This window comes from Candidatus Izemoplasma sp., from assembly GCA_036172455.1.
In the GTDB taxonomy this organism is placed as follows: domain Bacteria; phylum Bacillota_I; class Bacilli_A; order Izemoplasmatales; family Izemoplasmataceae; genus JAIPGF01.
The window spans coordinates 288,357-346,027 of sequence record JAXKVY010000001.1; the positions used below are offsets into that span (position 1 = coordinate 288,357).

General features: G+C 35.4%; 51 protein-coding genes, 1 other RNA gene and 2 riboswitches (2 of these 54 cut by a window edge). Of the genes, 4 read left to right on the top strand and 48 right to left on the bottom strand.

The window, feature by feature from the left end:
- A protein-coding gene (pulA, locus tag UMR38_01325) for a type I pullulanase (GenBank protein ID MEC9484500.1) crosses the window boundary here: on the top strand, window positions 1-1,680 show its 3' portion. It extends 1,206 nt beyond the left edge of the window; 1,680 of the gene's 2,886 nt are visible here — the last part of the coding sequence; the start codon falls outside the window, past its left edge; its stop codon occupies window positions 1,678-1,680.
- A gap of 44 nt (window positions 1,681-1,724) precedes the next feature.
- Here the strand turns inward: pulA and UMR38_01330 are convergent, their stop codons facing one another.
- The 12 genes from UMR38_01330 to UMR38_01385 form a co-directional block, all read right to left on the bottom strand.
- Complete coding sequence (locus tag UMR38_01330) at window positions 1,725-3,356, bottom strand: alpha-amylase family glycosyl hydrolase (protein ID MEC9484501.1); 1,632 nt, start codon at window positions 3,354-3,356, stop codon at window positions 1,725-1,727.
- A 62-nt stretch (window positions 3,357-3,418) separates the two neighbouring features.
- On the bottom strand, window positions 3,419-4,816 hold the full coding sequence (locus UMR38_01335; protein MEC9484502.1) for an extracellular solute-binding protein: 1,398 nt from the start codon (window positions 4,814-4,816) through the stop codon (window positions 3,419-3,421).
- Between the two features lie 170 nt (window positions 4,817-4,986).
- Window positions 4,987-5,811, bottom strand: coding sequence for a hypothetical protein (locus UMR38_01340; protein ID MEC9484503.1), 825 nt, complete (start codon window positions 5,809-5,811; stop codon window positions 4,987-4,989).
- A 49-nt stretch (window positions 5,812-5,860) separates the two neighbouring features.
- The gene (locus UMR38_01345) at window positions 5,861-6,757 is read right to left on the bottom strand and encodes an ABC transporter permease subunit (GenBank protein MEC9484504.1); all 897 of its coding nucleotides are present in this window, start codon (window positions 6,755-6,757) and stop codon (window positions 5,861-5,863) included.
- A 1-nt stretch (window position 6,758) separates the two neighbouring features.
- Window positions 6,759-8,471, bottom strand: coding sequence for an ABC transporter permease subunit (locus UMR38_01350; GenBank protein MEC9484505.1), 1,713 nt, complete (start codon window positions 8,469-8,471; stop codon window positions 6,759-6,761).
- Between the two features lie 137 nt (window positions 8,472-8,608).
- Window positions 8,609-9,490 carry a non-homologous end-joining DNA ligase gene (gene ligD, locus UMR38_01355; GenBank protein MEC9484506.1) on the bottom strand — a complete coding sequence of 294 codons (882 nt, stop codon included), beginning with the start codon at window positions 9,488-9,490 and terminating at the stop codon, window positions 8,609-8,611.
- Window positions 9,491-9,493: 3 nt separating this feature from the next.
- On the bottom strand, window positions 9,494-10,504 hold the full coding sequence (ligD, locus tag UMR38_01360) for a non-homologous end-joining DNA ligase (protein MEC9484507.1): 1,011 nt from the start codon (window positions 10,502-10,504) through the stop codon (window positions 9,494-9,496).
- The gene (locus UMR38_01365; GenBank protein ID MEC9484508.1) at window positions 10,497-11,087 is read right to left on the bottom strand and encodes a DNA polymerase ligase N-terminal domain-containing protein; all 591 of its coding nucleotides are present in this window, start codon (window positions 11,085-11,087) and stop codon (window positions 10,497-10,499) included. The genes ligD (UMR38_01360) and UMR38_01365 overlap by 8 nt, the downstream gene beginning before the upstream one ends.
- A gap of 416 nt (window positions 11,088-11,503) precedes the next feature.
- The gene (locus tag UMR38_01370; GenBank protein ID MEC9484509.1) at window positions 11,504-11,851 is read right to left on the bottom strand and encodes a DUF2785 domain-containing protein; all 348 of its coding nucleotides are present in this window, start codon (window positions 11,849-11,851) and stop codon (window positions 11,504-11,506) included.
- A 160-nt stretch (window positions 11,852-12,011) separates the two neighbouring features.
- Window positions 12,012-12,596, bottom strand: a complete 585-nt coding sequence (locus UMR38_01375) for a hypothetical protein (GenBank protein MEC9484510.1) — start codon at window positions 12,594-12,596, stop codon at window positions 12,012-12,014.
- 349 nt (window positions 12,597-12,945) lie between these two features.
- The gene (locus UMR38_01380; GenBank protein MEC9484511.1) at window positions 12,946-13,296 is read right to left on the bottom strand and encodes a DsrE family protein; all 351 of its coding nucleotides are present in this window, start codon (window positions 13,294-13,296) and stop codon (window positions 12,946-12,948) included.
- 32 nt (window positions 13,297-13,328) lie between these two features.
- Entirely contained in the window at window positions 13,329-13,796 is a 468-nt protein-coding gene (locus UMR38_01385) for a DUF2975 domain-containing protein (protein ID MEC9484512.1), read from the bottom strand.
- Between the two features lie 394 nt (window positions 13,797-14,190).
- Between UMR38_01385 and UMR38_01390 the strand changes: the two genes are divergently transcribed.
- Window positions 14,191-14,619 carry a hypothetical protein gene (locus UMR38_01390; protein MEC9484513.1) on the top strand — a complete coding sequence of 143 codons (429 nt, stop codon included), beginning with the start codon at window positions 14,191-14,193 and terminating at the stop codon, window positions 14,617-14,619.
- Window positions 14,619-15,428, top strand: a complete 810-nt coding sequence (locus tag UMR38_01395; protein ID MEC9484514.1) for a hypothetical protein — start codon at window positions 14,619-14,621, stop codon at window positions 15,426-15,428. Before UMR38_01390 ends, UMR38_01395 begins: the two co-directional genes overlap by 1 nt.
- 496 nt (window positions 15,429-15,924) lie before the next feature.
- Here the strand turns inward: UMR38_01395 and UMR38_01400 are convergent, their stop codons facing one another.
- The 12 genes from UMR38_01400 to gpmI all read right to left on the bottom strand — a co-directional run bounded on the left by UMR38_01400 (window position 15,925) and on the right by gpmI (window position 25,867).
- On the bottom strand, window positions 15,925-16,446 hold the full coding sequence (locus tag UMR38_01400) for a hypothetical protein (protein ID MEC9484515.1): 522 nt from the start codon (window positions 16,444-16,446) through the stop codon (window positions 15,925-15,927).
- A gap of 15 nt (window positions 16,447-16,461) precedes the next feature.
- Complete coding sequence (locus UMR38_01405) at window positions 16,462-17,112, bottom strand: matrixin family metalloprotease (GenBank protein ID MEC9484516.1); 651 nt, start codon at window positions 17,110-17,112, stop codon at window positions 16,462-16,464.
- A gap of 682 nt (window positions 17,113-17,794) precedes the next feature.
- Entirely contained in the window at window positions 17,795-18,076 is a 282-nt protein-coding gene (locus UMR38_01410) for a class I SAM-dependent methyltransferase (protein ID MEC9484517.1), read from the bottom strand.
- Window positions 18,077-18,164: 88 nt separating this feature from the next.
- Window positions 18,165-18,485 (bottom strand): HepT-like ribonuclease domain-containing protein, encoded by a 321-nt coding sequence (locus UMR38_01415; protein ID MEC9484518.1) that lies wholly within the window; start codon window positions 18,483-18,485, stop codon window positions 18,165-18,167.
- Complete coding sequence (locus UMR38_01420) at window positions 18,475-18,969, bottom strand: nucleotidyltransferase domain-containing protein (GenBank protein MEC9484519.1); 495 nt, start codon at window positions 18,967-18,969, stop codon at window positions 18,475-18,477. Before UMR38_01420 ends, UMR38_01415 begins: the two co-directional genes overlap by 11 nt.
- Before the next feature lie 155 nt (window positions 18,970-19,124).
- Window positions 19,125-19,475, bottom strand: a transfer-messenger RNA (tmRNA) gene (gene ssrA, locus UMR38_01425).
- 25 nt (window positions 19,476-19,500) lie between these two features.
- Complete coding sequence (gene smpB, locus UMR38_01430) at window positions 19,501-19,944, bottom strand: SsrA-binding protein SmpB (GenBank protein ID MEC9484520.1); 444 nt, start codon at window positions 19,942-19,944, stop codon at window positions 19,501-19,503.
- Window positions 19,945-19,949: 5 nt separating this feature from the next.
- On the bottom strand, window positions 19,950-22,058 hold the full coding sequence (gene rnr, locus UMR38_01435; GenBank protein MEC9484521.1) for a ribonuclease R: 2,109 nt from the start codon (window positions 22,056-22,058) through the stop codon (window positions 19,950-19,952).
- Window positions 22,059-22,108: 50 nt separating this feature from the next.
- Window positions 22,109-22,330: a preprotein translocase subunit SecG gene (secG, locus tag UMR38_01440; GenBank protein ID MEC9484522.1), complete on the bottom strand. Its 222-nt coding sequence runs from the start codon at window positions 22,328-22,330 to the stop codon at window positions 22,109-22,111.
- Between the two features lie 154 nt (window positions 22,331-22,484).
- On the bottom strand, window positions 22,485-23,774 hold the full coding sequence (gene eno, locus UMR38_01445; GenBank protein MEC9484523.1) for a phosphopyruvate hydratase: 1,290 nt from the start codon (window positions 23,772-23,774) through the stop codon (window positions 22,485-22,487).
- A 104-nt stretch (window positions 23,775-23,878) separates the two neighbouring features.
- Window positions 23,879-24,319, bottom strand: a complete 441-nt coding sequence (locus UMR38_01450; protein ID MEC9484524.1) for a hypothetical protein — start codon at window positions 24,317-24,319, stop codon at window positions 23,879-23,881.
- A gap of 30 nt (window positions 24,320-24,349) precedes the next feature.
- Window positions 24,350-25,867 (bottom strand): 2,3-bisphosphoglycerate-independent phosphoglycerate mutase, encoded by a 1,518-nt coding sequence (gene gpmI / locus UMR38_01455; GenBank protein ID MEC9484525.1) that lies wholly within the window; start codon window positions 25,865-25,867, stop codon window positions 24,350-24,352.
- A 142-nt stretch (window positions 25,868-26,009) separates the two neighbouring features.
- Between gpmI and UMR38_01460 the strand changes: the two genes are divergently transcribed.
- Complete coding sequence (locus tag UMR38_01460; protein MEC9484526.1) at window positions 26,010-28,094, top strand: hypothetical protein; 2,085 nt, start codon at window positions 26,010-26,012, stop codon at window positions 28,092-28,094.
- A gap of 41 nt (window positions 28,095-28,135) precedes the next feature.
- Here the strand turns inward: UMR38_01460 and UMR38_01465 are convergent, their stop codons facing one another.
- The 24 genes from UMR38_01465 to raiA all read right to left on the bottom strand — a co-directional run.
- Entirely contained in the window at window positions 28,136-28,660 is a 525-nt protein-coding gene (locus UMR38_01465; protein MEC9484527.1) for a folate family ECF transporter S component, read from the bottom strand.
- Window positions 28,661-28,713: 53 nt separating this feature from the next.
- Window positions 28,714-28,805: riboswitch (THF riboswitch) on the bottom strand.
- Window positions 28,806-28,856: 51 nt separating this feature from the next.
- The gene (locus tag UMR38_01470; protein ID MEC9484528.1) at window positions 28,857-29,519 is read right to left on the bottom strand and encodes a uracil-DNA glycosylase; all 663 of its coding nucleotides are present in this window, start codon (window positions 29,517-29,519) and stop codon (window positions 28,857-28,859) included.
- A gap of 89 nt (window positions 29,520-29,608) precedes the next feature.
- Window positions 29,609-32,224 (bottom strand): pyruvate, phosphate dikinase, encoded by a 2,616-nt coding sequence (gene ppdK / locus UMR38_01475; GenBank protein ID MEC9484529.1) that lies wholly within the window; start codon window positions 32,222-32,224, stop codon window positions 29,609-29,611.
- 127 nt (window positions 32,225-32,351) lie between these two features.
- Window positions 32,352-34,673: a hypothetical protein gene (locus UMR38_01480; protein MEC9484530.1), complete on the bottom strand. Its 2,322-nt coding sequence runs from the start codon at window positions 34,671-34,673 to the stop codon at window positions 32,352-32,354.
- Window positions 34,674-34,745: 72 nt separating this feature from the next.
- Complete coding sequence (locus tag UMR38_01485) at window positions 34,746-35,051, bottom strand: RnfABCDGE type electron transport complex subunit B (GenBank protein ID MEC9484531.1); 306 nt, start codon at window positions 35,049-35,051, stop codon at window positions 34,746-34,748.
- A complete protein-coding gene (locus tag UMR38_01490) occupies window positions 35,051-35,212 on the bottom strand; it encodes a hypothetical protein (GenBank protein MEC9484532.1) in 162 nt (53 codons plus the stop codon). The genes UMR38_01485 and UMR38_01490 overlap by 1 nt, the downstream gene beginning before the upstream one ends.
- Window positions 35,213-35,818: an Rnf-Nqr domain containing protein gene (locus UMR38_01495; protein MEC9484533.1), complete on the bottom strand. Its 606-nt coding sequence runs from the start codon at window positions 35,816-35,818 to the stop codon at window positions 35,213-35,215.
- A complete protein-coding gene (locus UMR38_01500; protein ID MEC9484534.1) occupies window positions 35,815-36,579 on the bottom strand; it encodes an electron transport complex subunit E in 765 nt (254 codons plus the stop codon). Before UMR38_01500 ends, UMR38_01495 begins: the two co-directional genes overlap by 4 nt.
- On the bottom strand, window positions 36,572-37,093 hold the full coding sequence (locus UMR38_01505; GenBank protein ID MEC9484535.1) for an FMN-binding protein: 522 nt from the start codon (window positions 37,091-37,093) through the stop codon (window positions 36,572-36,574). The genes UMR38_01500 and UMR38_01505 overlap by 8 nt, the downstream gene beginning before the upstream one ends.
- Window positions 37,083-38,153 carry an RnfABCDGE type electron transport complex subunit D gene (locus UMR38_01510; protein MEC9484536.1) on the bottom strand — a complete coding sequence of 357 codons (1,071 nt, stop codon included), beginning with the start codon at window positions 38,151-38,153 and terminating at the stop codon, window positions 37,083-37,085. The genes UMR38_01505 and UMR38_01510 overlap by 11 nt, the downstream gene beginning before the upstream one ends.
- Before the next feature lie 5 nt (window positions 38,154-38,158).
- A complete protein-coding gene (locus tag UMR38_01515) occupies window positions 38,159-39,460 on the bottom strand; it encodes an RnfABCDGE type electron transport complex subunit C (GenBank protein MEC9484537.1) in 1,302 nt (433 codons plus the stop codon).
- Between the two features lie 14 nt (window positions 39,461-39,474).
- The gene (locus UMR38_01520; GenBank protein MEC9484538.1) at window positions 39,475-41,163 is read right to left on the bottom strand and encodes a phospho-sugar mutase; all 1,689 of its coding nucleotides are present in this window, start codon (window positions 41,161-41,163) and stop codon (window positions 39,475-39,477) included.
- A 116-nt stretch (window positions 41,164-41,279) separates the two neighbouring features.
- On the bottom strand, window positions 41,280-41,858 hold the full coding sequence (locus UMR38_01525; protein ID MEC9484539.1) for a peroxiredoxin: 579 nt from the start codon (window positions 41,856-41,858) through the stop codon (window positions 41,280-41,282).
- Between the two features lie 199 nt (window positions 41,859-42,057).
- Window positions 42,058-42,663 (bottom strand): ECF transporter S component, encoded by a 606-nt coding sequence (locus UMR38_01530; protein MEC9484540.1) that lies wholly within the window; start codon window positions 42,661-42,663, stop codon window positions 42,058-42,060.
- Between the two features lie 80 nt (window positions 42,664-42,743).
- Window positions 42,744-42,860: riboswitch (FMN riboswitch) on the bottom strand.
- A 68-nt stretch (window positions 42,861-42,928) separates the two neighbouring features.
- Window positions 42,929-45,322: a glycogen/starch/alpha-glucan phosphorylase gene (locus UMR38_01535; GenBank protein MEC9484541.1), complete on the bottom strand. Its 2,394-nt coding sequence runs from the start codon at window positions 45,320-45,322 to the stop codon at window positions 42,929-42,931.
- Between the two features lie 64 nt (window positions 45,323-45,386).
- Window positions 45,387-47,804: a glycogen/starch synthase gene (locus tag UMR38_01540; protein MEC9484542.1), complete on the bottom strand. Its 2,418-nt coding sequence runs from the start codon at window positions 47,802-47,804 to the stop codon at window positions 45,387-45,389.
- Window positions 47,797-48,927: a glucose-1-phosphate adenylyltransferase gene (locus UMR38_01545; protein MEC9484543.1), complete on the bottom strand. Its 1,131-nt coding sequence runs from the start codon at window positions 48,925-48,927 to the stop codon at window positions 47,797-47,799. The genes UMR38_01540 and UMR38_01545 overlap by 8 nt, the downstream gene beginning before the upstream one ends.
- Window positions 48,928-48,938: 11 nt before the next feature.
- Window positions 48,939-50,789, bottom strand: coding sequence for a 1,4-alpha-glucan branching protein GlgB (gene glgB / locus UMR38_01550; GenBank protein ID MEC9484544.1), 1,851 nt, complete (start codon window positions 50,787-50,789; stop codon window positions 48,939-48,941).
- Between the two features lie 9 nt (window positions 50,790-50,798).
- Window positions 50,799-51,557, bottom strand: coding sequence for a RecX family transcriptional regulator (locus tag UMR38_01555; GenBank protein ID MEC9484545.1), 759 nt, complete (start codon window positions 51,555-51,557; stop codon window positions 50,799-50,801).
- Window positions 51,550-53,028 (bottom strand): S41 family peptidase, encoded by a 1,479-nt coding sequence (locus UMR38_01560; GenBank protein MEC9484546.1) that lies wholly within the window; start codon window positions 53,026-53,028, stop codon window positions 51,550-51,552. Before UMR38_01560 ends, UMR38_01555 begins: the two co-directional genes overlap by 8 nt.
- Window positions 53,025-53,912 (bottom strand): YitT family protein, encoded by an 888-nt coding sequence (locus tag UMR38_01565; GenBank protein ID MEC9484547.1) that lies wholly within the window; start codon window positions 53,910-53,912, stop codon window positions 53,025-53,027. Before UMR38_01565 ends, UMR38_01560 begins: the two co-directional genes overlap by 4 nt.
- Window positions 53,905-55,014, bottom strand: coding sequence for a peptide chain release factor 2 (prfB, locus tag UMR38_01570; protein MEC9484548.1), 1,110 nt, complete (start codon window positions 55,012-55,014; stop codon window positions 53,905-53,907). Before prfB ends, UMR38_01565 begins: the two co-directional genes overlap by 8 nt.
- Window positions 55,015-55,064: 50 nt before the next feature.
- Entirely contained in the window at window positions 55,065-57,569 is a 2,505-nt protein-coding gene (gene secA / locus UMR38_01575) for a preprotein translocase subunit SecA (protein ID MEC9484549.1), read from the bottom strand.
- Between the two features lie 93 nt (window positions 57,570-57,662).
- A protein-coding gene (gene raiA, locus UMR38_01580) for a ribosome-associated translation inhibitor RaiA (GenBank protein ID MEC9484550.1) crosses the window boundary here: on the bottom strand, window positions 57,663-57,671 show its end. 531 nt of this gene lie beyond the right edge of the window; only the last 9 of its 540 coding nucleotides appear in the window; the start codon falls outside the window, past its right edge — the gene reads right to left on this strand; it ends in the stop codon at window positions 57,663-57,665.

The following is a 57,671-nucleotide window of genomic DNA, read 5'->3' on the forward strand; positions in this document are numbered from 1 at the left end:
GGGACAACATATCAAAATGTAACAACAGGCTTTGATCATATACGTGATTTAGGTGTTACCCACGTTCAATTATTACCTGTTTTCGATCACGGTATTATTGATGAGACAAGATTAAATGATCCAAGTTATTATGATATTCAAGACGGTATCTTCAATTGGGGATATATGCCTGAAAACTTTAATGCGTTAGAAGGTAGTTACTCAACCGATCCATTTAATGGTGAAGTGCGCGTTGAAGAATATAAAGAAATGATTCAAACTTTCCACGAAAATGATATTCGCGTTATTATGGATGTTGTTTATAACCATACTGGAAAATCAGCTGACTCAAACTTTGATATGATATTACCTGGTTACTACTTTAGAATGAATGATGATGGTACATTTTCTAATGGTAGTGGCACGGGGAATGAAACAGCGAGTGAGCGTTATATGTTTAATAAATATATGGTTGATTCATTAACCTATTGGGTCGAGGAATTTCACATTGATGGATTCCGCTTTGATTTAATGAAACTTCATGATGTCGATACAATGAATGATATCGAAGCTGCCTTACATGCAATTGATCCAACCATTATGATTTATGGTGAACCATGGACTGGCGGTACATCACAGTTACCAGACAGTGAAGCAGCTTATAATGCCAATTTAGGCGAGATGCCTGGTGTCGCTGTATTTAATGATGATACCCGTGATGGGATAAAAGGTAGTGTCTTTGAAGCCGCTGATAAAGGGTTTGTACAAGGAAATAACTATGCCGATGCAAGAGTGTTACTCGGCATTACAGGTGCGACTGAGCAACCTAATTTACCATTAGGTGCTTTACCTAAAGGACCTTGGGCACACAGTCCAAATCAAGCAATAAACTACGTTACTGCACACGATAATAATACCTTACATGATAAATTGTTCTTATCTACGTTTGCCTCACCTGAGACCTTAGTCAGAATGCAAAGGCAAGCAAATGCCTTAATCTTAACATCGCAAGGTGTTCCGTTCTTACATGCTGGGGTTGAAATGATGCGCACTAAACCATGTGTTGTCATAGATGGCGTTGCACAAGGGGAATGTGATAGCCAAAATCGTTTTGATCATAACAGCTATCGTTCGCCAGATGAAACCAACCAAATTAATTGGAACTGGAAAGTGGACTATTATGAAACATATGAATATTATCGTGCACTCATTCATCTACGTAAAACAAAGGATGTCTTCACACTCGAAACAACAGAAGCGATAACCGAGCATTTACAGTTAATCTTAGATGATCAATCAGGTTTTGTCTCGTTCTTACTCCATGACGATGATGACCCATGGAAAACAACTTACTTCCTGTATAATAATGGCTATGAGTCACGTGATGTGACATTATTAGAAGGTACATGGCATGTTGTTGCGACAACAGATGATATTGGAGCCATTGAAGAAAATGGACTCTCTACATTATATGTTCAAGAAGGGGGGCAAACAATTACCCTTGGTGTCAATGATACTCTCATAATGTATTCTGAAGAACGGGTTGAGTATGATGGTGATTTAATCGGAGCCGATACCCCTACAGAAGACAATAGTACAGGGTTTTTCTCATCGACAAACTTTACTGCTCTTGTAATTGTTGGAACCGCTGTAATTGGCGCGTTAGTCTTGTTTATCGTCAGAAAGAAACAGTCATTATAAATAACCAAAAAAAATCATATCAGACAATCTGATATGATTTTTTATTATTCAGTCAATGTCACATCCGTCTCATCAATCTCAATCACCACTGATTCTAAAGGATCGAGTGTTAACATACTATCAGTGAGATTGATTGTGTCACTGCCATAAAGTACAGTGTGTGTACTCAGTGTATGTGATACAGATTGTTCTAATTGACTCATGTTATGGATGATCAATAGGGTTTGATTGTCTGCGACCATAAGATATGCCAACAACCGACTATGATCATTATTCACCATCATGAAATCACCATGTGCCAATGCTTGATTGGTTTGTTTTAAAGTGATCAAGGTTTGGTAATGGTTAAGCATTGAAGAGGTGTTCGCTAATTGCTTAATGACTCCGTCTAATGCGGCATTATAAGGATTCCAATCTGCAATACCACCACTCTGTCCTTGGACATTACGGGGATCATCTTCTCCCCAAATAAATGGTTGACGGATACTTTCATCTGGTTTAACACCTGTCATGCCTAATTCTTCACCATAATACACCCAAGATATACCCGGTAAGGTGAAGTTAATAGCTGCGGCAAGTTGTGCTTTTTCAAGATTACCATTGAGTTGATCAATAATACGGTTTTGATCATGGTTTGTTAGAAAGATTGAGTCAATATAAGTTTCACGGGTTTCGCTGTATTCGGCATCTAAATCCACCATCACATCTGTAATCGGGGTAGCGGTCCCTGTGAGTAATCCATCAATAATTGCCTCACTCAATGGAAAGTTAAAAGTGGAGTCCATACCCTCATAAAAATTTCCAATGTAACTTGATGATTCACTCCAAATCTCGCCAACAATAAAACTATCTGGATTGATTGATTTGATATGAGCATTGAGTTCTTTAAAGAAACCTGTATTTTCCTCTAATAAATTGGTTCCTCGGGGATATTCATTTAAATCATATAAATGTTTGGCCGCATCAATACGAAATCCATCCACACCTTTATCTAACCAAAATGTAGCGATAGATTTCAGTTCTTCACGAACCTCTGGATTATCTAAATTGAGTTCTGGCATTTGATCCCAAAAACTGGCATAATAGTATTCTCCATTATCAAAATACCACCCATCTTGTGAAGGATACGCTGCTTTATCACTTAAGTCATTCCAGATGTACCAATCTCTATAATCACTTTCTTTCGAACTTCGTGAATTAATAAACCATGGATGGTCATCTGCGGTATGATTAACAACAAAGTCCATTAAGACTTTAATCCCTCTTGTTTCTGCTTCTTCAAGTAATGTTTCATAATCGTCTAATGTTCCTAAGCGATCATCTATGGCATAATAATCTATGACATCATATTTATGGTAAGTATTCGATGGATGAATTGGGTTTAACCATAAACAATCAACGTTCAACGTTTCGCTTAAATAATCTAGATTGTTTGTGATGCCTTGTAGGTCACCATAGCCATCATTATTGCTATCGGCATAAGATATTGGGAAAATTTGGTAGCACACATCAACATTTTCTTCAAAATGAGGTGATGTGTCAACCATATCATACTCTTTTTTCCAAGACATATCATCATCATTATTATCGTTATCCTTTGGATCTGTGGTCTGTTGACATGCGGCTAATGTCAAAGACAATAACAAGATTCCAAGTAATGTTAGTATTTTTTTCATGTTAGTCACCTCTTTGAATGAAAAAGGCTCCCACAGGAGCCTTTAAACATATTTAAACGTTGTTATTCCGATACGTTGTTATCGTTAACCCATTGTTCCGCAGCACTGTGTATATCGGTTTGTGCAGCTGCAGGCGTCATTGTACCATCCCATACTTCACGGTAGAAGTTTTCAATAGAAATACTATAGTAAACATTCATTGCGCGAACAGTATCAGCATTTGGTAATGAACCAGCAGGTTCTAATGTATTAAAGCGCATACCATATGCAAACTCTTCTTTGTTTTCAGAATCAATTACAGGGTAGATACTTGCATCCGTTTGTAATGCAGGCAAGTAAGCTGAACTATTGATCATAACTTCTATAGTGTCTTGAGTATATAACCATCTTAAGACTTCACTAGCTGCAGATGGATACTCTGTAAAGGCATTAACAACAAACCCTTTGGTTTTCATTAATGGTGTTAATTGAACACCATCATATGTTGGCATTGCAGAGAATTTAAAGTCATATCCATGTTCTGCTTCTTTACCATCAACGTTCATCCAAGTTCCGACAAGTGAGAATGGATACGCACCATCTAAGTATGCATCCCATCTCCAACCCATAGAGGCTGCTGCTTTTTTAGTTCCGGTTTCATCAACACTCATATCATGGCTAGCAAATTCTTTGATAAATGCTAATCCCTCTTGGAATGCTGGGTCATCAAACCCTGGGTCAGTTAAATCTCCTGATGAGAATAATTGCCATCCACCAGCAGTTAAACTAGAGTAAGCACTCCATGGTTCACCTAAAGAGATAGGATACCATTCTAAAATGTCTTTACCTTCGAATTGTGGACGATCAGTTGTTTCATCAGCCATTGCGAAAATTTCTTCCCAAGTGTCAAATGCTTCTGGTAATCCATCTTCATTTTCATCTGTTAAATCAACATTTAATGCTTCTAACATTGTCTTGTTCCAAGAGAATGTCATACCATCATAAAATGCCGGTAAGTAATAATCTCCTTTGGCATTGATTGTTTCATATACAACTTCGTGCGTTTGTTCTGAACCTAAATCACCAAAGTATTCATGTAATGGTAATAAGTTAGCAACGCGTCCAGTCACCTCGTTATCAATAACTAAAGCAACATCTGGTGCTTCACCTTGACCAGTTTCGATACCTTGAACACCACTAGAATCTCCATTAGCTGATCCATAGTTTCTAAAGACAACTTTATCCTGTAGTTCAGGATATGCTGCGTTCCATGCTGCAACTAAAGCTGCACCCATATCGTCATTATCGACACCAATCTCAATGACTGCGCCTTCTTCCCAACGGAAGCGTTCATCTTCTGAACTCCAACATGCTTGCGTTCCATCTGGCGTTTCACAATCTGTGTATCCACGGTCAGTGTTACATGCAGATAATGCAAATACGGCCACAAAGGAAGCTACTACTAATAATAATTTTCTCATTTTTCTCCTCCTATTTTGTTTCTTGGTTTGATTTATTTTGATTCTACAATTATATTATAGCACAACCTGAAAGTGCTTACAAAGCAAATTGATGTGTAATCGGTTTCTTTTTGCTTTATAAAGGGATTTTTACTTGATTCATGCCCTTTATAGTTTGTGTACTATCAATATTAATAGATAACGCTATCGTGGTTATTTATTCGATAATAGATAAACATCATTCTAAGCCCGTAAGCTAGAATAAATATAATACCAGCATATCCCATGATAAAGAGTCCTAATAATGCTGTTAAAAGCGCTGGTCCTGTCATGGCAACAATTACAATTTTAATCGCGGCTAAATATGAAATCTTTTTAATCGCAGCTTTGTAATTTAAGATCATTAACATGATAGATAAAATTATGACATAGATAGCTGTTTGTGCAAATTGTGTTGTATATACCATATAGACTTGTTGACTGAAGTTGCTATAATATACATTTTGTAAAAATACATCAGTAATGTATTCTGTATAATCCGCTTCTGACATATCTGCGTCAGCGAAATTAACATTTCGAAAATCAAACTCATCTAACAATCGATAATCGCCACTTAAGATATATGCCGTATCTGATTCATCTACATAGATAATTGCGAGGTAATCTTCTCCAAAATAGATAATACTCTCTGTCACATTATCTGTGTCGAGTTCACCTCGATATTGTAATCGATAATCGCCATAATAATCATTAAGATTGGATTCATCGCAGACCATTGCCTCATTGCGTACTTCACACGGCAAGTCATCATCAATCATCGTGTCAAATGTTTCATAGATACCGTCAAGTCGATTGATAATCCGCACACCATCTGCTAGTCCATAGTAATTGGGCACTGTAATCAAACTCACGTTAACAAATAATAATAAAAACACGATAACGATATTAAACTGGTTTGCTTTCAGTATTGCTTTATTACTGAACATCATTCTAAAAAATAGTTTAAGTTTGTCCATACAAACACATCCTTCTAAAAAAGTGTGGCTTGCCCACACTTTTTATATTTTATCCTTTTTCGGCACCTTGTGTTAAACCATAAACAAGATATTTTTGCATATAAATTTGTACCAACATAATCGGTACAGCTAAGAATAAAGCACCGGTCATAAATTTAATTGGATCATATTCATGCCCTAATGGATCCATAAATCTAAATAGCCAAATGGCAACAGTATCACGTTGTGGCATGATAACTGATGGTAAGATATAATCTAACCATGGTTGCATGAAGGCATTAACCGCAATGAATCCCATAATCGGTACTGCAAGTGGGATAATAATTCTAATGAGTACCTGTAAGTTCGTCGCGCCATCAATGGCTGCTGCCTCATCCAATGACTTCGGAATATTACGCATAAATCCTCGTACTATAAACGTATTATATGGAATACTTCCCGCCACATAAATTAACGTTAAAGCAAAGGGATTATTGAGTAATCCAAATTGTCTAAAGAACATAAACAATGCAAGCATTCCCATAAATGATGGGAACATTTGAAGACCCATCATTGTCAGTAAGACACGTTTTTTTCCTTTAAAGCGATAACGCGAAAAAGCAAACCCTACTAAGGACGACAATGATACAACTAAGATCGTATTCGTCACAGCAATCATAAGAGTTGTTAAGAATGCTTGAATATAATCACTAAATGCTTGAGTATTTGTAGATTTTTCAGTAAATAATTCTTTATAGTTTACAATACTCCACTCACTAAACTTAGGAATAACGGGCACTTGAGATAATTGTGTTGCATCTGTGAATGATGCTGATATCATCCATAATACTGGTGTGAAGACAATCACTAACATTAATCCAAGCCATCCATACACTAATACGCCGATTATGACTTTTTTAACCGTTAGCCTTCTAAAGAAACGGTTTATACGTTCTTTTACTGTCATATTATTCCTCCTCCCAGAATGATTTAAGTTTACTGAGATTATATACAGCAACAAGTCCAATAAAGATGAAGATTAAAATCGAATAGACACTTGCTAAATTATATTGATTAACAGTTGATTGGAAAGTTAGTTTATAAATCCACGAAATTAAAATATCTGTTTGTCCAGGCGCAGCTCCTAAGACACGAACACTCTGAGGTATGGCTTCAGTTGGATAACCTGGTCCACCACCACTAAGGAAATAAATCGCTCCAAAGTTGTTAAAATTAAAGGTAAACGTGGTTATAATAACAGGCGCTGTTGCACGTAACACCCAAGGGAACGTAATATATCGAAATTTCTGGGTGTCTGTCGCACCATCAATATCGGCCGCTTCATACAGACTCGCTGGAATAGTGCCAAGTACTCCTGTTGTTAACATCATGAAGTATGGATACCCTATCCACAAGTTAACGATAATAATAATTGATTTAGCAAGCAATCCATTATCTGGGGAAGTTAACCATAGGACATTTCCGTTACTAGCTTGTCCAACGAGTGGTTTACCAAAGATTGAAATACCTCGTAAGAACTCTCTGACAGTATCGGTCATATCCGCTTCATATAATATCTGATTCATAAGACCAAAGTTGTCCGCAAATACATTTCTAAATAACATTAAACTAATTAACGCCGGTATCGCCCATGGAATAATTAACATCACACGGAAGAAGCGTTTAAAGACAACATATTTACTTTCAATGATCAATGCTTGAATTAATCCAAGGACATAGACTGTCACACTACTCATAAAGGCATAGAATATTGTCCACCATAATACATCCCCGAAGAACTTCAACCAGTCAGGATTGGCAAATACCAGTTTAAAGGTCTCTAATCCTTGCCAGGAAAAGAGTTGTTCACCGATTGACACACGGCCTGTCCAGCTTGTAAAAGCAACTAAGAAACTGAACAAGAATGGAATCAATGTAAAGAAGACAATCAATATCACTGCGGGGATAATAATGATATATGCAAAGAAATCATCCCATACACGGCGAATAAATGTTTTGTAGTCTTCAACTTCACCAGTTTCGCGGATATCTATGTGAGATTGAAATGCATCTTTTATTGCAAAATACCATGTTGCGCCAAGCAACAATAATAATGATATGGCAATCGTACCCTCACCGAGTAAAACTTGTGAGTTATCAGCACTTTTCCAAGTAAAGATCTTATCAAAAATGACTATGGTTTCACCACGATAAGTATCACCTAAGACCAATTTACCTAACGTAAATAAGCCCCAAATACCTTTTGTAAAGAATCCGCCGTAATCACGGAAAAAATAAAATGGTTCTCCAGCGGCTGCTGGAAACTCCTGAATTTCACCAGATATTGCATAAATATAATTGCTGGTAAAAATCTCAATTAAAATAAAGATGAAAAACACTAAAAAGATTGGTAATGCTTTATACCATTGCTTGTTTCTAACTTGTCCAAGTCCAGGTAATAAGAAACTACTAATTCCCTTTAATGCCGCTTTTGGTTCTTCTTTAATCGCGTGATATATTTTAGGGAAAAAGTTAACAATGCCTAAAAAAAGCCGCTTAAAGAAATTATATATTCCTAAGACTAACTGCTTGAAAAACCGCCAAACAGACATAAGAATCCTTTCATGCAAAAAAGAGCCCACTTTGATGAGTCCTCTTTTGAATCTGCTTTCCTGATCCATGTCATCACTCCTAAGTTCTTAAAGATATTTCAATTGTACCATAGGTTAACTTTATTTGTAAACGCTTTAGGTCATATCGATTTATGAAACGGGTATCATATTTTTACTCAAAAAAACTGAAGTCAGCTGACTTCAGTTTATAATTTGTCAATTAATTTATTAAGGGATACCTGTGAACGATTAATATTTCGCCATGGATCTTTGATTTGTCCTAATCGGTTAAAAATATTATGGTAAGTATACCGTTTTGGATCAAATGATTTCACCTTAAATTCTCTCCACGTTAAAGGGGTTGCCACAGCGGCTTCTTTTACCGTTCTTATACTATAAGGCGCCACGCTTGTTTGCCCATAGGCATTTCTTAATGTGTCAATAAAAACTTTACCGTTTCGTTTTTGCTTGCGTTGTTCCAACGTTGTTTTTTGGGGTAACTTTTCAACTAACAATTGTGCGAAATAATCAGCAACATCTTTTACTTTATCAAATGTTAATTCTGGTTTGATTGGTACAACAATATGGACGCCTTGTGAACCTGTTGTCATAATATACGGGGTTAGCCCATTTTTCTCTAATACATCTTTTAATGTGAGTGCAATTGATTTTACCACTTTGAGATTGTTTTGATTGGGATCTAAATCAAATATCATTTTATTAGGGGTTGTTAGTGATGATGTGTCTGATAACCAAGTGTGTAGTGTTATCACCCCTTGATTAATTAAATAACTTAATATTTTCTTTTTATTACATAAAATTTGCTGTTGCATCTCCCCCTCTTTCAAATCAATGGCAGTCGTATGTATCCAGTTTGGAAAATAATCAGGAACTTGTTTCATGTAAAAACCTTTTTTATGAACCCCTTCTGGATACCGTTCTAATGTAACAGGACGATTTTTGATATGGGGTAACATAAAAGCCGCTATTTTTTGATAGTAGGTAATAATGTCTTCTTTTGTTAGATTATTCTCAGGAAAATACATTTTGTCAAGATGTGAATATTCAAAATCTTTATAGTGTTTCATGTTTTATTCACCACTTTCTTTATGGATATCATTAATCGGTTTATCATCTCGAAGTCCAATAAAACTAGGGTGTCTTAACTTTGAATTTTCAGTCCATTCTGTAAACGTCACCTCAGCAACGTATTTTGGTTTAACCCAATGAACATTATGAGTATCCATTGTTTTGATATTTTGAAGCGGCGAAGAGGATTGTTCGATTGCTCTTAAATCGTTAATAAAGGTGTCTAAAAAGTGATTGGTATATCCTGTGCCAACCTTTCCAGCATACTGTAATGTCTGGTGCTCGAAGTATCCAACCAATAGAGCGCCAAAGCCAATTCGCTTACCACTTGGATCGGTATAGCCTATAATCACAAACTCTTGCCTGTTTATACATTTGAATTTAAGCCATTTCTTACTTCGAGAACTAAGGTATTTGCTATCATAGTCTTTAGCGATAATACCTTCCCAGTTTTTCTCGCATGCTTCTTTTAAATATGTTTTTCCTGCTTGCTTAATATGTTGAACATAATGGATTGGCTCGCCAAATTGAACCATTTCTTTCAGTAATTTTTTGCGGGTTTTTAGTGGCAATGCTCTAATATCATAGTTATCAATATAAAGTATATCAAATATATAACAATATACTTTTATATTGTTATTTTTAATCGTTGTTTCATCCTCAAGATGCATACGTTTTTGTAATTTTGAGAAACTTGTTACACCATCTTCAAAGGCAACAATTTCAGTATCCAAGATAGCTCCCGATATAGCTTGATTTTGAAACGCTTTTACAATCTCCGGATAGCGCTTATTCAAAATTTTATGATTCCTTGATAATAAGGAGATATGACGTGATTCATCAATCTGTATCATAACTCTTTGACCATCTAGTTTACGTTCATAAATCCAGTTTTCATCATCAAAATATTCATCTGTCAATGTTGCTAGCATGAATGAAACATTATTAGGAAGATCAGAGGTTTTGAGATCATTCACGATGCCATCATCTAAGATATCTGTTAATTTAGTCATTGTCATTGTCCTTTAAGTTTTCTATTGTTTGATCACTTACAATGGATTTTGGTTCTGTTTTTGTCGGTTTTCGTCTACGATCTGCTGCTTTGTCATCTTCTTTGATTAATAACCATTGATCGTCGCCACGATCAATATCGACTAGTGAGTAGCCGCCGTTAAGTTTTTCCCCTTCAAGCCATATCGAAATATGGCCCTTGTCATAAGCTGTTTTCATCGAAATAGACTCACCATCTTTTTTTGTGTTGTTCTCATATGTCCCCTTATCCCATATGATAACTTCTCCGGCCCCATAATTATCTTCGGGTATGACGCCTTCAAAGTCAGCGTATTTTAGTGGATGATCTTCTGTCGCAATTGCTAACCGTTTGTCTGATGGATTTGTAGAAGGACCTTTGGGAACAGCCCACGACTTTAAAACACCCTCCACTTCTAAGCGAAAATCGTAATGCTCATTTGATGCATTATGTTTTTGAATAACAAAGATTGGATTATCATATGATGTATTAGCTTTCTTTTTGGGTTCAGGTGTCTGATCAAAATCTCGTTTTTTCTTATATGTATCTAATGATTTTTTTACCATGAACTCATCACCTTTCTAATTTTATAATAACATTTAAATTATTCTGATTCAATTTTAACGATACAGCTTATTTTAAATAAGACACCAAAAAGGTGTCTCATTATGCTATTCATTAACGCTTAAATTATGAATCGCTTTTTTTATATGATTTTTCAATTCATAATTTGTCTCATCTAAACCGAAATATAGTGTGCTTAAAACATGCTTAACGTTTACATACACGATTAAATCATCAGGTAATTCTTTAGTTCTTTTATAATTCGTTAAGGAGTGGATGAAGTCATAAAGTAATGTTTTATCAATATCAGGTCGTTCAACAAGTTTTAAAAATGCGTTTTTAAAACGTTCCTCTTGATTATGATGGAACGCATAAAATGGGTTTTGTACAATAGACGATACAGTGTCAAGATATCGTTTTATCCACTCATTTGTAAAAGTTGGCTCTTTAAAAATTGTCGCAAAACATCTGAACTATGCGCAAAGAAATGTGCCCATCCTTTATGAGTTACATAGCCTCTATAATCATATTCGTGCTTGAGATACTCCAGATATGCCTGATATAAGCGCTTCAACTCTTGACTAGATAAAACAACTTCTTTATTTGGTATAAGAAACAACATAGCGATCATAAGCGACGTAAATGTTCTTTTAAATACACTATTCTCTTGTTTGTTTTTCAACCCATAAAATAAGTAATCTTCAGATATTAATATCTGATTTAGATTCTTTAGTTCAGTGTCTGACAGATAATCTTTATATACCATGTAAGCGGCTATTTCTAAAGCTAAATTATCTCGTATATAGGGATCTAAATTCCTGATTCTGACAAAGCAACTTCAAGAATTTCTTTAGCGCTTTGCGTCTCTTTTAATACATATTTTGGGTCACGTATTTGTTCAAATAATGCTATTTTTTGTTGTAGGGTCATTGTTCACTCCCCTTTGAATCATGTTGTTTAAATGCAAAAAATAAACAGAAGGTATTTAGTATATAAAAATAACTCACATTATATATCAAAGTGAATAAACTATTTTCATAGATCATTGCCAAATATTCAAATAGATACAGTAATAATATATAGCCAAGGATAAAAACAACTAGACGAATAATCATTTGTTTCATACTCATTCGGTACCAAAGGTACACATTGATGAGAATCAATTGTGCTGGTATGGCCAAAAAAATCATTGGTATAAAATACCCTAGATTATCACTGAATGATCGTATAATATCATACATGCCCAAAAGCGGCGTCAGAATAACCAACGGCACTACCATACTTATAGCAGCATATGCTAGTGACAACTGTTTCATGTTTGTAAAAGATATGAGTGAGATTATGCCAGGTATAATCATGATGTATAATGTAACGAAGATGACATCTACAGGGACATCAATACTATTCATACCAAGTACCATAAATAAACTAAATGATAAAATTGTCACCATTGAAAAACCCTGAAGAATACGTTTATTTCTATCGAAATATTGTATCAATAATGCTTTCATTTACCTGTCTCCTTCTTAAACAATCATGACACATCATTTCATAAAAAAACTAGAACAAAAGTGCATCCAGTATTTATATATTAGTCAATTTAAATACGATTACGATTGCTTTTTATCGTCCATTAAAGCCTCTTAATATGGAACTTTGTTAATTAGGAATTAATAATATTTCTTTTTCGAACACTTGTTACTCACGGTTAAGAAGATGTTTAAATTGTGGCGTTAGGTAGTGTTGAATTCTTTCTCAATACAAACGAACACATACATAGTGTGGACAAAAATGTTTAATACGCAAAAGTGCACCATGCTTAGCCCAAAAATAAACACACCATAATTGATGTGTGAGTTCTTAAAATACTAATACTTTATCAGCTTCTGATGTTAGCGTTGCTAATTGACTCATTGTACTTCGTTTAGCACCCTTAACAATGCCTGTTTCATTCATCCCTCTAGCATCCATACATGTCCCACATAAATAGACATGACCTTTACGTAAGATAACCGATTTCACCATGCGTTCCATATTATAATACCCATCAGGTGTTTTTTGCCCAAGTGCCGCACTAACAACACTATCTCCCATTAGGAATACATTCACATCAGCTTTTTGTTCTTTTTGTAATGTCATCGCTAGGCGCAAGGCATTATATGGTTTTTCGTTTCCATAAGGTGGTTCATTGATAATAAATAGATACCTCATTCTTAATCCTCCTAATTAATTGAATTATACTACTACTTAAGGTTTATTTTTTCGGCAAGAATACGTTTACACAACGCCGCAAGTAATGTAAGAGTAAAAGCAATACCCATCACATAGCTCATGATAAGGATTAACCCAGGCGCATCATCCCACTGGGCGATGATAAACCAATATGGTAACTGAATAAAAAAGATCACTGTAATGATAAATAGACGCGACATAATTTGATGAACTCTTTGATAGGTTTCTTCTGTGAACAAAGCATTCTTCTCATATGCTAAGACCACTTGAAAACTGGGTACTAGCGTATAGGTGAACAATGCAGCTGCAGCCATCACTAAGATATATACTGGATATAAAAACCATGGTGCCAATCCATCTACTAATCCCAAAACAACATTATAGCCAATAAACCCAAATAAAAAGAGGGCGGGAAATGCTAAAAAAATCAATGCAATTTTGAGTAATAAAGGACTATACATTTCTAACTTTTGATACATGGACTCACTTACTTTCTTATCGATACTATGACATGCTCTTATAGTAGCGTTAATTTGGTATGAATAATTTTATCATAAAAAAGTGTCTTGTGCAATTTTTAATAGGACAAAGAAGCAATATCTGAGTATGTATTTTAACTACACTATGTGCTCATTAGTCTGATTTTTTGATATACTATCAATCAATATTTTTTAAGATCTATTTTATTAAATTGATAATTCACTTAGCGTATCCATATCAATACCAATGGCGGATTTAAAACTGTTTGATTCATCTGTTAAATATTGTATATGACAGAATAGAATTGTAGAAATATGACGGAAAGAAATGTCGGTTCTACAATTCTATTTTTTTGATATAATCGAATCAGTAAAATGATTGGAGGATATCAAAATGAGAAAGGACATCAAAGAGATCATGAAGATGTATAAGAAAGAGGGAATCAAACCAAACTTTAGTCAGGAAGCTAGAAGATACAATTGTGATTACCGAACAGTGAAAAGGTATTACGATGAGGATGAGAAACCAAAGAAGGAGAGAAAGACAAGACCATCGAAGTTAGATGGTTTTAGAGAGATTATTGAAGATAAGCTAGAATGGGCTGCGCCAGTCACAGAAATCCTAAAGTATATCAAGAAAAAAGGATATACGGGACAATATACGATTCTACGAGAATACTGTCGGACAATTCAATCTGATAGACAAAAGAAAGCAACTGTGAGGTTTGAAACCAATCCAGGGTTACAGGCACAAGTTGATTGGAAGGAACGAATGAAACTCGTTAGTAGACATGGAGAAATCTTCGAGATCGATATTTTTTAATGGTTCTAGGATATTCAAGGTTAAAGTATATCGAATTGACTATCAACAAGAATCAAGATTCATTGTTTCAGGCAATGGTGAATGCGTTTCAGTATTTTGATGGCGTTCCACAAGAAATACTATTTGACAATATGAGAACAGTCGTAGATCAAAGTAGAACGTTATATCGAAAACCACTTATCAATAGCAAGTTTTATCAGTTCAGTAAAGACATGGGATTTGAAGTGAAAAGCTGTATGGCATATCGCACCCAAACAAAAGGTAAAGTCGAATCACTAGCTAGACTGATGAATCGATTACGAATATACAATACAGAGTTTGAAGACTTTGAAGATTTACGAGAAATCATAATAGAGTTTAATGAAGAACTGAACAATAAAGAATCTCAAGCAACCTATGAAAAGCCGTGGGAGAGATTTAGAAAAGAAAAAGAATACCTGAATAAGCTACCAAACCAGGATATCTTAGATCACTTCTTTACAAGACCAATTGTGAGAAAAGTGAATAAAGAATCAATGGTTCAATACAACAAATCCAAATATTCTATCAGCACGAAGTATATTGGAAAACTAGTTACGATAAAAGAAACCCAAGGAATACTTCAAATTTATTATAACAAAGAGTTAATAAAAGAACACAAAATAACGAAAAGAAATTTCAATTATGATAAAGCAGATATGATCGAAATCTTAAAGGCAGACGCCATGAATACATTATCAAGCATTACTCGAAATACAAACTTCTCATTATCGATGAGATTGGCTATCTTCCTATCGAAAAGAAATACGCAGATATCATCTTCCAGTTAATAGCAAAACGTTATGAAAAGAAATCAACCATTATTACGACCAATCAACCATTTAGTAAATGGGGAGAAGTTTTCGGCGATAACATCATCGCCACAGCGATCATTGATCGCTTAGTACATCATTCATCGATTATTAAAATTACAGGTAAATCATACCGTATTAAAGACAAACTTCAATACATGGATTCTTCTTCAAAACCACAGCAATAATTTACCTACATTTTTTACCGCTATATTTAAACAATTTTTAGTTGACTTTTACATAAATATAATACGCCTGAAGAATATGAAAAAATCTCTAAATAAAGCCAAAAAAAGACCATCATTGCTGATGGTTTTTCTATTTGAATGGGTAAAATTCCCAAAATAAGTGTTGGAAATACCCTATACAGTCCATTTTGTTTATTAAATAATTCTAAGAATTGATACTCATTTTCAAAAGCTTTGTTATATAAGCTTTCAAATTTATTACTACACAAAAGTTTATTGTCTTTATACTAAAAAATTCCGTGTTGTACATCAGAAACGAAATAGTAATCATATTCAATATCTGTAAATACATGAATCATATAGTTTTCTCCAATAATAAAATTAAAGATATTTTTATAAAACACTACATCAATTTTCTCATTTGTGTTTAAATCTTCAAAAGTATACATATTTGAATAAATAGAAAAATCTTTGATTTCTTCTAGCTTAAGGTATCTAAATTCACCTTTATCTGAGGCAAGCATACTTTCGAACGTTGGATAAAGTTCGATATGACTAAAGTTGTAATTAGTTACTATTCCATTATCATTTTCTATTGTTAAATTGACTTGAATTATTTCAGGTTCAAGATTACTATCTACAGTTTTTTCAAAATCATTTTGCGTAGAAGTAATTTCAGGAACATTTATTGTGCTATTAGAATTATCTGCAAATTCCTGATTACTTTCGTTATTCAATTCTTCTTCAGGTATTGAATTGCACCCAACTAATAAAAATGATATAAAAAACAAAAATAATATCTTCTTCATAAATTTTCTCCTTCCTTATTGATAGGCTAGTTTAAGATGTGCAATATCGTTGTACTGCGGTTCTTCATATGCATTTTGTACATATGGGTACATTAGTTGATTAGTTGAAGTTGCATGTCCAAAGTATCCTAAAGCATGTCCCATTTCATGGCACGAAACCTCATTCCATTGACTTTCTGAAAAGTCGCTTGTTTGTGCTGAATTCATTCCGGAAGTATCCCATATTAAGAAAATTTGGCTGTAGGCCATTCTATAAATATATATTAGTTTATCGTCAAGGTTCATATAAGTATAATCAGGTATGGAATAGTGTGACATAAAAGTAACCCCCACAGCATAAGGATTTATTCCTAGTCCCGAAGCCTGACTTCTTGTAAAACACCCTAGCGATATATCTTCGTTAGAAGTAACTTCATTCATTGTAAAAGAAAAATTAGATTCCCATCTATAGATTGCATTATCAAAAGTGTTTTCAAAATCAGCTGAATCCATTCCGCATGTGATATTTTGATACTCATAAGATATTGTCGACGAGTCAAAATATCCAACTTTGTTATCATCTGAATGCCAATATGGAGTAACTAAGTACGGATAAGCATTAACTTCAATAAAACTGCTTGCAAAGAAAACACACATGAATGTAATAATAATTAATACTTTTCTCAATAGATAACCTCCCCTCCTATAATAAAATAAGACCAACATACAACTATGTCAGTCTTGGTGTTAAATTCAAATTTAACATATCATACATCCTAAATTTTGTCAATACTAAAGAAGCAATATATTTCACATTTAAATTAGTGATGATTAACTAGAAAAAGCTATTGACGAATACATTATCTTTTTTAACACACTTCGCCCACATGCATCTCTTAAATATAATACTCCTGAAGAATATGAAAAAATCTCTAAATAAAGCCAAAAAAAATGCCATCATTGCTGATGGTTTTTCTATTAAAATGGGTATAATTCCCAAAATAAGTGTTGGAAATACCCTATACAGTCCAAAATCTGTCTTATCATAACAGATTTTTACTCTATTTCATAGCAACAAATATAATAGCAAAATCGGTTTCAAATTTATCAATTAATTTCATCCCAGAGTTAATAATGTATTTTTCCGTCGCTATCGGATCATCTGGATAAATTTCAATAATCCTATTGCCATTATTTATTGTTGAACTTTGATTCTTATCAATAGATAAAACAAATCTACCGTTTTCATTGATCAAATCATATATTTTTAATATAGCATCTTTTTTATTCTTAAAGTGCATGAATGTTAGAGATGAGTAAACAACATCATATTTTGATGTGAAATGGTATTTTAAAAAATCATCACAAATTAGAATAACATTTTCATAAGCGAGATTTTTTTAGCTCTTTCAATTGTTTTTTCAGAAAAATCAATTCCTGTAAAGCTCCTACAAAATGGTACAACATTTGTTGCAATTCGTCCCGTTCCTACGCCTACTTCTAAAACTGTTTTAGTCGGATCTAATTTCATTGCGTTAAGAAAACTTTGACCATCCCACTTTTTTATGTGCTCTTTCATTTCTATAGAATCATAAAATGGATCATTATTTTCTTCTATCAACATATCACAATGTTTCATTATTTTACTCATATTTAAATCTCCTTCTTCAAGGTTAACTGAGTTTATCTAATATACTCTATAAGAAAAACTGTTCAATTAAATGTAACCGATTCACATATTATTTATCTAATTTATACAACAAGTCTGGTATATTTACTGTAGCAATGTCATAAATGATATTTAGTTTAATACCTTCGTACTCATGTGATATCATATTTCTTAATCCAATGATACTTGGCCAATGAATAGAATTATAAAATTGTTTTGTCTCATTTGAAAGTTTCTTTGCTGTTTCACCGATTTGTTCTAGGTTTAATATAACTGCATCGACTTTCTCGTCGTTGTACTCAAAGTCTGTGAATGTATCGACTTCTTCCATATATCTGCCGATTTTCTTTGCATACTTAATGATACGATCAATATATGTCTTATCTTTCATAAATCAGTACTCCTGTCTTATTAATTTCCTCATCTATTTTTGAATATTCTTGAATAGTTTTATTACTTAGCACTTCAACTTTCTTCTTCAATTTTCCTCTTAGTTGTTCAACAAATTCAAAATACTCTAAACCGTATAAATCAGACTCCATATATAGATCAACATCACTATTTTGTGTAGCTTGACCTTTGACATATGATCCAAACAAATATACTTTTTCAATATCATAATTTTTAGCTATTTTACTTATATTTTCTTTTATTGTTAAGTATGACAAAACACCCGTGAATTCATCGATCTTAGCATATTCTTCCAATTTTACTCTTAGTAATCTATCCATAACTAAGTCAATTGTCCACTCGCTGGGTTTCCTTACTTCTTGTTCCCAGTTTCTTAATGTTTTTACTGGTACGCCAGTTAATAATGAAACCTGCTCTTGTGTTAGTTCTAAATTGTCTCTTATTATTTTAATATTATTAGACATAGTATTCACCACCTACAGCATTATTATATACCCCAATGGGGTATTTGTCAATGGATTTATACCCCATTGAGGTATAAAATAAAAGGCTCCCATTGATCAGAGTGTATGGTTTCTATACCATATCTCCAACTTTTGGAAGCAACTTCAAATTCAAATGGTGGAGTTGAGGGGAGTTGAACCCCTGTCCAAAGTAGCCGACACTACAGTTTCTACATGTTTAGTTTGATGTAAGTTTTAATCTACCTCCAAGCATCAAACAACCAAGAAGCAGACGAGCCTTATTACGTTCAATAACGTTCTGAAGGCGGTAGAACGCTATTAGATCCTAGATCTCTGTACTCAACAATAACGCCCTAGGCGGCATCATGCTGAGCGCATGCTTATATTAAGCGTATGCTAATTGTGAATTATTGTTTCCGGTTATATTTAACCTAGTGTTTTTACAGCCACAACGCTGACATGCTTCTCTAGCTCTAAACTACCCTGTCGAATCCATAAACAACCCCATGTGTATGATAGTATACCATACATTTAGTAATTTTTTAATGATTTTTGCATATCTCTTTTTGCTTGTTTTGCTTTTAAAGCTTGACGTTTATCATATTGACGTTTACCTCTAGCTAGTGCAATCTTCAATTTACATAATCCCTTATCAATGTACACACTCAGTGGTATCACTGATAAGCGGTCTTGATTGATGGTGTTTTCTAATTTAATAATTTCTTTTTTATGCAGCAATACCTTGCGACTTCTTCTTTCATCATGGTTAAATTGATTACCATGTCTATATTTTGCAATATGCATATTGATGATATAAAGTTCACCATTTCTGGGGACACAATAGGTATCTTTAATATTGACTTTTCCAGCACGAACACTTTTAATCTCTGTCCCTTTCAAGACAATACCTGCTTCATAAGTATCTAAAATCTCATAATCGTGCTTAGCTTTTTTATTACGGGCTATGACTTGCATAGGTCTCACCTCTTTTTCAATAATCTAAAGTCAATTTCACCATCTTTAACATTGACTTTCATGACTTTAACTTGGACATGTTCTCCAATTTTATGAACCGTTTTAGTGCGTTCTCCAACGAGTAGCATCATTTTCTCGTCATAATGGTAATAATCATCTTTTAAGTTTGATATGTGAACAAGTCCTTCAATGGTATTCTCTAATCCAACATAAAGTCCAAATGGTGTCACACTTGTGATGACTCCTTCAAAGACTTCATGGATATAACCACTCATATACTCCGCTTTTTTCATATCATTGACATCACGTTCTAAAAGCATTGCATTACGTTCTGTTTCACTGCTGTGTTTAGCGATATCAGGCATCGCTTTATCGTAATGATTAATCGCTTCAATACGGCCTTCTTTATTAAACAAGTACTTACGCAATAACCGGTGTACTATTAAGTCAGGATACCGTCTTATTGGACTGGTAAAATGTGTATAGTATTTAAATGCTAAACCAAAGTGACCAATATTTTCAGCACTGTAAATCGCTTTTTGCATACTTCTTAGCATTAACATATTGACACCCATCTCAGCATCTGTACCTTCTACTTTATTATGTAGACGTTGTAGTTCTCGATGACTAATTTCTTTACCCCCTCTGACTTGATATCCTAACGCATTACTCAAGGCAATTAAACGCTGTAATTTCTCTGGTTTGGGTTTATCATGAACCCGGTAAATAAAGGGTAACTCCATCCAAAAAACATGTTCTGCGACCACTTGGTTCGCTTTTAACATGAACTCTTCAATAATCCGTTCACTATCGCCACGTTCATTCACGTAAACATCTGAAACATGTCCTTCTTGATCAAATGAGAAAGACGCTTCCTTGGTGTCAAAATTAACACTACCATTTTTATTACGGTGGCGTCTTAATATATCCGCTATGACTTGCATTAAATGAAAATCATCTACCAATGTATTATATTCTTTAGTTAAGTTTTTGTCTCCATTTAAGATTTTATTAACATTTGTATATGTCATACGAGCATAAGAGTGAATCACACTTGGATAAATATCGTATTTAACAACGTCTCCTGATTCATTGATTTCCATATCACATGTAATCGTTAAACGGTCTATATCTGGCTTTAAACTACAAATGCCATTGCTCAAGTGTTCTGGCAACATAGGAATCACACGGTCCGGTAAATAAACGCTCGTTCCGCGTTTATAAGCCTCTTCATCTAAGATGCTGTTTTGTGTAACATAGTAACTCACATCAGCAATATGCACGCCTAATTTAAAATGCCCATTATCTAATTGCTTCACATGGATCGCATCATCAAAATCTTTGGCATTATCGCCATCAATCGTGACTATTTTTTCATTTCTTAAATCTTTGCGTCTTTCTAAATCAGCGTCACTCACTTCATCGAAGCCTTTCGCAGATTTGATAACCTTATCAGGGAAGACAGGATCAATATCAAATTGGATAATTTTACTTAACGTATTAATCCCTACATCATCTTTGTTTCCTAAAATATCAATGACTTCAACACGGATTTTACCTTGGTCATCATAATTGGTAATCTTAGCGTGTACGACGTCATCTTTACTTGCATTTTTCAATCCTTTTTGTGATATAGCAACTGTTTTCTTTATCGTTTTATCATCCGGATTAATAAATGGTTTGTTATGTTTAAAATAGACCACACCAACAAGGGTTTTTATATTACGGTCTAATACTTTTTTAACATGTCCTTCTTGTCGTGCACCATATGAAAAATCGGTGACATAAACTAAAACATGATCTTTATTCATTGCCCCATTAATATTGTCGGCAGGAATAAAGACATCTTCTTCTTTTACATCATCTGGAATTAAAAAGCCAAACCCTTTTTCTTTTAAATCAAGTTTACCCGTCATGTAATTGGTATATTCAATTAATTGGACATTATTTTGATTACTTTCAATAACACGTGCATCTTCAATTAACCCATTGAGGGTTTTCATAAAGGTCACGATCTCATCACTGTCAGTAATATTCATTTTTGCTTTTAATATATCTATACCAACAGGTTCTTCTTGATACGATTCAAGAGCATTTATAATGCGTTCTTTCATTTTCCCACCTCCTAATTAGTAGAGAAAAAAAACACTCTACACGAGTGTTCTTAAAGGACAATTGCAATAATACTAACAACAAAGAATACAACGCTTGTTCCAAGTGTTAGCCGGGTCATTAACAATTCAAACCCTCGTTGTTTTTGGTTATTGAACAACTCGCTTTTTTCACCGGAAAAGGCATTGGCTGCATTATCTTTTGTACTTTGTAAAACAACTAACGTGATTAATAACATACTTACGATTAACAGTATAATATCTATTGATCTCATTTTGATTCCTCCTACGCTTTGATGACTGCAATAATCATTTTATCGTGTTTATGGCATTATGTCAATACATATTGCCTGAATTCACCATACTTATTATAGAGAAAAAATGCGTAAATTTCAAGAAAAAAGGAACGATTACTCGTTCCTTATGAATTTACTTTAAATTATAGAATGAATCTAGTCCATTATAAACAGCTGTTTCACCAAGTTCATCCTCAATACGAAGTAGTTGATTATACTTCGCAATACGATCGGTACGGGATAGTGATCCTGTTTTAATTTGTCCAGCATTTGTCGCCACTGAGATGTCTGCGATTGTCGCATCTTCTGTTTCACCACTACGGTGTGATACTACAGCAGTATATCCAGCTTTTTTTGCCATTTCAATTGCTTGGAATGTTTCAGTTAAAGTTCCTATTTGGTTAACTTTAATTAAGATAGAGTTAGCGATCCCCTCTTCGATACCACGGGCTAATTTATCAGTATTTGTTACAAATAAATCATCACCAACTAATTGAACTTTATTTCCTAATTTTTCAGTTAAGACTTTCCATCCGTCCCAATCATTTTCATCTAATCCATCTTCGATTGATACGATTGGATATTTGTCAACAAGTTCTGCATAGAAATCAGATAACTCTTCAGCGGTCATTTCTTTACCTTCACCTGCTAAATCGTACACGTTTTTCTCTTTGTTATAGAACTCACTAGATGCCACATCCATTGCTAAACGAACATCATCCCCTGGCTTGTATCCAGCGTCTTTAATAGCGGTCATAATAACTTCTAACGCTTCTTCATTGCTTTTAAGGTTTGGTGCAAATCCACCTTCATCACCAACTGCCGTATTATATCCTTTAGATTTTAATACCGATTTTAAAGCATGAAATACTTCTGCACCCATACGTAATGCTTCTTTAAATGTTGGTGCGCCAACAGGCATAATCATAAACTCTTGAAAATCTACGCTATTATCTGCGTGGCTTCCTCCGTTAATGATATTCATCATTGGTGTTGGTAACTCTTTTGCATTAAATCCACCTAAGTATAAATAAAGTGGTAATCCAACGAAATTAGCCGCAGCTCTTGCGCATGCCATAGAAACACCTAAAATCGCATTCGCACCTAATTTTCCTTTGTTTGGTGTCCCATCTAAGTTGATCATAATTTGATCAAGTAAGACTTGTTGTGTTACGTCAAGACCTAAAATTTCAGGTGCGATAACTTCGTTCACATTTTTAACTGCTTTTTCGACACCTTTTCCTAAATATCTGTCTTTGTTTCCGTCACGTAATTCAACAGCTTCATGTTCACCAGTTGATGCTCCACTTGGCACTAACGCACGACCAAAGGCACCTGAATCAGTGTACACTCCCACTTCTACTGTTGGATTCCCTCTTGAATCCAATACTTCTCTTGCATATACATCAGTAATGTAAGGCATTTAATTAACATCTCCTTTTCATTTTTTAAATGCATTCTTTTACAGTTTAATTATAAGCCAAAATGGCTTTATTTACAAATATTATAGTAAGATTGAAAACACTTTCAGTTTGTAGTTCGTTGATATATTAATCCCATACTTATGACTAGAATTATCCATTCAAACGTGTTTGATATGTTTGAGAATAACTCAGGAAACGGATTTAACAGTTGACCAATGTACACTGGATGATAAAACAATCTCATGAAAAATGGCAACAAATCAAACCCAAATAACAAGACTTGGAATGTGACCAAACTTAATAAGTAAGCATTTAAGACACTTATTATTGCGATCACACCATAAAGCCAGTGCGTTATCTGATATTGTTTACGAATATTATTTCCAAGAAACACTATCAATAGTAAGAATATAATAGTAAGTCCCGTATTAATTAATCTCATCAATAGATAATTTGTAAGGCCGTAAAACACGCCAACAATTAATGAGCCTAAAAGACTTGCGACAACGACATAAGCCAAATCTATTTTATCAATTTTTGTCATAAAATCACCCAAAAAAAGGTGCAAAGCACCTTATTTCTTATTCACTAATGACTTACCAGTCATTTCGCTTGGTTGTTCAACACCGAGATATTCTAACATTGTCGGTGCCACGTCTGCCAAGATACCACCATCACGAATGGTAATATCTTTATCGGTAATAATAAGTGGTACTAAATTCGTTGTATGGGCTGTAAAGATGTTTCCATCCTCATCAAGCATTTTTTCAGCATTTCCATGATCCGCTGTAACAATTGCTACGCCACCTTTATCTAAGATTGCATCAACGACTTTACCAACACATTCATCGACTGTTTCAACAGCTTTGATTGTTGCAGGAATATCTCCTGTGTGACCAACCATGTCACAGTTTGCATAATTTAATATAATCGTATCATGTTTATCTGATGCGATTTCATCTAATATTTTTTCAGTGACCGTGTACGCACTCATCTCAGGTTGCATATCATAAGTCGCTACTTTCGGACTATTCACAAGGACGCGTTTACTGTTTTTGATTTCCTTATCAACGCCACCATCAAAGAAGAATGTTACATGGGCATATTTTTCAGTTTCGGCAATACGTAATTGATTTAAGCCTGCATCACTGATCACATCACCATACATATTATCAAGTTTCTGTAACCCAAACGCGATATCACCTTTGACATTTTCAGAATAACTCATTGTTTGTACGAATGTGATATCATGCGGTCCATTCTTATGCTCGACACCAGATGCTTCTGGGTTAGATAATGCAGTACTAATTTGGATCGCACGATCAGGTCTAAAGTTCGCAAATATAACGCTGTCTTTATCTTCAATCATACCGTTTTTATTTACCACAAACGGAATCACAAATTCATCCCATATTTTTTCTTTATGGTTCGCTTTAACACCGGCGATTGGATCTTCATAATGCGGTCCTTTAGCTTGTGTCATAACATCATAATGTTTTTGGATACGTTCCCAGTTTTTATCCCGGTCCATTCCATAATAACGTCCCCCCACTGTGGCAATTTTACCATAGTTAATCTCATCCATGTAATCCAGTAATTCTTGAATATAGATTGGCGCAGAATCTGGAGGTACATCCCGTCCATCTAACAAGGCATGAACATATGTTTCTTCGACGCCTTGATCTTTGGCTAAATCTAAGAACGCTTTAATGTGAAGAATGTGACTATGCACACCACCATCACTTAAGAGTCCCATAATGTGTAGTTTTGAATCATTGTCTTTTACGTTTTTAATCGCATCAAGATATGTGTCATTCTTAAAAAATGACTTGTCTTCGATAGCTTTATTGATCCGTGTTAACGATTGGTAAACAACACGTCCGGCACCTAAATTCATGTGTCCAACTTCACTGTTCCCCATTTGTCCTTCTGGTAATCCAACCGCAAGACCGTCTGCACGCATCGTATTTGTTGGATATTCTTTCATTAATAAATCGACATTAGGCGTATTTGCCATTTTCACGGCATTCCCTGTCTCATTTTCTTCTAAACCAAACCCATCCATAATGATAAGCGCTACGGGTTTTTTCATAGTTATCACCTCTAACAAACACATTATAGTATAAAAACAGTAAAATTCATAGTAATATAGCCTATGTGATAGCGTTTACACATTTAGGTGTATGTATTTCTTTTCTTATCAAAGTATATTATAATGATTGTGAGGTGATTTTATGGCACAACTATATTTAGAAACTGTCCATCAGATATTAAAAGATCAAGTCGGTAAACAAATATATAATTACACGGTTCCTGATTTATGGAACTGTTTTGACTATGATCCCCATAAATTTATTAAAACTCCAGATAATGAGTTAATGGTTGATCCCTTTGATTTTTATGCGTCACTTATTGAATCATATATCTTACCTAAGAAAAAGGATAACAAAGATTATCTTAAAAGCTATGCTCAATTACAGAACCGTTCATTAAATAAACGGAATTATTTACCGGGCGATTGGATAAAAAAAAGCACACTCTATTCAACAATGATACGTGCAAGTGGTGCATGGGATCATGACCGTAGTGGTAGATTAGAAGATGCTAATATCTATCAGATGCAGGAAACAGGTAGTTTTATCAAGATGCTTGCGTTGTTACCACTACTTAAAAAGATGGGTGTTGATGTGGTTTACATGTTACCGATCTCGCTCTTTAGTTTGAAAGATAAAAAAGGCGATTTGGGAAGTCCTTATGGTGTTAAAAGTTTCACAAAACTAGATCCTAATTTAAAGGATAGTTTAACAGGTGACAGTTTGACAGTGGATGAGGAATTCAAAGCCTTTGTTGAAGCATGTCACATTTTAGACATGAAAGTTATCATTGATATTATTCCAAGAACAAACTCAGTAGATAGTGACTTAATCAGAAGTCATCCTGAATGGTTTTATTGGATTAAAGCAAGTGAATATGATCAATACAAAACACCAACGATTCCAGGGATTCCACCAACAGCTACACCTACTATCGATATGATGGAACGGGTATATAAAGACCCTGATACCTTACGACATATTAATATGTTCCAATATGATCCTAAAACACAAGATAAAGAACTGTGGGAATCAATACGGCGTAAGAAAAATTTATCAAAAGCAATTGAAGAAACTTTTGACTTACGGGTAGCACCGGCATTCAGTGATTATATCAATGATCCACAACCACCATGGACTGATGTCACTTTCTTTAGAATGTATGAAGATTTTCCAAAAGCAACAAAAAAATTCTTAGATACTACTGAACGACCACCTTATATATTATATGATACGATTAAGTCGAATATGTACCCAGGTGATCAACCAAATATGGGACTTTGGAATACATTAGCCGATATTGTACCCGCTTATCAGCGTGCCTTTGGCATTGATGGTGCACGGATTGATATGGGCCATGCATTACCACGCGAATTACTCCATTTAATTATTAGAAAAGCACGCAAAAATGATCCTGACTTTTGTTTTATAGCTGAAGAACTTCAACCACAAAACGCGCACAAAGCAAGAGAAAATGAATATAACTTAATTATTAGTAATGGGTTCGTTATGGAACCTCGCTTCTTTGAAGGTAAGTTGCTTGAATTCATTCATCAAAGTATCAATTTACCTATCCCCGTTTTAGCGATGGGAGAAAGTCATGATACACCTAGACTAGCAGCTCGTGAGGGTGGACCAACTATTGCCAGACTATTAACAATCCTCAATATGTTTATGCCTGAGGCAGTCCCCTTCATTAACAGTGGTCAAGAAGTCTATGAAACGCAACCGATGAATACTGGACTTGATTGTCGTGACAATGAACAATATATGCTCGATCCGAATGATCCGTATTACGGAAAATTAGCGCTGTTTGATAAATATGAATTCCATTATACCAATGATCGTCGCTGGGAATTACCAGATATCTTAGACTTTATTCGTCCAATAAGAACAAAATACTTACCACAAATTACAAACAAAAAGTACTTTGTCCCACTTTATGGTGACAATCATCCTGACACACTCATTGGTCTAAGTTATTACAAAAACACCAAGCGTAAAGAACATAATATGTTAATCATACTTGCCAATAGTAATCCATATGATGAAGTGAAGCGAGCTATCCCTATTCATACCTTGAGGGATAAATCACAGAACAAAGCTACTGTAGGTAAGCTTCTCTTTTCAACCCACGAATCTCCAAGGCCATTTACACAGTTTTTCAATGTGAATACATTAGATATTCATTTAGGTCCTGGCGAAGTTAAAATTATTGAAATTTAAATATAAAAAAAGTCTGGTGCGCCAGACTTTTTATTTGATGTCTATGATAAAGAATGTTTTAGTGTTTCAAGATCGTATGCCAAGACACGGCGATAAAGTACATCGATAACTAACATTTGTAAAGGTAACTTAATTAATAATGTAACAACTCGCGCTGGGAACATAGCATAACTACCTTCTTGGAAAAAGATATAAAGTTGTAACGTATTAAGACCGAATGTTACGGTGCTTGTCATAAGAACAACTAAGATCAGTTTTAACACCGAGTACTCTTTTTTATATAAGAATAACCCTGGCATTATACCCCAAAGCATTGAACTCACTGTAAATAAGTTAAATCCGGTTGCCAAGTTGGGTACCATAATATTTATCCAGTCCGCTGTGAAGCCACCAATAGCCCCGGCAAGAGGACCAAACATTATACCCACAATCATTAAGGGAATGTCATAAAAAGTAAAACGATACGTTGCAATGGTCAGACTAAATCCAACTTTTAGTACCGTTGCAATTGCCACTAAAATAGCAATGCGAATTAAAATGTGTAATGTAAAATGTGTTTTACGCATAAATAAAAAACCTCCTATGTATATTTAGAGGTCCACCTCAAAAAAGCTTATTTTTCAGCGGACGCACTATTTCACCGCCACATGTGTGTTCGTTTATACCCAACTTCCCATGGTATAACACTTAACGCGAAATAGCTACTCTGACAATACTTATTGTATCAAAATAAAAGTCGATGTCAACAAAGAAACAATCGATTTATAAAGAAAAATCGATTGGTGTGCGCTGGTTCTTTTTTAAAAAGCTATTAATCTTAGAAAAAACATGTGAACCAAAGAATGAATGTCTAGCACTTAACGGACTCGGATGACTCGACGATATGACTAAATGATGAGGATTATGAATATAGTCTTTATAAACTTTGGCTTTATTTCCCCAAAATACAAAGACTTTTGGGGTATCGTTTTGATCAAGTAATGACATGATATCTATCAAAAGCTTTTGCCAGCCCACATTTTTGTGACTGAGAGGAGCATTTTCTTCAACAGTTAAAATGGCATTTAACAATAATACACCTTGTCTTGCCCATGTCGTTAAATCTCCATGTTGGGGAATATCTATCCCTAAATCATTGTGCATTTCTTTAAAAATATTTTTTAGTGATGGCGGAATTTTAATTCCTTTATGTACACTAAAAGCCAGCCCATTGGCTTGGCCTTTGTTATGATATGGATCTTGTCCAATAATAACGACTTTAACATCTGAAAAAGGACACTCTTTAAGGGCATTAAACACATCACTTTTGGGTGGATAAATAGTATTTTTTTGATAAGCTTTATTTAAAACCGTTATTATTGTGTCAAGATATGATAGATCAGTATACGTTTCTAGTCGTTTTCGCCAATCTTTTGGTAGTTCCATATTATCACCTAATCATAGTATACTAAAGAGTCCCTGTAAACGCAAAAAAAAGATAGCACAAACGTGCTATCTTTACATATTAAAATCAATTATTTATTACGAATTTTTGCTTGTGCGGCAGCAATAATCGCAACTGGAATACGGAATGGTGAACAAGAGACATAATCTAATCCAGATCTATGGAAGAAATCAATTGATGTAGGTTCTCCACCATGCTCTCCACAAACACCAACTACGATGTCGTTATTGACTTTCTTCGCATTGGTTGTTGATAATGCGACTAATTGTCCAACACCATCTTGGTCAACCGCTTGGAATGGGTCGCGTGGTAAAATTTTCTTATCAGAATATTCTTTTAAGAATTTACCAGCGTCATCACGGCTAAATCCAAATGTCATTTGTGTTAAGTCATTTGTTCCGTAAGAAATGAAGTCTGCTTCTTTACCAATTTCATTAGCAGTTAATGCAGCACGTGGTGTTTCAACCATTGTACCTACTTTATATTCTAGGTCTACACCTGCTTCTTTAATTAATGCATCTGCAGTTTCTTTGATGTAATCTTTTAAGTAAGTTAACTCTTTAACTGTAGATACAAGTGGTACCATAATTTCAGGTTTTACAACTTTACCTTCAGCAGCAACTTCTAGTGCAGCTTGGATAATTGCTTTCACTTGCATAACTGAAATTTCTGGGTAAGTGACACCTAAACGGCATCCACGGTGACCTAACATTGGGTTGAACTCATGTAATTGGTCAAGTGCTTCGCGTAATTTATCTGCTGTAATATTTAATTCTTTTGCAACTTCTTCCACTTCATCTTCATGAGGTAAGAACTCATGTAGTGGTGGATCTAATAAACGGATCGTAACAGTTTTACCCGCCATAGCTGAAAAGATTTCTTTAAAGTCTTTTAATTGGTGAGGTAAGATTTTTTCTAATGCTGCTTCGCGTGCTTCTTTGCTTTCAGCTAAAATCATACGGCGAACATCTAAAATTCTTTCATCATCGAAGAACATATGTTCTGTACGACATAATCCAATTCCTTCAGCACCAAATTTAAGAGCTTGTAAGCTATCGCGTTCGTTATCAGCATTTGCTTTAACGCCTAAGTCTTTAATTTCTGCGGACCATTCTAAAATTTGGGCGAACTCGCCACTAATTTCAGGCACTTTTGTTTTGATTGTTCCAGCGTAAACTTTACCTGTTGAACCATCAATACTAAATGGTGTTAGTTCTGGATATTTTTTACCATTAATGGTCATATATCCTTCTGCTTCATTAATTGAAAGTTCATTACATCCACTAACGCAGCATTTACCCATACCGCGAGCTACAACTGCAGCATGTGATGTCATACCACCAAGTTGCGTAACGAAACCTTCACAAACGATCATTCCTTCAATGTCACCAGGAGATGTTTCTTTACGGAATAATAATAACTTTTCACCAGTTGTTTCTTTAAGTTCAGCTGCGCGTTCACTGCTAAATACAATTTTACCAGTTGCAGCACCAGGACTTGCAGCAAGACCGGTTGTTAGTAATTCTCCATTTTCTAGTGATTCTTCATCGAAGACTGGATGTAATAATGCATCAATTGCATTAACATCAATTTGATCTACAGCTTCTTCTTTACTTAATAATCCTTCTTCAACCATATCAACGGCAATTTTTACACCTGCAGCTGCAGTACGTTTACCATTACGTGTTTGAAGTAAGTATAGTTCGCCTTCTTCAACAGTAAACTCAATATCTTGCATATTGCGGTAATGTTGTTCTAAGCGTTCGACAATATCCATTAACTCAGCATGAATGTCAGGTGCTTTGTTAGCGAATTCATCTAATTCTAATGGTGTTCTGATTCCAGCAACGATGTCTTCACCTTGTGCGTTAAATAAGAACTCACCAAAGACTTCTTTTTCACCAGTTTTTGGATCACGTGTAAATAATACACCTGTACCAGAATTATCACCGGTATTACCAAAGACCATTTCTTGAACGTTTACTGCTGTTCCCCATGCGTCTTCGATATTATTATGTTTACGGTAAATCTTCGCACGTGGTGTATCCCATGATTCAAATACCGCATTAACAGACATTTCTAATTGTGTATACGGATCTTGTGGAAATGGTTTACCTGTTTCTTTTTTGACGATTTTAAGAAATTCTTCACTTACGAATTTCCAATCATCAGCTGTTAATTCTAAGTCTAAATCATATCCTTTTTCTTCTTTGACTTTGTCAAGTACGTCCTCGAATAAATCGAATTCAATCCCTTGAACAACTTCTCCGAACATTTGGATAAAACGACGATAGATGTCATAAACGAATTTTGGATTACCTGTTTTTTCGATCATACCTTTAACCGCGGTATCTGTTAAACCAAGGTTTAAGATTGTATCCATCATACCAGGCATTGATACTCTTGCTCCACTACGTACACTTAGTAATAATGGGTTCGTATCGCTTCCAAATTCTTTTCCTGTTTCTTCTTCTAGACGTTTTGTATACTTCTTGATGTCATCTAATAGTGCTTGTGAGTTTTGTTTTCCATTCTCATAATACGCCGTACACATGTCGGTCGTAATCGTGAAACCTGCAGGAACAGGAAATCCTTCACGTTTCATTTCTGATAAGTTGGCACCTTTACCTCCAAGCAAATTCTTTTGCTCTTTGGTACCTTCACCAAACATATAAATTCTCTTCACTAGAATCACCTTTCTATAAATTATATTCTCTCTAAAAAGTCCATTAAAAATTATATCATTGAAATATTTTGTTTGCAACTAATACAATCAAATTATCGCCAATTTATCAGATGATAACGCTTTTATTTTATGCGATTACTTGATACGGCACAATATCGACAATTTTTATTGTGCCATTGATTAATTTCACTGTATATAAATATGATTCACTATAAATTTCTGTTTCGTTTTGTCTTGTTAAATGAACTCGAAAAATATTGTCTTGATGCGCACTGACCTCAAAATCAAGAATTAAATCACCGACATAACTTCTTAAGTTTTCACAATCACGATGTTCGACTTCAGAATAAAAATCATCACACGTAAAGTTCCCAATCTCATCATAAGCTAGTGCGTCCATATAATCATCGATGAAGACGGTCATCTGTGCTTCTGTTATGTGATATGGGATATCTGTAAACAGTGGTGGGATTTTAAAACTATCTCCCATACTTGGAACAGTGATCGTTGTTGTGGTGATATTATCATCAACATCACGTAAACGGTAAGTTATTTCATAAAGCGTTTCATACCGTTTTGTCACAATCATTGAAATATCTTCAACTGTGAGTGACTGATATTTTCCTAAGTTAGCTTCTCTTCTTGCAATATAGGCATCCTTATCGTAATGGGGATCAATGGTATCATCATATAATACATCCGATGTTACACTTTCATCAAGATAGAGCGATTGATACAAGTTCAACTGACGTTCAAACCGGTCTATTTCATTACCATGTTCTGGGTCAACTTCATAAGTGATTTGAACATCTTCTTTATAAAAATACGCCATGTCATTAATATAGACAGTGACGATTGATTCTACAATTGACGTTACACGTCCATTTTCTTTATAATATTTAACATTAAAGGTATTGTCTTTTGGTGCATTTTCAACACTAATCAACTCATACGTAAATCCGCGTTCACGCGTATTATAAAAGTCAATAATACAGTCATCTGTTATAAACGCAGCCTCTTTCGCTTGGTATGCACAATAATCATACGGATTAATCTTTGTAAATTCATAAAAGGCAGCCTCTAATAAGACTTCAGGAATATCTGAAGACATCATATGATACTCTTCTTTTTCATAACTCGCAAGGAACCAACGCTTTGCTGTCTGATTATAATCTACGCGGATTTCATATGCTTCTTTTTCTGTGTTATCTAAATTGAACGCTTCAACAAGATATTCATTTTCCGCAATATATGTGACTTGCTTAATCTCATATTTACTGTCCACCGATTGGAAAAAGTCTTGCTCGTTTTTACATGTTTTCACTAAATCAGGCGAGGAGGTTGAGATATATTTATCACAGATACTCGCTTGACTCAACCTACCGTAATCTAGGGCATAGATTGTATTTAGCATATTTTCTAAATCCTTAGGGCTTAGAAAATTGCTTTCAATCGTGTAATCAAACATATCAAAATAGAGTGTTAAGCTATAGTCTTCAGATAAAATATTGCGGACATCAAAATACATAGTGAGTTTTTTCTCTCCTGCTAAAATGAGTTTAAACACTAATTCATTATCAATTCGTTCATAATCAAAGATGACCGATTGGCTATCAATCAGATTCATAATTTCGATACATTCTGTATCAATTTTATTCTCTTGAAAACAGAGATTTCTTACATTACTTGTTGTCACACCACGCATGAACTCATTAATATATATTTTAAGTTCATTAAATTCATTAATTACACTTTTATTATAGGTGATAATTTCATCAATTCGCATATCATCACCCAAAGATTCCATGGTGATATAGTATTGATACACAATCCGGTAGTCTCTAGCAAGCGCTATATTATAAATATATGTAAACGCGTCGATGCGGAATAACGACACACTGTCAAACTTATCATCAAACAAACGTAAGTAATCTCGATTCTCTGTACATTCTACCTGCGTTTCTGCTGCGAAATATTCTTGACAAAGGACCTCAGGATCGTCCCGGTCATCTAATGCCATAGTCGCATAAAATACAGCAACATCTTCTTTTGTAATATTAGGATTATCATTCATTGTTTGAAATAATACATTCGTAAAATAGATTTCATCGCCAATCATCTCATACTCGAATACAAACTGAAATACTTGGTTTTTGACACCTCTTTGTTCAACATAAATACTCTCGTTATTGATTGAAACGACAGGCTCACCTTCAAAATCATCATTATACAGCAACAAATAATTGGTAAAGACCGCATTACAATCATCTGCATTTCTGACAAAATATCGATCACAAGTCACTGTCTCTGTGGTCGATATTTCATCAATGATATCATTAAACTGTACGGTTGCGGTATCAATAATGACATCATCTGTGATACCTTCTTCTTCGCAACCAAATAATATTGTGATACTCATTAAGAAAACGATCGCTTTAAAGTAACGCATCGTATCACCCCTTTTATCTATTATACCACTTTTAAAAAAATCTGCACAATGAAATTCATTGTGCAGACACGTTTATTTTTTGACCTTAATCAGTGTTCCATCTTGATTTGGATGGTCTTTGATATATTCCAAAATCGGATCATAATGTTCATCCTTACCGGGTTTACATGAAGATAATTGATCAACTTCACCCGCTACAATCCCTTCAGCAAATCCACTACATCCAGGATATCCGCATGCTCCACAGTTATATCCTGGGAGTAGTTCTGTGATATCTTCTACGCGGTTATCTGCTTCAACTTTAAATATATCGGCCGCAAAGGCAAGTCCTAATCCTAAGACTAGACCCATAATAGCAAGGGTTAATGTGGCAGCCACTATGCATCACCCCGATGCGAACAACTAAAGTTATGACAACTTTTACAAGTAGCCTCATCAATTTTATCAAGCGATGCTTGTGGGACGGGCACTTTTTTATTCAAGGCATAACTAAGTATATATACCAAAACGAGTGAGCCAATCATAATATATGGTAACATTTAAATCACCCCAACTAAGCCAAAGAAAGCCATTGACATAATACCAGCAACGATTAAACTTATCGGAACACCACGCCAAGCCTTTGGAACATTAGCGGCTTCTAAACGCTCACGAATAGACGAAAAAGCAAAGATTACTAAGCCAAACCCTAATCCGGTACCGATTGCGGTCGATACCGCTATAAATAACCCTTGACCAAACGGGACAGTAGCTCCCCATATATTCGCTATATTCCCTTCACTGACACCTAAAATAGCACAGTTTGTCGTGATTAACGGTAAATAAATACCCAGTGATTTATATAATGATGTACTATAGCGTTTGATTACCATTTCAACAAATTGTACAAGTGATGCGATAACTAAGATAAATGCAATGGTTGAAATATACTCAATATTATATTGATATAGCACTAAATCATATAATGTATAGGTTACAGCAGAAGCAATAACCATGACGAATAAGACTGCAGCGCTCATACCAAGTGCACTGCTAGATTTTTTACTGACACCTAAGAAAGGACAAATTCCTAGAAATTGCATTAAGATGACATTGTTAATTAACATCGCAGAAATGATTGCCGTAGCAAATACTGTAAAACTCATGCTGCCTCACCACTTTCTTTTAAGGCTTTTGCTTTTTTTCGTGCTAACGCTTCTTTTTTCTTTTGTTCAATCCAGGCTTTTTTTGCCGCAGCTTCTTTCTCTTCTTTTCGAACTTTTTTAAATTGGAAGAAGGCAAGGATAAACGCGAGGGCAATAAAGGCACCTGGTGGTAAACTAAACATCGCAAGACCAAAATCTTTAATGGTTATTGAATCATCGAATAAATGGATAATTAAATCCAATGATAAACTTACCGGCTGATCGACAAAGAATGGTAAGTATTCTCCCCAAACCAGTCCACCAGTAGCTAAGAACTCACGAATTGATCCAATTACAATGAGGGCAAAGGTAAATCCTAATGCCATACCTAACCCATCGATAGCACTGTCTAAAACATTATTTTTAGACGCAAACGATTCAGCGCGACCTAAGATTAAACAGTTTACAACAATCAATGGAATAAATATACCTAGTGATTCATATAAAGCAAACGCATACGCTTCGGTAAACATCTCAACAAGTGTTACAAACGTTGCAATAATAACAATATATGAAGGGGTTCTAACATGTTCTGGGATATAGTGACGCAATAAACTGACGACAATATTACTAAAGGTTAATACAAAGATAACGAGTAATCCCATCCCAAGTGCAGTTTCAAACGTCGCCGTTACCGCTAAGGCTGGACACATTCCTAAAAGAAATACAAAGATCGGATTTTCGTTAAAGAACCCTTTTAAGAAGTTTTCTTTTTTACTCATTTGTCTCACCACCTTCGATATAGTCAACTGTTGCTTGTACAATTGTTTTTACCGATGTATATGTATAAGTAGCCCCAGTCTTACTATCATAACTAACATCTGATAGCGATTGATCACTAAGTCGTGGTAAATACGTTTTTTCAATCGTATTAACAAATGTGACCGTATTAGATGTCGACTGTATCACGACATCGGTGATGGTATTATTAACAACGCCGACTAAGACCGTGACATCACCATAATTGTTCATATCATATCCTTGATAGGCACGTCCAACTTCTTGTCCGTTACTATCATAGATGATCACTTCTTTCGTTAATACGCCATCTAATGATTTTGTTTCAAGCGTAAACTCTCCGGTTAAATCAAACATCTCTTCATACAATGCTAATTCGCGTTTCTGTGTATTCTCTTCAATGACAGGTGATGTTATTGCATTAACACCCCAGATAAAGAATCCACTTAAGGCACCAATAATAACAAGGACAATAGCTACTTTTAATTTATCCAGCATAAGAAACACCTACTAACGTTACGACAATGGATAAGATAATAATTGCGATAAAGATGAGTGATCGCTTACGATTAAAGCGAGGATGAGTGACTTTATAGTAATCAAAACTTGTCACAAACATATTCATAATTAAAATACTGAAGACAACACCTTCTGGTAACGCGCCAAAGATTCGAATAATGAAGGTAATGACCCCTAAGGCAAACCCATAATAGACTCTTGCTGGTTTCGTTATAGGAGATGTAATAGGGTCTGTGGCCATATAAATTGCACCCAACATTAATCCCCCGCTAAATATGTGATAGAGAGGATACCATAGTCCCAATCCTTGTTGAATGGCAACGGCTAATGCTAACACAAATACCGTTCCAATATACATTAAAGGTATGCGGATTTCAAAGCTAGTTCTTACTGCTAAATATCCTCCACCTAGTAATAATAATAACGCACTTGTTTCACCGATACTCCCAGGAATTCCTATTCCTGTAAAAAGATCCATAATTGGATAGTGATTTAAGACATCCGCACTAAACAAATCAGCATTGTTCATACTGAGTGCCGTTGCGCCAGCAACGCCATCAATATTAGTTTGATAGGTTGCTAATGTGGCAAAGTTCACGACAACTAAAACACGCGCTACTGCGGCTGGATTAAAGATATTTTGTCCCATACCACCAAAGAGTAGTTTGGCAAGTAATATCCCTAATACACCTGAGAGCGCAACAACCCAAAGAGGTGTTTGGTCGGGTAAGGTTAACCCATAAATCAACCCTGAGGTTACCGCACTAAAGTTGTATAATGAAAATTGCTTATTGATTACTTTAAACGATTCACCTTGCAGCAAATCTTGTATTTGATAAAAGACATATTCTGTTACTAACATCGAAACAATACTTGTGAGAATAATCCATAATGCAGGCAATCCAAAACTATAGATTGCAAAAAAAGTTGCGGGTAATAGGGCAATGGTAACATCGCGCATCATCCTTGGTGCATTCGCATTAGGTCGCCGTAAGTATGGTGATGTCTTTCGAATAATTTTTGGCATAGTATTTGTCATATTAATCACCTAATCAATCGTTTGGCTTTACGGACATAATCTGTCACATGAATTTTCGATGTACAGACATACGCACATAAGCCACATTCGATACAACGATCCGCGTGTAAACTCTTCATTTGATCTTTATCATTGCGTTTTACTGCATTCATGATCTGAACGGGTTCGAGATGCGCGGGACAACTGTAGACACAACTGCCACAACGTACACACGGTTCTTCTTTATATTCTGTATTTTTTAAGACAATAACACTTGTTGTTGTTTTGGATACAATGACATCGTCACTTACAGTACTGACCCCCATCATTGGACCACCCATCACAACAAGTACTTCATCAAAATCTTCTTTGTACCCATCACTTTGACGAATTAAATCCTGGATACTCGTTCCTACACGAACACGGTAATTTTGTGGATAATTAATCGCATCACCCGTTAAGGTAAAGTAACGTTCAACAACCGGTAAGTTATGCTTTACGGCATTATAAATACCGGCAGTGGTACTGACATTAAATCCTAATACGCCATATGACATTGGCAACTCACCATGTGGTACTTCAATGCCTAAAGCATTTTTAAAGACTTCAATTTCCCACCCTTGAGGATAATAGTTACCAAGTCTAACAACTTCGATATTTAAATCACTATACCGTCGCTCAATCACTTGCGTTAAGACTTCGTATAATGGGTTTTTATCTGCTTTAATCGCAATCATACCATGCTCACAATTGAGTGCTTGCATAACATACTTTAAGCCCATGATTACTTCTTCTGGTCGATCAAGAATTAAACGGTAATCACTACTTAAATACGGTTCACACTCAACCGCATTGACAACGACATGGTTAATGGTCTCTTTTGTAGCTAACTTAATATATGATGGAAAGCCACTTCCACCAAGTCCTACTAAGGCCTTTTGTTTAAGAATCTCAACCATATCATCTTGATCCAATTTATCAATCACATGATCCGGACGATCAGTGATGGTTTTATGATAGGTATTCTTAAAATCATTTTTGATTTCAATGCAATCTACTTTACGACCAGTTCGGTGTAGTTTTTTACCAATTTTACCAATCGTACCACTAATTGTCGCGTGAATTGGTTGTTCGAAAAATCCCCCGTGACGGACACCAATGACTTCACCAAAATCAACATGATCTCCTTCATCAACATATAAATCATATGTTTTACAGCGACCATTTTGTAAGTGAATATAAACAGTCTCTGGATCGAGATATGTTTGTGTTGGTAAGGCCCTGGTTAGTTCCTTATAATCCCGTACCTTTCTTGATTTTTTAATCATATTGTTCCTCCACTCTAGATGTTATTAATCAATGCTAATACGTCTCTTTTGATATCTTCATTTAAGGTCTTGGCGTGTGCTAAGTCATCTCCGACTACACCGATATATATTTTCAATTTAGGTTCTGTTCCACTTGGACGAAGGACAAACCATGATCCATCATCTAAGAAAAATTTTAACACATTGGATTTCGGTAGCTCAAGTCTATATGATTGATCATCTTTCATACCTTCTTGGGTTAAATAGTCTTCATATTGAACGACAGTTTTACCCGCAATCGTTTGAGGTTTCTCTTCACGAAAAGTTGATAAGATGTTTGTAATTCGTTCTTCACCACTTTTTCCTTCTAAGCGAATATTGACTAAATCTTCATAGTAATAACCATATGTCTCATATAATTCAAGTAAATAATCATATAGTGTTTTTCCTTCTAAGGCTTTTGCTTGTGCAACTTCACTTGCTAATAAGAGTGCTTGAATTGAATCTTTGTCACGGACAAAGTCTTGAATGACATACCCATAACTTTCTTCATATCCAAAGACAAACTCGTAGTCAGTATCTTCAATTAATTTTGCTTGTTCACCAATGAACTTAAATCCCGTTAATGTACTTTTAACATCCATGCCAAAATCTTTTGCGATGGTTGCGCCAAACTCACTTGTTACGATCGTGTTATAGACCATACCTTTCTGTGGTAAGGTACCTTGTTCTTGTCGTTTCTTTAGTAAGTAATGGACCAAAATAGCGCCTGTTTGGTTGCCCGTTAATAATTGATACTCTTTGTTGTGCTTCACAGCAATACCTAATCGATCAGCATCTGGGTCTGTCGCGATAAGTAAATCGGCATCAACTTCTTTCCCTTTTTCAATCGCCATGTTAAAGGCTTCTTTGTTTTCTGGGTTAGGACTATCAACTGTGCTAAAATTGGGGTCTGGTGTCATCTGTTCAGTAACAGGATACACATCATATCCAGCAACCGTTAATGTATCAAGGCCAATGCGAGCACTTGTCCCATGTAATGGGGTAAAGACAATTTTGATTGTCTTGTCCATATTCGGACTCAGTTGTATATCTAAAACGCTTTTGATATATGCTTGATCAATGGCATCTCCAATAATTGTGATAAACCCTTTTTTACGTGCTGTTTCAAAGGGTAATGATTCAATATCAAATACATCTTCAATCGCATTAACATTAGCAATGACTTGATCAGCGTATTTCGGAACTAATTGACAACCATCCTGGTCATAAATCTTATATCCATTATATTCTGGTGGGTTGTGTGAAGCAGTAACAACAATACCACCCGTAGCATCTAACTCTCTTACTGCAAAAGATAGTTCAGGGGTTGGACGCAATCCATCAAATAAATAAACATGAATCCCTTGTTGAGCAAGGACACATGCACTTTCTTTCGCAAATTCTTTACTTTTATGTCGATTATCATGTGCAATGACAACACTTGGAGAATCACTTTGTTCTAATAGATACTGCGCAAATCCTAAGTTTGCCTTACGAATCGTATAGATATTCATTCGGTTCGTCCCAGGACCAATTTTTCCACGCATACCTCCTGTACCAAACTCTAAATCTTTATAAAAGGCATCTTGTAATGCCTCTTCATTCATACCTTCTAATTCTGTTTTAAGGTCTTTATCTAGTTTACTGTAGCTTTTCCATCTTTCGATTATATTTTTCATCATTGCCACTCCTTTAATTTCTCAAAAAACCCATTCTATATTATATAATAAAAAGACTATTTTTACAATGTAAAATAGTCTTTTTCTCTATTAGTTTGTAAACGACCTATGACCAGTCTTTATTCCACAAAGTTTTCTCCAGGTTTCCATCCACATGGGACCATTTTACCTTTAACCTCGTTTTGGAATACTTCTAGTAACCGTAACACTTCATCAACATTACGTCCACCTTCACCATGGTTGATTTGTGCACTTTTCAAAATACCATTTGGTGAAATAATAAATGTCCCACGCCAAGCGACACCTTTTTCATCATCTAACACACCATATGCTTCACTTACTTTATGGTTATTATCAGATGCATGGATATGGTTTAAACGTCCTAAATCTTTGCGGTTTTGCCAAGCTAAGTGACTATGTAAACTGTCCGTTGATGCAGCAATCAATGTTGCCCCTTTTTTCTCAAACTCTTCATTCAACTCATTGAAGCGTTGAATCTCAGTCGGACACACAAATGTAAAGTCAAGCGGATAGAAATATAAAACAACCCATTTCCCTTCGTTTAGTAAGTCATCTAGATTAACAGATCCAAAGCGATCCATAAATTCACCTTCAGGTAAAACAGCTTCCATTTCAAATTTTGGTGCAGGTTTACCAACCTTTGCACCTGTTACATAAAAATCATTTTCAAATGCCATAATATTCACTCCTTTTTAATTTATCAACATTATAAATTGTAACATAAAATAGATAATTTTCAATTAATATGGCTGCTCTTTTAAGTGTTATTGTCACTATTTAGAAAAAGAGAATAACATTACAATTAAGGGTTGCTTAACTTATTATAACAAAAATAACACTTCCGAAGAAGTGTTATTGATTGTAGGTTAGACACCCTTATTTAAATGATACAATACGTTGGCGATTTAGCAACTCATAAATTGCAAAGAATGATAATGTAATCAATAATCCCTTAATAATATTAAATGGCGTATAAAGGATTATGATTGTTTGTAAATAACTTGGCGACCCTTCTAGTCCAAATGTGGATAACGTTACCCAGTCTTGGACATCTAAGAATGTCAAGCCACCCATATAAATTGGTGTGATAAATAAATAGTTAGCTACTACCATTAAAACAGTTACCACCATCGCAACAATTAAGGCCGCAAGATAGCGGTTTAAGTGGTAAACTTTAATCGCAACAAACATACCACCAACATAGCCCATACTCGCAATAAAAGCAGAAATCTGCCCAATTGCAACTGGTCCAACAGGTCCTTTGATAATAAGATGCACAACGACTTTTAATAAAGCCACGAGTGATGCTTCTTTCCATCCATATAACATAAAGATAACAAGAACAACGACATCACTTAAATCAAAAGTTAGAAAAGGTACGAGTGGATATGGAATCTCAACCAACATTAAGACAGCACCTAATGCGGATAAAATTCCTAACGTAACAATTCGATTGGTTCTTACACTTGATTCTGTTTTCATATTTATTCCTCCTATTTTTCCAATAAAAAACCAACGAATAAATCTTCGTTAGGCATTGTTAAAAGGAATATCAACATATGATTGATCTTCTCCTATCCAGACTTTACTGTCGGTGTAGGAATTGCACCTACTCCTGTACTCTCGTACTCGCGGACTATACCGCCGGTCGGGAATTTCACCCTGCCCTGAAGATTTTATCCAACTAAAGTATAGTATAAAAACCGGTAGTTGTCAATAAATCTAAAAAAAATAGCGACATAGGTCGCTATTTAATTTTTTTGATATGCCAAATATCTTCTACATATTGTTCAATCGTACGATCACTTGAGAAGTAACCAGATTGTGCAATATTGATAATACTGGCTTTAAACCATGCTTCTTCATCCTTATACAAGTTATTCGCACGCTCATGTGCTTGACGATAACTTTCAAAATCTTTTAAGACAAAGTATTGATCACGGTCCATGAGATTGTCATAAATGTCTTTAAACTCATATTGATCAACAGTATCAAAAAATCCATTCACAAGTTGATTAATAACTAAACGTAAATCTTCATGTTCATGATAGACTTCTTTTGGATCATAATCGTTGGTTTCATATAAGTGGTTGACTTCATCACTTTTTAAACCAAACAATATAATATTGTCGTTACCAACGAGTTCTGCAATTTCGACATTGGCACCATCAAGGGTTCCAATTGTTAAGGCACCATTCATCATAAATTTCATATTTCCTGTTCCGCTGGCTTCTTTTGATGCGGTCGAAATTTGTTCACTTAAGTCACAGGCTGGCATAATCATTTCAGCATAAGTAACATTGTAGTTTTCAACAAATACTACTTTTAAATAGTCATTGGTGTCGTCATCATGATTGACTTTATCAGCAATCGTATTGATGAGTTTAATAATTTTCTTTGCAAAGTGATACCCACTTGCCGCTTTCGCCCCAAATATAAAACTATGTGGATGGTAATTTGCTTTAAAGTTTTCATCTGTTTTTAGTTTATTATATACATACATGATATGCAGGGCATTCATTAACTGACGTTTGTATTCATGCATCCGTTTTACTTGAATATCAAAGATGCTTGTCGGATCAAGTTTAATCCCTTGTTCTTCATAAATGCGATCAGCAAGTGCTTCTTTTTTGGTTTGTTTCATTTTTTTAATTAAGCGACGATACTTTTTCGTTTTCGCTTTTTTCATCAATTGTTTTAATTCTTCTGGGTGATCATGCCACTCGGTTGTGACTTGATCTAAAATATCGGTTAACTCTTTATTAGAATGCATTAACCAACGACGATGTGTAATACCGTTTGTTTTATTATTAAATTTATTAGGATATAACTGATGCCAATCTTTCATTTCAATATTCTTTAAAATGTTTGTGTGTAATTCAGCAACCCCATTTACACTAAATGATCCAACAATCGCTAAATGTGCCATATGAATTGTATTATGACTAATAATTGCTAATTCAGTAACTTTATCTTGTGCATAAGATTTGTCTAATAGTTCCTGACAGAATCTCCGGTTAATTTCTTCAATGATCCGGAAGATTCGTGGCAATACTGGCTGTAATATTGAGACAGGCCATTTTTCTAACGCTTCTGCTAAAATAGTATGATTGGTATAGGCACATGTCTGTGTCGTAATTTGCCATGCATCCTCCCACTCAAAATTGTGATCATCAATTAAAATACGCATTAACTCAGGCACCACTAAACTTGGGTGAGTATCATTGATTTGAATGACGACGTAATTCGGTAAATCAGTTAAATCTCTTCCTCTTTCAAGGTGACGATTCACGACACTAAGAACCCCAGCTGCACTAAAGAAATATTGTTGTTTTAAGCGCAAAACTTTTCCTTTGTGCGTTGTATCATCTGGATACAAGAATCCACTAATTTGGCGGATTTCGCTATCATATTCAAAACTATTTTTATTTTCTGGACGCACTTTTGTTGGTTCTGCGTTCCATAGTCTTAAAGATGTCACAACACCATTATGATCACCAACAATCGGCACATCATAAGGGACGGCTCTAATCATCTCATTTGGTTGGTAAACCGCTGTTTCTTCAGCAACGTATGCTTGACCCCCGAAGGGAATTTCAATCGCTTCTTCTTCTTTTCTGACTTCCCAAACGTAGCCATCTTTTAGCCAATCATCTGGTTTTTCTATTTGATATCCGTTCTCGATTTCTTGTTCAAAGAATCCGTAACGATAGCGAATCCCATTACCATATCCGGGATAACCAAGTGATGCGATAGAGTCTAAGAAACACGCCGCAAGGCGTCCTAACCCACCGTTTCCAAGTCCGGCATCTGATTCATAATGTTCTACTTCATTAATATCTATATTTTCTAGTTTTAGGCCTTCTTCAATCACATCACGCAACCCTAAGTTCATGATATTGTTTGTGATAAGACGTCCCATTAAAAACTCCATAGAAAAATAGTACACTTCTTTTTGGTCATTATTGGATAAACGGTCTTTTGTATCCAACCACTGATTGGCTATCGCTTCTGAGACCATTTCACCAAGAACGTTATAACGTTCGCGTGTACTTGCATCATCTAATGTTTTGATATAGCGTTTTTTTATGCGCTGTTTGTATTCATCTATGAAGGCATATTTGTTTTCAAAAAAAGTCATTTGTATCACTCCTCGATTCCATTATACTCCATTTTTGAATCGTCTGTCACATGAAACCGTTATCTTATTCTTGGGCCTCAATGACAATCCGATACAAATCTATATATTTCCGTGCTTGGCGCTTTAAACTGTAATCCGTTTTCATTGCCCGTTTTTGCATGGTGTCCCAAAGGTCAGGGTGGTTAAAAAAGACATCTTTCGCGGTATCAATTGTTTGGGCTAAATCATACCCATCATAATTATAGAATTTAAACCCATTCCCACTTCCCGTGATTGGGTCATAATTATCAACTGTATCTGAGAGCCCACCTGTATCTCTTACGATCGGTAATGTCCCATACTTAAGGGCAATCATCTGACCAAGACCACATGGCTCATACCGACTTGGCATTAAGAACGCATCCGCGCCTGCATAAATATAATTGGGTACAGTTCCATCATAACTTAAGTTTAAACGTACTTGGTTTGGGTACTGTTTCTCTATATTACGTAAAGCCTTTTTATAATGGGAATCCCCCTCACCAAGTAACACAAACTGAACACGGTCATCTTTAAGAACATCAGGTAAGACATTTAGTATAATATCAAAGCCTTTTTGTTCTACAATCCGTGTGACCATCCCTATTACAAAGGTATCATCACCTTTTGGAAGATTCATAATATCCTGTAAATAGGTTTTATTGGCGATTTTGTCATCACGACTACCGATTTGATATTGGGTATGAATGAGTTGGTCACGCTGTGGGTTTAACGAACTACTGATCCCATTTAAGATGCCAAAGAAATCGCGTTCACGTTTTATAATAAAGTAGGTTAAGTTCTTACCATAATATTCATACTTAAGCTCTTCTTTATAGGTAGGTGATACGGTTGATAGTTTTGTTGCTGTATCAATTCCGATTTCTAAAATATTAATTGTTTCAGCGCGGAAGACAAAGTTTTTAATATTTAGTTTCTGAATCACATCGTTGCTTACTTGACCTTGATACTCAACATTATGTATCGTTAACAAGGTTTTTAACCCCTGGTGTTTTGAGTTATCAAGAATCAATGGAATCAGTGATGTGTGCCAGTCATGAATATGAACTAAATCAAAATCATCGATATAATCAAACAGATTAACAACTGCTTGGTTAAAAAATGCGAATCTGTCTGGATCATTATCATACCCATAGATTTTGTCAGTATCAAAGAAATCAAAACTTTCAATAAAATAGAACCGTACGTTTTTGTATAGCCGTGTAAATATGGTTGTCTTGTATTGTTTGTCACCATAGGTTACGACCATTGAAAAGTCACGTTTAATGGTTTCACTAAAATCATCTTTAATACGATTATAGTAAGGAATGATAACAGTCACATCAACACCGAGTCGCACTAAGTTACGTGATAATCCACCAATAACATCCGCTAAGCCACCGCGTTTCATAAATGGATAAGCTTCACTTGCCACCATACAGACCCGAATTTGATCAAAGTTAGTAACTACTTGGCGTTTTTGTGAAATATAAGGAAAATCTTTCGTACCATTAATATAAGTATCTGCTTTCACAACGGTGCGTTTATCTAAAATGACATTTTCCAAATAAGCGCCTTCTTCGATAAAGCAATTGGACATAATATAGCTATTTTTAATGGTCGTGTTTTTTTTAATCACAACATCACGACCAACAATCGTTCGCTCTAAATTACCATCAATGATACTTCCTGATGCTACTGCTGAGTTTTCAATTTTCGCATGATTTAAATATTTAGCTGGCGGAGCCGTTTTTTCTTTCGAAAAAATATGAACATCTGGTTTAAATATGTTACGTCCACTATCAAAATGTAACATGTCCAGGTTAGTTATTAAAAAGTCATCGAGCGTTTCTATCAACTGCGTATAACTATCGTGTTGGTATATATTTACCGTTAAACTTGGACTATAAGCAACCACATCTAACATCGTTCTATACTGTAACGAATCAGCTGTTTCAATTAAATCAATCAACCGTTTTTTAGATACAATATAGGTTCTTAAGCGATTGTTTTGATGCATCACTTCCGTGATATCTTTTTGTGAGGCAATATGCGCTTCTAGCACGTCGTTAAAATCAATACTCCATACAATGCTAGATGGCATAATAATAGCGTATTCCTGCGTTGAGCGTAAAAAGAACTCAATATGTTCTGACATCCGTTGAAAGGTGATCATTTTACCAGGCATAATATATGCATTTTTAGGCGGTAAAATAAACAAACCATCCCGACGTCTATCTAAATCCCAACGTTTCCCACTCCCTACATGATCTTGTAAAGAACGATAGTTCCCGTAAGGAAAAATTGCCACATTCGTTATCCGTGAATTACGAATATTGGATAACGTAAAATCAATAAGACGAAATTTACCAAAAAATGGTAATGCCCCTGGCATTCGGTGCAGCGTTAAACTTTCAAAATTGCCTTTATAAGTCGCATCAACAATCGCTAATAGTTCAGCCATTTTTCTCACCCAGTTTCCATAAAAACTCATTATCAACAACGGTAATCTCATCAAATTCTAGTTTTGTTTTAGGAAGCAGTACACTGCCTTTTAAAATGATAGCATTCTTGATGAAACACCCTTTCCCAATACGGACGTTTTCAAAGATAATTGAATCTTTAACAATACTGTCGATTCCCATATAAATGCCACTCCCTAATATACTATGGTATACATCCCCATAGAGTAAACACCCATCAGCGATGAGTGAGTTATTAATCTGTGATTGTTCACCGATATGATGCGGTGGCAAATTCGAACTTTTGGTATACACAGGAAAGTCCAAATATTCATGTAATTTTAAATAATGGGGATTGTCTAATAAATCCATGTTCGCATCATACAAACTTTTTACGGTTCCGACATCACGAAAGTACCCTTTAAATGGATAGGCGTAAACTGCCTTCTTCTCATTTAAAGCAAGGGGTATTATATCATGTCCAAAATCGAATTGGCCGTCTTTTTGTTTGAATAATAACTCTTTTAGGACGTTTGTTTTAAAGACATAAATACCCATCGATGCTTGGTTGGTTTTAGGATTATCTGGCTTCTCTTCAAAGCTTAAGACTTGATGATTATCATCACAATCTATAATCCCAAAACGAGAGGCATCCTGATCTACTGAAAATGTCGCGATGGTAAGATCCGCATGATGTGCTTTATGCGCCTTTAATATGTCACGGTAATCCATTTTATAAATATGATCACCACCAAGGACAATCACATGCTTAGGGTCATATTGCGTAATATAATGGAAATGTTGTTGAATCGCATGCGCTGTACCTTTTTGCCATTTTTCGCCATCACTAGATGTATATGGAGTTAAAAAGGTAATTCCACCATCATTGACATCTAAATCCCATGTGCTACCAAAGGAAATATACCGCATCAACTCATGTGGTTCATATTGCGTAATAATCCCACAAGTATCAATAGAACTATTGGTTAAGTTGCTTAATACGAAATCAATCAACTTATATTTCCCACCAAACGTCACGGCAGGTTTTGCCGTGTCTTTTGTGATTTGTTTTAAGCGGGTTCCACGTCCACCTACTAACACCATTGCAACAACATCTTTTTTCATTTTATCACCTACTAATTAGGTTTTATAATGGTAATCGATAATGGGCTTAATAAGCATTCTAATGACTGCTCATAGCCATGAATCGATTCATCATTTGTATATAACGTGTCACCATTATAAAGATTACTGCCACCATATATATCTTTATCACTATTCATGACTTCTTTGTATGCCCCTTTATTCGGAACACCAAACTTATAGTGTTGATGGACAACAGGGGTTAAGTTTAAAATAACAATGACAAAATCTTGCTTATCTTTTGCATATCTAATAAAGGTAAAGATAGAGTAGTCGACATTGTTCGCATCAATCCACTCAAATCCTTCCGTTTGATGATCACATTCATATAATGCTTTATGGTGTTTTACGACATCGTTCATGTCTTTATTAAAACGTTGTGCTCCCTTATGAAGCGGATATTGTAAGAGATGCCAGTCCAATTCTGTATAATCCTTCCATTCATGCATTTGGGCAAACTCGCCCCCCATAAATAGCAGTGTTTTTCCTGGATGAGTAAAAAACAATCCCATTAATGCACGATAATTAGCAAATTTTTGCCAATAATCGCCAGGCATCTTATTGACGAGTGATTTTTTCCCATGAACAACTTCATCATGGCTTAATGGTAAGACATAATTTTCTGTAAAGGCATAGGTTAATCCAAACGTAATTAAATGGTGATGGTATTTACGATGAACAGGATCTTCTTCAAAATACTCAAGTGTATCATTCATCCATCCCATATTCCATTTATAGTTAAAACCAAGTCCACCATGATCGACAGGGTGCGTGACTTTAGGATAAGCTGTTGAATCTTCAGCAATTAATAACGCATTATCAAACGTTTCAAAAACCTTTTGACTTAAATGACGAATAAACGTCAATGCCCCATCATTAATGCCATTATTGCTGTCACCTAAGAAATAGATTAAGTTACTTACCGCATCGATGCGGAAGCCATCGACATGGAAGTATTTCATCCAAAACAAGGCATTTGATATTAAATAACTTTGAACTTCTCCTTTACCAAGGTCTAAATTGGCTGTTCCCCACACTTCATTTTCGCGTTTCCACGCCTCGTCATATTCATATAGAGGTTGTCCATCAAACATGTAAAGTCCGTGGGCATCTCGACAAATATGACCAGGCACCCAATCGATAATAACTTTGATGTTTTCCTGATGTAAGCGATCAATCAAATACATCAAATCTTTCGGTACACCAAAGCGGCTAGTTGCGCTGTAATAGCCTGTCCCTTGGTATCCCCAAGATTGATCTAATGGATGCTCCACTAAAGGCATAAATTCGACATGGGTAAACCCATTCTCTTTTAAATAAGGAATCAATAAATCAACTAGTTCATTGTATTTATGATGTGTGCCATCAGGTTTGACCATCCATGTCCCTAAATGACACTCATAAATACTCATCTGTTTATCATATGGTCGCTCATCTTCGCGATTATGCATATATTTGGCATCGTTCCAAAAATAGCCATCAATATCATACACTTTACTTAATTGACCCGGCCGTTCACTTGAGAAAAATGCATAGGGGTCGGCTTTATATAAGACCCGTCCATCATGGGTTTTTATTTCATATTGGTACTCATCCCATTCACTTGCTTTCTCAATCTCAATTTGCCAAATACCACTCTCATCGATTTTACGACAATTATGGACCCACGCTTGGTAGTCGTTAAACTCACCTAATACACTCACTTCTTTCGCATGTGGTGCCCAAACAGTGAATCTGACACCTACATGGTGTCCGTGATCATCTTTGATAATGTGCGCTCCAAAAACACGATAAGCATCGTAGAGTTTACCTTGATTAAAGAAATATAAATCGTCTTGATTCATAAGATCCTCCTATTCTTCAAGTGTGGCGATTTGTGCACTTGAATATCCTTTTTGTCGTAACGTTTGTTTCATCGCATATCTACTTACACCTTTGTTGTGTAATTTAGACACATCTTTTTCAAAAGATGATGATTCATCAATCATTTGATCAATTATATCCATATGTGCTTGAAAAACTTCATCAATAATATATGATTGAAAACCATAGCGATAAAACTTTTGTTTTAGGCTTTTAATCGCTTTATAATAAGGCTTTTTTACAGGACGTTGACTCAATTTAATTAACTGTTTACGAATCGTTTCTTTTTGTTCGGGAATATCATAACTGAGTAAGGCCTGATCAATTATAGGTTTGTCAATTTTCTTTTTGTGTAAGTATTGCCCAATTTTTTTAGGACCATCATGGGAATACATTTTTTTATCTTCTACATACAAACTAGCGTAGCGTTGATCGTTTAAATAGTTATTTTCTTGTAAGCGATCAATGACTTGTTCGATAACAATTCGGCTATAATCTTTTTTGCGTAAATGTGCTTTTGTTTCCCCAACCGTTCGCATTTGCCTTGTCACATAACTCAGTGCCTGTTGATAGGCAAGGTCAAAATTAGCGCCTTGTCTAATCTCTTTTATCTCATTTGGCTCTAGTTCTTTTTGGACATACAAATGGTATTGACTTAGGGTCTGTTCACTCACATCAAATGCAATACGGTTTGATAATGTAATCCGATAGCCATTTGTCTGTTTGTGAATATCTGTAATTTTAATCATTGTTACTGAAGTAATCTAAGGCTGCTTGTAACTGTGAATCGTTACTTGGGTTATCACGGAATGCATCTAGTGCTGCATTGATGACAGTTAAAGTAGCTTCATCAATCATACCCGTTGCGGGGATGTTATGATCATTTTGAATATTGATAATAGCACTGTAGGTATCCTGGTCAAAATAACCATCCGTTCTGACGTTATATCCCATGGTATTAATGATTTGTTGTACATTGGCAATACGGGGATCGACCGTGTCGACTTGTAGTGGACCTTCGTCTATTAAAAAGACTTTATAGGCTGTTTCAGCACCTGTTGGTTCGACGATGATATCCGGTGTAATGCCATCCGTACCACCATTAAAATGGACCCAATTCCCTTCACTTGTAATCCATTTACCAATGGATATATGTAACCGATCCCCCACTGTTGCTTGAACAACCATGTCCGTCTGCATGGTCCCTTTACCGTATGTCACTGTTCCGACTAAAGGATAATTCCCTTGTTCTTGCATAGCACTTGCAAAAACTTCTGATGCACTGGCACTATTTTGATTGACAAGCGTAACGATATCATAGGGCTTTGGTGTACTATTAGATGCATAATAATTGTTACTGAAGAATTCTCCATCAGAATAATATTCAGTTGAGAACATTGGCTTCCCATTATCCACTAAAAACTCATTCATCATATTGTACACTGTCGATAAATGGCCACCGCCATTATTTCGTAAATCAATAACTAATCCATCTATATTTTGCGCTTCTAAGGCTGTGATTGCATCATGAAATTTATTGGCTGTTTCATCGCCAAATTGCGTGACTTCAATATAGCCAAGTTTTTGTCCGTTTTTGTTAAATACTTGATAATTAACACTGGCATTTTGGATTACGGCGCGGGTCATGGTTAATTGAATAATATTATCAACACCTTGACGGAAAATACCAATAACGACATCCGTACCTTCTTCTCCTAAAATCATGTTGATGGTGTCATAAAAGTTTTGCTCAGTAATATCCACCCCATCAACACTCACAATGATATCATTAGGTAAGATGCCAGCTTCTTCGGCTGGGCCACCTTCCATCACATCTTCAACAATGATTTGCCCTTCAACAAAGCTCACGCGAACGCCAATGCCGACATAACTTTCTTCAAACCCACTTTGAAATTGTGAGTATTCTTCATAGTCAAAATAACTTGAATGTGGGTCATTTAATGCATCAAACATCCCGTTCACTGCGCCTTCCATTAACAAGTCTCTTGATGGTTGTGTATAATGATTTTCCATCAATGATTCTAAAACTTCTAAGAAAACTTCATCGGTAATGGTTGTTGCACCGTCTTCATTTAACGGCGGATTTTCATCTTGATTGCCCGTATCCTGTGGTTCAACTGTATCCATGTTGTACCCAATATAAAAACTGGTTCCTATTGCGACGATGAAGGCTAATAAACCTACTAATCGTTTACTCATAAATCATCACTCTCTCTTTCTAAAAATTCACCATGTATTTCTGTAGCCGGGGTGACATACACAAATGCCGTCTCATCAATATGGCTAATTACATTTCTCACTAAATAATATTCTCGTTTAGTAATGACTGTAATCAGCATTATTTTTTTGGACTCTGAGTACCCACCCTTAATCGGTACTTCTGTCACACCACGACTAATAGAATCATAAATTGATTTTTTGATCTCCTGTGGATAATCTGTAATAATTTGTAAGGCTTTTTTCGAAGTACCCCCGACAACCACCATGTCCGCAACTTTACCGCTAATCGCAATCGCGATTATCGCATAAAGCCCAACAAGTACACTCCCAGATTGGGAAAAGACAATAGTTCCTGCAAGGACAATTAAGCCATCAATTAAATACACACTAAAACTGATTGGTAAATTAAACACGCGGTTTAAGATTTTAACGGGTATGTCTGTTCCTCCGCTTGTACCACCATATTTAAGCACATAGCCAAAACCAAGTCCAAGTAGTGCCCCACCAAAAGTGACCGCAATGACATAGTCATTTTCGATATTTAATAAGGGCACAAACTGTTCTAAGATGAACAGGACAAAAGGAAACAGAAGGCTGCCATAGATACTTCTAAGAAATAGTTTTGTGCCTAAGACAATCCAGCCAACCAACAATAACACCATATTCATCGCAAATACGGTGAGAGAAATTGAAATCTTACTTGATACTTCATTCAGTATCATACCGATTCCAGTAACCCCTCCAGCAACTAAATCAACAGGAATTAAAAAGAAATAAAACCCTGAAGCCATCAAAATAATACCTAATGAAATCCATCCGTAACGTTCAGGATGACTAATAGGACGTATCCGGTGTTTATCCATTATGATCGTCCTTTTGTTGCTGTGTTAGATAGGCTTTGATGAATGGATCTAAATCGCCATCCATAACTTTATCGACATTCCCTGTCTCGTGATTTGTACGATGGTCCTTAACCATTGAGTAAGGATGCATAACATATGAACGTATCTGACTTCCAAAAGAGTTAGAAATATCGGTAGACCGATATTTTGCAATATTTTCTTGTTGTTCTTCTAACGCTTTTTGATATAATTTACCTTTTAAAATTTGCATTGCCTTATCTTTGTTTTTAATTTGCGACCGTTCATTTTGTACTGTCACAACGATATGAGTAGGTATATGGGTAATCCGTACAGCACTATCGGTGGTATTAACACTTTGTCCCCCTGCACCACTTGAGCGATAGGTATCAATTTTTAAATCTTTGTCATCAATGTCGATGTCAATATCGCCCTCAAATTCAGGAATCACTGTAACACTAGCAAAAGACGTATGACGTCTTCCGCCACTATCGAACGGACTAATTCTAACTAAACGGTGAACACCATGTTCTGCTTTTAAGTAGCCGTAGGCATTATCGCCACGAATCGCAAAAGTAGCACTTTTAATCCCTGCTTCATCCCCAGCTTGGTAATCTAGCACTTCCTGAGTGTAGCCACTACTTGCGGCATAACGGTTATACATCCGATAAAGCATACTTGCCCAATCTTGTGATTCCGTACCACCAGCTCCTGGATGAATTTCTAAAATCGCATTTAAATCATCATATTCCTCTGATAATAACAACAGAATCTCTAAGTTTTCGGCTCGTTTTGTCAGTTGTTTATCATATGTCTCGATATCATCTAGTAAACTCGCATCTTCTTCAACTAACTCTTTTGATAATTGCAAGTTTTCAATCAAATCATCATATGCCGCTATTTGGTCATAACGTTTTTTTAACCGCTTTAATTGTTGAATAATATGATTAGCTTCTTGTGGGTTATCCCAAAAAGAAGCATCATAGGTTTGTTTTTGTAACGAATCAATCTCATTTTTTAATGCCTCGAGATCGATTAAATTATGGATTTTTTCTTGTTCATTTAAATGGCTTTGAACAATGCCTTTAACATCAGATAGTTGCATAATTAATCACCTTCAAGAAAGACCCTAGGATATCCCTTCGGGTCTTTATTCTATTTACCATGACAATGTTTATATTTTTTCCCTGAGCCACATGGGCAAGGGTCGTTTCGTCCTACTTTATTGACAGAACGTGGTTTTTTCTTTGACTCGATTTCTTTACCACTAGATGTGTGCGTTGGTTTAATCACTTGTACGCGTTCCATATTATCACGGATTTGAGCGCGTAAGACATATCGTGTTACATCTTCATCAATCGCTTCTAACATTTCGTTAAATAACCGATACCCACTATCTTGATATTCGCGTAATGGGTTCATTTGTGCATAACTTTGCAGGCCAATTGATTGGCGTAATTCACTCATTTGATCGATATGTTCTGTCCAATATGTATCGACCACACGTAAGATAATGGCTTTTAAAAATTCGTTAAACTTCTCATCACCAAATTTGTTCAGTTTATAAGTCATATCCTCTTTAACAACATCATAAAGTTCACTGATAACCTCAGGTGCGGGTTTATCTAATTCAGACTTACTTATACTGTTTGGCGTAAAGTACCGTCCTGCGAGGACATTATATAATTCACTACTATTAACCATTTGATCTTTAGAATCTTGATTGACATGGGCATAAACTGTCCGTTCAATAGAACGATTTATCATTTCACGGGCAATATCAATAATTGAATCTTTAAATAAGATATCACGTCGTTGTTTATAGATTACTTCACGTTGTTTACGGTTTACTTCATCATATTGTAATACGGTTTTCCGGCGATCAAAGTTGTTTCCTTCAATTTGTTTTTGGGCCCGTTCTACAATTTTAGAAAAGATTCCGTAATCGATTGGCTCTTCATCATCAGACCCCCGTGTTTTGGTTAACATCTCCAATTGTCGTTTAAAACGATCGCCACCAAATCGGCGCAACAAATCATCTTCTCCTGATAAGAAGAAACGACTATATCCTGGGTCTCCTTGACGTCCACTACGTCCGCGTAACTGATTATCAATCCGGCGTGACTCATGACGTTCTGTCCCTAATACCGCAAGTCCACCAAGTTCGACAACGCCTTCACCAAGTTTAATGTCTGTCCCACGTCCAGCCATATTGGTTGCGATTGTGACTTGACCCTTCATTCCTGCTTTTGCGACAATCTCAGCTTCACGCTCATGCTGTTTCGCATTTAAAACATCATGTGGTACCCCTAACCGTTTCAATAGTTTACTGAGCAATTCTGATGTTTCAATAGAAATGGTCCCGACTAACATGGGTTGCCCAATTTTATGACGGTGTTGTATTTCTTTCGCAATTGCTTTATATTTTGCTTTCATTGTCGCGAAGATTAAATCATTATCATCTTGACGGATGACCGGTTTATTGGTTGGTATTTCAACGACAATCATATTATAGATATTTCTGAACTCTTCTTCCTCAGTTTTCGCTGTCCCTGTCATTCCGGCAAGTTTGCTATACATTCTAAAGTAATTTTGGAATGTTATTGTTGCTAGTGTTGTGGTTTCTTTTTTAATGTCAACGCCTTCTTTAGCTTCTAATGCTTGATGGAGTCCTTCACTAAATTGGCGTCCATGCATAAGTCGTCCTGTGAAACTATCGACAATAACAACTTTATTATCTTGAACAACATAATCAACATCGCGTTCCATTGTAAAATTCGCTTTAATCGCATTGTTTATACTATGTAGTAAACTGACATTATGGATATCATATAGATTATCTAATGAAAAGTATTTTTCGGCTCTAGCAATACCGGATTCCGTTAAGTTGACAGCTTTTGTTTTAATATCTAAATCATAATCTTCTTCAGTTAAATTTCGCGTAAATGCTTGCGCTTGTAAATATAAGCTACTGGTATTTTTTGCGCCACCACTAATAATTAATGGGGTTCTTGCTTCATCAATTAAGATCGAATCAATCTCATCAATAATCGCGTAGTTTAATGGTCTTTGGACCATTTGTTCTTTATAGATAACCATGTGATCACGTAAGTAATCAAATCCTAATTCATTATTGGTTGAATACAGTACATCACATAAATACGCTTCGCGCTTTTCTTCCTTTGTTAAATCACGTGTATTCAGCCCAACAGTTAGTCCTAACCATCGAAATAAATCACCAATTTCACCGTTTGCTTCACGCGCAGCTAAATAATCATTGACTGTGACAATGTGAACACCTTCACCTAATAATCCATTTAAGTAGGCTGGCATAACACTGGTTAAGGTTTTCCCTTCACCGGTCTTCATTTCCGCAATATTACCATTATGTATTGAAATAGCCCCCAACAATTGCACATAGTAAGGGGTTAATCCAACGACACGTGTCGCCGCTTCGCGAACGGTCGCAAAGGCATCAACTAAAATATCATCTTTTGTTTCACCGTTGTTTAATCGTTCTCTAAATTCATCTGTTTTTGCTTTTAATTCTGCGTCTGACAATGTTTTATATGTATCGCTTAATGCCTCTATTTGATCCGCTATTTTGCGGTTCTTTTTGAGTGCTCGATGTCCTAAGTCAAACCATTTTTTAAAAAACATGTACCTCACCTCATTTTGTCACATCTATGATATCATATTTATGAACTTTTTGAAAACAAAACTCAAGAAAAATGCGCCCTTGGGCGCATTTATTTATTCGGT

Bases quoted from the DNA above. Each gene is read 5' to 3' on its own strand.
- UMR38_01330 (MEC9484501.1), bottom strand. From the start codon at position 3,356: ATGAAAAAAATACTAACATTACTTGGAATCTTGTTATTGTCTTTGACA.
- UMR38_01335 (MEC9484502.1), bottom strand. From the start codon at position 4,816: ATGAGAAAATTATTATTAGTAGTAGCTTCCTTTGTGGCCGTATTTGCA.
- UMR38_01340 (MEC9484503.1), bottom strand. From the start codon at position 5,811: ATGGACAAACTTAAACTATTTTTTAGAATGATGTTCAGTAATAAAGCA.
- UMR38_01345 (MEC9484504.1), bottom strand. From the start codon at position 6,757: ATGACAGTAAAAGAACGTATAAACCGTTTCTTTAGAAGGCTAACGGTT.
- UMR38_01350 (MEC9484505.1), bottom strand. From the start codon at position 8,471: ATGGATCAGGAAAGCAGATTCAAAAGAGGACTCATCAAAGTGGGCTCT.
- ligD (MEC9484506.1), bottom strand. From the start codon at position 9,490: ATGAAACACTATAAAGATTTTGAATATTCACATCTTGACAAAATGTAT.
- ligD (MEC9484507.1), bottom strand. From the start codon at position 10,504: ATGACTAAATTAACAGATATCTTAGATGATGGCATCGTGAATGATCTC.
- UMR38_01365 (MEC9484508.1), bottom strand. From the start codon at position 11,087: ATGGTAAAAAAATCATTAGATACATATAAGAAAAAACGAGATTTTGAT.
- UMR38_01370 (MEC9484509.1), bottom strand. From the start codon at position 11,851: ATGGTATATAAAGATTATCTGTCAGACACTGAACTAAAGAATCTAAAT.
- UMR38_01375 (MEC9484510.1), bottom strand. From the start codon at position 12,596: ATGAAAGCATTATTGATACAATATTTCGATAGAAATAAACGTATTCTT.
- UMR38_01380 (MEC9484511.1), bottom strand. From the start codon at position 13,296: ATGAGGTATCTATTTATTATCAATGAACCACCTTATGGAAACGAAAAA.
- UMR38_01385 (MEC9484512.1), bottom strand. From the start codon at position 13,796: ATGTATCAAAAGTTAGAAATGTATAGTCCTTTATTACTCAAAATTGCA.
- UMR38_01390 (MEC9484513.1), top strand. From the start codon at position 14,191: ATGAGAAAGGACATCAAAGAGATCATGAAGATGTATAAGAAAGAGGGA.
- UMR38_01395 (MEC9484514.1), top strand. From the start codon at position 14,619: ATGGTTCTAGGATATTCAAGGTTAAAGTATATCGAATTGACTATCAAC.
- UMR38_01400 (MEC9484515.1), bottom strand. From the start codon at position 16,446: ATGAAGAAGATATTATTTTTGTTTTTTATATCATTTTTATTAGTTGGG.
- UMR38_01410 (MEC9484517.1), bottom strand. From the start codon at position 18,076: ATGAGTAAAATAATGAAACATTGTGATATGTTGATAGAAGAAAATAAT.
- UMR38_01415 (MEC9484518.1), bottom strand. From the start codon at position 18,485: ATGAAAGATAAGACATATATTGATCGTATCATTAAGTATGCAAAGAAA.
- UMR38_01420 (MEC9484519.1), bottom strand. From the start codon at position 18,969: ATGTCTAATAATATTAAAATAATAAGAGACAATTTAGAACTAACACAA.
- smpB (MEC9484520.1), bottom strand. From the start codon at position 19,944: ATGCAAGTCATAGCCCGTAATAAAAAAGCTAAGCACGATTATGAGATT.
- rnr (MEC9484521.1), bottom strand. From the start codon at position 22,058: ATGAAAGAACGCATTATAAATGCTCTTGAATCGTATCAAGAAGAACCT.
- secG (MEC9484522.1), bottom strand. From the start codon at position 22,330: ATGAGATCAATAGATATTATACTGTTAATCGTAAGTATGTTATTAATC.
- eno (MEC9484523.1), bottom strand. From the start codon at position 23,774: ATGCCTTACATTACTGATGTATATGCAAGAGAAGTATTGGATTCAAGA.
- UMR38_01450 (MEC9484524.1), bottom strand. From the start codon at position 24,319: ATGACAAAAATTGATAAAATAGATTTGGCTTATGTCGTTGTCGCAAGT.
- gpmI (MEC9484525.1), bottom strand. From the start codon at position 25,867: ATGAAAAAACCCGTAGCGCTTATCATTATGGATGGGTTTGGTTTAGAA.
- UMR38_01460 (MEC9484526.1), top strand. From the start codon at position 26,010: ATGGCACAACTATATTTAGAAACTGTCCATCAGATATTAAAAGATCAA.
- UMR38_01465 (MEC9484527.1), bottom strand. From the start codon at position 28,660: ATGCGTAAAACACATTTTACATTACACATTTTAATTCGCATTGCTATT.
- UMR38_01470 (MEC9484528.1), bottom strand. From the start codon at position 29,519: ATGGAACTACCAAAAGATTGGCGAAAACGACTAGAAACGTATACTGAT.
- UMR38_01480 (MEC9484530.1), bottom strand. From the start codon at position 34,673: ATGCGTTACTTTAAAGCGATCGTTTTCTTAATGAGTATCACAATATTA.
- UMR38_01490 (MEC9484532.1), bottom strand. From the start codon at position 35,212: ATGTTACCATATATTATGATTGGCTCACTCGTTTTGGTATATATACTT.
- UMR38_01495 (MEC9484533.1), bottom strand. From the start codon at position 35,818: ATGAGTTTTACAGTATTTGCTACGGCAATCATTTCTGCGATGTTAATT.
- UMR38_01500 (MEC9484534.1), bottom strand. From the start codon at position 36,579: ATGAGTAAAAAAGAAAACTTCTTAAAAGGGTTCTTTAACGAAAATCCG.
- UMR38_01505 (MEC9484535.1), bottom strand. From the start codon at position 37,093: ATGCTGGATAAATTAAAAGTAGCTATTGTCCTTGTTATTATTGGTGCC.
- UMR38_01510 (MEC9484536.1), bottom strand. From the start codon at position 38,153: ATGACAAATACTATGCCAAAAATTATTCGAAAGACATCACCATACTTA.
- UMR38_01515 (MEC9484537.1), bottom strand. From the start codon at position 39,460: ATGATTAAAAAATCAAGAAAGGTACGGGATTATAAGGAACTAACCAGG.
- UMR38_01520 (MEC9484538.1), bottom strand. From the start codon at position 41,163: ATGATGAAAAATATAATCGAAAGATGGAAAAGCTACAGTAAACTAGAT.
- UMR38_01525 (MEC9484539.1), bottom strand. From the start codon at position 41,858: ATGGCATTTGAAAATGATTTTTATGTAACAGGTGCAAAGGTTGGTAAA.
- UMR38_01530 (MEC9484540.1), bottom strand. From the start codon at position 42,663: ATGAAAACAGAATCAAGTGTAAGAACCAATCGAATTGTTACGTTAGGA.
- UMR38_01535 (MEC9484541.1), bottom strand. From the start codon at position 45,322: ATGACTTTTTTTGAAAACAAATATGCCTTCATAGATGAATACAAACAG.
- UMR38_01540 (MEC9484542.1), bottom strand. From the start codon at position 47,804: ATGGCTGAACTATTAGCGATTGTTGATGCGACTTATAAAGGCAATTTT.
- UMR38_01545 (MEC9484543.1), bottom strand. From the start codon at position 48,927: ATGAAAAAAGATGTTGTTGCAATGGTGTTAGTAGGTGGACGTGGAACC.
- glgB (MEC9484544.1), bottom strand. From the start codon at position 50,789: ATGAATCAAGACGATTTATATTTCTTTAATCAAGGTAAACTCTACGAT.
- UMR38_01555 (MEC9484545.1), bottom strand. From the start codon at position 51,557: ATGATTAAAATTACAGATATTCACAAACAGACAAATGGCTATCGGATT.
- UMR38_01560 (MEC9484546.1), bottom strand. From the start codon at position 53,028: ATGAGTAAACGATTAGTAGGTTTATTAGCCTTCATCGTCGCAATAGGA.
- UMR38_01565 (MEC9484547.1), bottom strand. From the start codon at position 53,912: ATGGATAAACACCGGATACGTCCTATTAGTCATCCTGAACGTTACGGA.
- prfB (MEC9484548.1), bottom strand. From the start codon at position 55,014: ATGCAACTATCTGATGTTAAAGGCATTGTTCAAAGCCATTTAAATGAA.
- secA (MEC9484549.1), bottom strand. From the start codon at position 57,569: ATGTTTTTTAAAAAATGGTTTGACTTAGGACATCGAGCACTCAAAAAG.